Below are 56577 nucleotides of genomic sequence, written 5' to 3' on the forward strand. Positions count from 1 at the left end.
GTCGTACTTGTTGGTCTTGCTCGACACTTTCCAGCTGCCATAACGACTGCCGAGTACGGCGTGCAGGTCATTCGTCAGGCTCAGGCGAGTGGCCAGGTAACCGGCCTTCTGGCGGGTACTGTCTTTTGAACCTGAAAGGCTGGTGACCGTGTCGGGAAACTTGGCGATGTCGCCCATGTATTTCCAGTCGCGGATGTTTTCGTAATCCGATGCCCTGGGGCCGTCCACCATGTACGGGGAATCTTCCCGGCGCTCGGCTTCGCCATAGCCGATCATCATTTCGTGTTCCCGACCGAACAGCGAGTAAGGGCCAGCCACGTTGAAGTCATAAGCCTTCATTTTTTGCGTACTGAGCATGTGGCTGACGTTGGCGCTCATGCCACTGCGATCAGCCTCGGGGAACCCGCCGCCGCCGTAGTAGATCTTGCCGTCGGTGTCGCTCTCGCGATGGGTGTAGGCGGCCTTGGCATGCCAGCCGGCACCCAGTTGGTGTTCCAGCGTGGCGAACGCGGTTTTGTCCTTGAGCGGCCAGGAACTCCACGACGTGGCCATGTTGGTAGAGCGTCCGAGGTTGGCCTTGCCACCGTCAGCGTTCCAGTACGGCACCGTGCCCCAGGACGTACCCTGGACGTGTTTGTTCTGATAGTCGTAACCCACGGCCAGCACGGTGTCATCGGTCAAATCGGCTTCAAGTATCCCGTAGCCGACTTCACGTTGTTGCTGGTACTTGTCGCGGAACGAATCGCTGTCGCGATAGGCCAGCACGCTACGTCCGCGCAGGCGGCCGTCGAAAGCCAGCGGACCGCCGACATCCAGATAACTGTAGTAGTCGTCATAACTGCCGCCGCTGACCCCGGTCTGGACTTGCCACTGCGCCGTCGGCCGTTTACGCACCATGTTGATGGTGGCCGACGGGTCACCCGCGCCGGTGGTCAGGCCGGTCGCACCGCGAACCACTTCGATGCGGTCGTAGATGATGGTGTCGGAATCGGACTTCATGTAGCTGAAGGTGTTCAGCATGCCGTCGATCTGGAAATTGGTGATCGAGTAACCCCGGGAGGAATAGCTGACCCGGTCCGAATCGTTGTGCTGAACGACCACGCCGGTGGTCTGGCTCATGGCTTCAGACAGCGTGCCGAGTTTGAAATCGTCCATTTGCTGGCGCGTGACCACGGACACCGATTGCGGCGTTTCCTTGATCGACAGGTTCAAGCGCGTCGCAGTGCTCATGGCGCCGGTGGTGTACGACTCGGTGTTTTCGGTGGTGCTGCCCAAACCTTGGGCGGTCACATTGGTGGCGCCCAGTTCGAGGGTGCGGCCAGGCTCTTTGTCAGGGCCTGTTTCAGCCAGCAAGTCGGGGCACAAGGCGGCACTGCACAGGCCCAGGGTAAAGGTCATGGAACGGGTGATAGGCGCGAACATCGCAGCCAACTCCTTGTCTTCGAGGGAAAAATTCCGTTTGTTCAAAGACGAAGGGGAAAGGCGGGATTTGGCTATAAACGAGAATAATTATTATCTTCGCGAAGTTTCGGACAGCTCAATTCATGTGGGAGCGAGCTCGCTCCCACAGGTTCAGCAGGATTACTGCTGAATGACTGCCACCGCCTTCGGTTTCATCAGGCTGAAGTCAATCAATGCCTTTTGCTCGCGCTCATAAGGATTGCCGATCATCAATGGCCGTGGCTTGAAACTGTCGCTGACCAGGCTCTTGCTGCGATCCAGTTCATCGAAGCTCAGACCCGCCAGATCAGCCCAGGTGTGGATCAGGTGCGAGCTGCTGTAAGGCCGCCCCAGATCACCGGCAAAGCTCCAGTCATGGTTTTCACGCCATTTCGGCGAGGCCCAGGCCATGAACGGAATGGTGTACATCGGCGCCGTCGGTTTGCTTTCGTTGCGGCCAAGGGTGCTGTGGCCAGGAGAATCGAAAACGTCTTCACCGTGGTCGGAGAGGTACAGCAGGAACCCGTTCGGATCAGATTTGGCGTAGTCCTTGATCAGGCTCGAGACCACGAAGTCGTTGTACAGCACCGCGTTGTCATAGCTGTTGTACGTCGGCACCTGATCGTCGCGCACACCGTCCGGAACGCCTTTGCGGTCCTTGAACTTATCGAAGGACGACGGATAACGGTATTGGTAGCTCATGTGCGTGCCGAGCAAATGCACGACGATCAGCTTGCGCGGCGCAGCGTCGGCCAAGGCCTTGTTGAACGGCTCGATCACGTCGCCATCGTACTGGGCGGCATTCTGGTTGCGGTTGTTGTTCAGGTACACCTGCTCGTCGGCCTGCTCGGAGAAGGTCGTCAGCATGGTGTTGCGCTTGGTCATGGTCTGCTGGTTGGTGATCCAGAAGGTCTTGTAGCCTGCCTGTTTCATCATGCTGACCAGCGATGGGGTCGACAGATACAGGTCCGGGTTTTCTTCGTCGGCGAAGGTCAGAACCTGCTGCAACGCCTCGATGGTGTAGGGGCGCGGGGTGATGACGTTATCGAAGACCGCCAGTTGATCCTTGAGCTTGTCCAGCTCCGGGGTGGTTTCCCGAGGGTAGCCGTAGAGGCTCATGCGCTGACGGTTGGTGGACTCACCGATCACTAGCACCAGGGTCGCCGGCTGATTGGCCGCCGAATCCTTGAGATTGTGCAGCGGTGGAATCTTGCTGGCGCTATTGAGCATGTCTTGCATGCCGGCCAGGGTTTCGAGGTAGCGGTGATAGGCCACGGCCATCTGCCAAGGCACCGCAGGCTCGATGCGGGATTCAAATTTATCGAAACCGCCGGCAAGGCTGCCGATACGCGCGGTTTGCTTGATCAGCGGATAACCGACGACGGCGACCACAATCGCCGTTGCAGCCACTAGTGCCCGACCGCGAGGCATGTACACCGGGCGCAAGCGAGTCCAGAGGAAGTAAGCGAAAGCGGTATGAGCGAGGAACGCCGCCACCATCCACCAGGCAAAGTACTGAGTCATGTACTCGCCCGCTTCAGAGACGTTCGACTCGAACATAATGAAGATGACGCTTTGGGAAAACTCCTGCTGATAGATGAAGAAATAACCCAGGCTGGCCATTGAGCAGGCCCACAGCACCACACCGATCAGCGCGGCCATGACTCGTGTTTGTTTGGGGAACAACAGCATCGGCGCGAGCCAGATGGCACTCATCACAAAGGCCTGGCGGAACCCGGTAAAACCGGAGGTGCCTGTCAATTGGATCAGTAGTTGGGTAATGCCGGAAAAATACCAGAAGAACAGGAACAGCCAGAGAAATCCTGTCCAGTCGAAACCATTCGCAGACGTATTGCTGCGTTTAAACAAAGCCATTCAGCGCTCCAGCCAAAAATCACTTCCCCGCCGGGACACCAATATCACCGACGGACGGGGGGCGCGGAGTATCAGGAAACGAATGTGAAAACTTCGTGAGTGCCGGGTTTGTCAAAAAGGGGGGATGGCAGGTCGGAAACAGCAGTGGGCTGCTTCCGAATCAAGCGAGGGGATCAGGCGTGAGGCACACGGTGAGTGACGGGCAAAGGCTGGGCCTGATTGCTTTGTGTCAACAAGCGCAATTGCGCGAGCTCCTGCTTCAACTGGTCGCGCTCGTCTTTCAACTGGCGCAATTCATCGCGACGGATCGTGACGTAAAGGGTTTGTGCTGGCAGTGCTGCGTGTACTGTGCCCATTGCTCACCTCGCAAATGGCTGTCTCAACTGTAAACCTGCCCCGAAATCGGGTGCTGACTTACTATCGGCGCTGATTTTGATTTCTTTTGCCCCGGAAGGGAACTTTTTTATTTTTCATGGTCGTTGTGTCTTCGGCGCGATTACCGACGTTATCAATCTGGATCGGGCACAATGCCCGGAAACTATGTGCCAACGCTCTGGACTAACCCTCATTAGTCGCGTTGGGCTATAACCTTTGACACACATTATTTGTAGTAGGGAGCATCAGAACATGCAACTCGGGATTATTGGACTGGGCCGCATGGGCGGCAATATTGCGCGGCGCCTGATGCTCAACGGTCATACCACCGTTGTTTACGACCGCAATACCGCCTTTGTCGACACCCTGGCCGCAGAAGGCGCCTCTGGCGTCATCGACCTGCCGGCACTGGTCGCTGGCCTGGCCAAGCCACGTGCGGTGTGGGTCATGCTGCCGGCCGGCGCACCGACCGAAGACACCATCGACACCCTGAGCACCTTGCTCGAAGCTGGCGATACCATCATCGACGGCGGCAACACCTTCTATAAGGACGACATCCGCCGGGCGAAAACCCTGTCGGAGAAAGGCCTGCACTACGTCGACGTCGGCACCTCCGGCGGCGTCTGGGGGCTGGAGCGTGGTTATTGCATGATGATCGGCGGCGAAGCCGAGGTGGTTAAACGCCTTGATCCGCTGTTCGAGAGCCTTGCACCGGGCCTGGGCGACATCCCTCGGACCAAGGACCGCAAGTCCGAAGACGATCGTGCCGAGCGCGGTTACATCCACGCAGGCCCGGCCGGTTCGGGGCATTTCGTGAAAATGATCCACAACGGCATCGAATACGGAATGATGCAGGCCTTCGCCGAAGGCTTCGACATCCTCAAGACCAAGGCCAGCACCAACCTGCCGGAAGACCAGCGTTTCGACCTGAACGTCGGCGACATCGCCGAAGTCTGGCGTCGTGGCAGCGTCGTGTCGTCCTGGTTGCTCGACCTGACCGCCGACGCGCTGGCCAGTGATCCGAAACTCGATGGTTACTCCGGGTCGGTCGCTGATAGTGGTGAAGGTCGCTGGACCATCGAAGCCGCCATGGAGCAATCGGTGCCCGTACCGGTGCTGTCGAACTCGCTGTTCTCCCGCTACCGTTCGCGCGGGCAAGGCACCTTTGGCGACAAGATTCTCTCGGCCCAGCGCTTCGGCTTCGGCGGCCACGTGGAGACTTCGAAAAAATGACCCGTCTGATCCGCAATAAATCCAAGGCAGAACCCGCACCACCGACCACGCTGTTTCTGTTCGGTGCCCATGGTGATCTGGTCAAGCGTCTGTTGATGCCGGCGCTGTACAACCTGAGTCGTGACGGTCTGCTTGGTGATGGACTGCGGATCATCGGCGTTGACCACAACGCCATCACCGATGAAGCCTTTGCGAAAAAACTCGAAGACTTCATTCGGGCCGAAGTGGCCGCCAAGGTCGGCAAGGGCGATCAAGCCCTTGACCCGGACTTGTGGGCCAAGTTGGCCAAAGGCATCAGCTACGTCCAGGGCGACTTCCTGGACGACAGCACCTATCAAGCGCTGGCGGCGAAAATCGCCGCCAGCGGTACTGGCAACGCCGTCTTCTACCTGGCCACCGCGCCACGTTTCTTCAGCGAAGTGGTGCGTCGTCTCGGCGCCGCCGGCTTGCTGCAAGAGTCGCCAGAGGCGTTTAGAAGGGTGGTGATCGAAAAACCCTTCGGTTCCGATCTGCATACCGCCGAAGCCTTGAACGCTTGCTTGCTCAAGGTGATGACGGAAAACCAGATATACCGGATCGATCACTATCTGGGCAAGGAAACCGTGCAGAACATTTTGATCAGCCGATTCTCCAACAGCCTGTTCGAAGCGTTCTGGAACAACCACTACATCGACCACGTACAAATCACCGCCGCCGAAACCGTTGGCGTGGAAACCCGTGGCAGTTTTTATGAACACACCGGCGCCTTGCGGGACATGGTGCCCAATCACCTGTTCCAATTGCTGGCGATGGTCGCAATGGAGCCGCCAGCCGCCTTTGGCGCCGATGCGGTACGCGGCGAGAAAGCCAAGGTGGTCGGTGCGATTCGTCCCTGGTCGGTCGAGGAAGCGTTGGCCAACTCGGTGCGCGGCCAATACGCGCCCGGCGAAATCGACGGCAACGAGTTGCCGGGGTATCGCCAGGAAAACAACGTGGCGCCCGACAGCAATACCGAAACCTATGTCGCGCTGAAAGTCATGATCGACAACTGGCGCTGGGTCGGCGTGCCGTTTTACTTGCGCACCGGCAAGCGCATGAGCGTGCGCGACACCGAGATTGTCATCTGCTTCAAACCGGCGCCGTATGCGCAGTTCCGCGATACCGAGGTCGATGAGTTGCAACCGACCTATCTGCGAATCCAGATTCAACCCAACGAAGGCATGTGGTTCGACCTGCTGGCCAAACGGCCCGGCCCGGCGTTGAAAATGGCCAATATCGAACTGGGCTTTGCCTACAAGGATTTCTTTGAAATGCAGCCGTCCACCGGCTACGAAACCCTGATCTACGATTGCCTGACCGGCGATCAGACGCTGTTCCAGCGCGCCGACAACATCGAGAACGGCTGGCGCGCCGTGCAGCCTTTCCTCGATGCCTGGCAGCAGGACGCGAGCGTGCAGAGCTATGCCGCTGGCGAAGACGGCCCGCAGGCTGCAGAAGATCTCCTGACCCGCGACGGTCGCGTCTGGCACGGCCTCGGATGAGCCACGCGCCGCAGCCTCCCATTCGTTTTTTACTCAGTGATATGGATGGCACCTTGTTGCTGCCCGATCACAGCCTCAGCCAACGCACCGTCGACGCGGTCCGCTCGTTGCGCGAGGCGGGCGTGCTGTTCAGCCTGGCCACCGGCCGTCCGCCCAAAGCCATGTTGCAGCAGATTGAAGCCCTGGGCGTCGACTTGCCAACGGCAGCGTTCAACGGCGGCACCATCGTCAACCCGGATGGCAGTTTGCTGGTCGCGCATTACTTGCCGGCAACGGCGGCGCTGACGGCGTTGGCGCTGTTTGCCGACCGGCCGGACCTCGAAATCTGGGTGTTCAGTGGTGGCGACTGGTTGCTGAAAGATCCGAACGGCCCAATGGTGCCTCGTGAACAGCACGGCCTGGGTTATCCGCCAGTGGTGGTGGAGAGTTTTGAGCCGTACCTGGAACGCATCGACAAGATCGTCGCCACCAGCAACAACACGCAGTTGTTGATTGAGCTGGAAGCGCTCCTGCTGCCCAACGTGGAAGGCCAGGCACAGGTCTCCCGTTCGCAGCCGATTTATCTGGATGTGACCGCGATGCAAGCCAACAAGGGTGCAGCGCTGGCGACACTGGCCGAATTTCTCGGTGTGCCGCTGGAGCAGACCGCGGCGTTGGGCGATGGCGGCAACGACCCGGCGATGTTTCACCGCGCAGGCTTGTCGATCGCCATGGGGCAGTCGGAAGAGGCGGTGAAGCGCCAGGCCGATGTTGTCACTGGAACCAACACCGAAGACGGTGCGGCCCAGGCAATCGAGCGCTATATCCTGAAACGCTGAAACCCCTGTAGGAGCTGTCGAGTGCAACGAGGCTGCGATCTTTTGATCTTCGCTTGCAAAAGCAACATCAAAAGATCGCAGCCTCGTTGCACTCGACAGCTCCTACAGGTTGATTGGGGTTTACAGCCAGAAACTCACTGCATACCAGCCAAGAACACCCATCACCACGGTGTACGGCAACGCCATCCACACCATCCGTCCGTACGACAGGCGAATCAGCGGTGCAATCGCCGAAGTCAGCAGGAACAGAAACGCAGCCTGACCATTGGGCGTCGCCACGCTCGGCAGGTTGGTGCCGGTGTTGATCGCAATCGCCAGCGTCTCGAAATGCTCACGGCTCATGTGGCCAGAGATAAAGGCCTGTTTCACTTCGGTGATGTAAATGGTCGCGACGAACACGTTATCGCTGATGGCCGAGAGCAAACCGTTGGCAATAAACAGCATGCCCGGCTGTTGATCCGCTGGCAGCGCCAACACCCACTGGATCAAAGGCGTGAACAGTTGCTGATCGTGAATCACCGCCACCACCGCGAAAAACACCACCAGCAGTGCTGTGAACGGCATGGCGTCCTTGAACGCGTTGCCGATACGGTGCTCGTCGGTGATGCCAGTGAATGCGGTGATCAGCACGATCACCATCAAGCCGATCAGGCCGACCTCAGCAATGTGGAACGCCAGCCCCGCAATCAGAATCAGCGCTGCCAATCCCTGCACGATGAGCGCTGCACGTTGGCGCGAGGTGCGTTCGGCATTGTCTTCGGCGGCGTAATTGGCCAGAACCGCACGCACGTTGTCCGGTAACAGCGTGCCGTAACCGAACCAGCGAAGTTTCTCCAGCAGGACGCAGGTCACCAGGCCTGCCACCAGGACCGGCAATGAAACCGGGGCGACTTTCAGAAAGAACTCAGAGAAGTGCCAGCCCATCTCGTGGCCGATCAACAGGTTCTGCGGCTCACCGACCAATGTGCAAACACCGCCCAGTGCGGTCCCCACGGCGCCGTGCATCAGCAGACTGCGCAGAAAGGCGCGGAATTGTTCGAGGTCGGCGTGATGCAGTGTGGGCAGGTGCTGGTCATCGCCAAACTCGCTGTCCTGACGCGGATCGTTGCCGGAGGCGACGCGGTGATACACCGAGTAAAACCCGACGGCTGCACTGATGATCACGGCGGTCACGGTCAAGGCATCAAGAAACGCCGACAGAAACGCCGACAGGAAGCAGAACATCAACGCCAGCAGTGCCTTGGAGCGAACCCCGAGCAGCAGTCGTGAGAACAGAAACAGCAGTAGGTCTTTCATGAAGTAGATGCCGGCCACCATGAACATCAGCAGCAGGATCACCGGGAAGTTGTGCACCAGCTCGTCGTAGAGCGCCTGGGGCGTGGTCATCTTCAGCAACAGCGCTTCGATCAACAGCAGGCCGCCGGGCATCAACGGATAACACTTGAGCGCCATGGCCAGGGTGAAGATGAACTCCAGCACCAGCAGCCAACCGGCCACCACCGGGCCGACGGTCCACAACACCAGTGCGTTGAGAATCAGGAAACCGACAATGCTTGCCTTGTACCAGCGGGGTGAATGCCCGAGAAAATTGTGCGCGAACGCCTGAGCCATTGAACCGGGCATCGGCTACTCCTTGTATTAAGAAGCGCGCAACTTGCCGTAAGCGGAAGGGAAGATCAAGTGCAGGAAAGCTGTGCAGGCCTACCGCAGATAGCGTGCGACGATCGCTCGATAGTTGCCGTCCAGTGAATAGCCTCCGACGACGATGTTTCCATCGGTCTGCATGACCACGGAAGTCGCGGTATCCAGGCTGCGGCCCAGGCGGGTGCGAACCCAGCCGGTGCCATTGCCGAAGCTGCGATCGAGCTGCCCGTCGGGCAGATGCCGCGCCAGAATGAAATCCGCCTCGACGCCGCCGATCGTGGCCCCGACCGTCACCACGCAGCCGTCCGGCAGTGCCTGTGCGTCGGTCCACTGGCAACCACTGTGACCGATTTCCAGCAGTTGGGCCTGGCCTCCATTGCAATGAATGTCCGGGCGACCATTGCTGTGTACTTTCAGTGCCAGGCAATGCATCGGGTCGCGGCTGCTGCCAAAACACTGCACATCGCCATTTTCCTGTTGGACGATCCGGCTGACCTGAGCGCTATACCCACGTGCCTTGAAGGTCATGAAACCATCCACGGCAAAACAATCGTCGAGCCTGCCGTCGGTGTGATAGCGGGCCAGCAGACCTTCTTCAGGGAAGTTGATCGACCCGCCCACCAGGATCCGGCCGTCTCGTTGCACCATCAGGCTGCTGAGCCAGGTATTCATCAGCAAGTGCCTGACAATCACGAAGCCACGACCGTTGAAGGTGTCGTCCAGTGAGCCGTCGGTGTTGAGGCGTATCAGCATGCCGACATGATCGGACAGTTCGAAGTGATGATTGGCCTGCAGCAGGATTCGACCATCCTCCTGCACGCAGATATCACAACCTTCTGCGCCCGATACGCCGGGGGGGAGCCAAGTGTCACGCACGCCTTGGGAAAGACCACCCGGCAGACGCACGACGCAGCGGCCATTGTCGCCAAAACATTGAACCGGCCGACCATGCCGATCGAACAGGGCGAGGGCGGGCAGTGTCCGGTGAGCATTTTCGTAGTGCAGGCCGGCTACCAGAATGTGCCCATCGGGCAGTACGTGGACTTTGCCGGCCATGGCCTCGAAGCCGTGTTGAAATTGCCCGATGACGCTGCCTTGATTGCCGAATGCCAGATCCGCCGAGCCGTCCTCGAGCAAGCGAGCCAGGCCGAAGCGACTGCCGCCTGGCGTTCCGACCTTGGCCGCCACGAGCAACCTGCCACGTGAATCAATCGCGACCCCGTTGGCCATGCTTGAGAGGCTGCCAGCGAAATACACCTGGGTTTTGCCAGACGAGGCAAAGGTTGTATCAAGTTTCCCGGCGTCACTCAGTGTTGCCGGTAATGCAAACGCGGTCTGGATTGACATGCACGCAGCTCCTTGCGAGTCGTCCTGAACCGGGAGTTTGGGTGGCGACTGTATAAGGAAACATTCAATCCCTGAACGGCTGGATGCACAACTGTCATAACTAACAGGCGGAGGGTCGTTGTGTGCCAGAACAGTGTCTTTTCGAACCACTGACAAGCCTGCCAAGTAATTGGGCGGGTGCAAGTTCGAATAATAATCGGGGGAGGGCGCGGGTTGCCGTTTGGTAACCCGCAAAACGCTTAGTGCGGCATCGACCACGATTGGAGTTTGTAACCCTCCTCGCTCAATTCCGCACGTGCCGCTTCAAGCAGGCATTCAAGTTGCGCAGGATCGGTATAGGCACTGCTTGGGATCTGCTTACGGCCGATGCTGCGGGTGTTGGTGCGATCGATAACGGTCAGGCTGAGTTCGCCATTGCCGTCTTGTGGGGCCCAGGCCACGCATTGGAACGGTTGGAATGCGCGGTCGGCAATCAAAAGAGCTTCGTTGATACGGAGCGGGGCGTTCATGGGTTTTTCTCTCTGTATGCCCAATCAAGTGATGTGCCGTCGGTTGGGCTTACCGTTCGGCTGGTTACTTGTACTGATGCCCGCAACCGGGGGGCGGGTCACATACAATTAAAAGAAATATCAACTTTCTTTCATTGGCTCAAGGTGTGGACAGGATTTGAAAGCTGAATGAAAGGCAGGACTCGTTAGGCCACTGACTAAGTCACCTCTTATAACTAATAACGCAACCGCCCTATAGTCAAACGGTACAAGGTCACGTCAAATTATTGCTAACGTTACAGCCAGGTCCGCCAAACGACTGTTTTTAATAAAATTTCATAAATTTGGCGCCAAGGAACAGTCATGATCGAAGCGCCTGCCTTACGACGTCTGTTAGTAGTGGACCCTTGCGACGACTGTCATCGTCTGCTGCCAGTTTTGCGCTCTGTGGGTTGGGACGTTGACAGCTGCAGCCTGGAAAACGCAGGAGACAAAACCTGCGATATCGGCCTGTTGCGTTTGCAGCCTTTTCACCTCGAACGCCCGGAAGCCGTCAAAGAGCTGATCAGCCGTAGCGGTACCGAGTGGATCGCCGTACTCAACCAGGAAGTCCTGCGATTGCAGAATGTCGGGGACTTTGTCTGCGAATGGTTTTTTGATTTCCATACCTTGCCATTCGATGTGTCCCGGGTTCAGGTGACGCTGGGCCGGGCATTCGGAATGGCACGTCTGCGTGGGCAGGGCACGGTTCACATTGATCAGCCTGAGCACGAGCTGCTTGGCGACAGCAAACCCATTCGCGAACTGCGCAAGTTGCTGAGCAAGCTGGCGCCCACCGAGTCTCCGGTATTGATCCGTGGTGAAAGCGGTACCGGTAAAGAACTGGTCGCCCGCACCCTCCATCGACAATCCCAACGTCATAGCAAACCCTTTGTCGCGATCAATTGCGGCGCAATTCCCGAGCACTTGATCCAGTCCGAACTGTTTGGCCATGAGAAGGGGGCTTTTACTGGAGCCCATCAACGCAAGGTCGGGCGGATCGAAGCGGCTAACGGCGGCACGCTGTTTCTCGACGAAATCGGTGATCTGCCCCTGGAACTGCAGGCGAACCTGTTGCGTTTCCTCCAGGAAAAGCACATCGAGCGGGTGGGCGGCAGTCAGCCGATTCCCGTGGATGTGCGGGTGTTGGCGGCGACCCATGTCGATCTTGAGGCCGCGATCGAGAAGAAACGCTTTCGTGAAGATCTGTATTACCGCCTGAACGTGTTGCAGGTCGCGACCGCGCCCCTGCGTGAGCGCAATGGCGATCTGTCGATGCTGGCCAACCACTTTTCCCATTTCTACAGCCATGAAACCGGCCGCCGTCCGCGCAGCTTCAGTGAAGACGCCTTGATTGCCATGGGCAAGCATGACTGGCCGGGCAATGTGCGCGAGCTGGCCAACCGGGTACGTCGCGGGTTGGTACTGGCAGAAGGCCGGCAGATCGAAGCGCGAGACCTGGGGCTGATCAGCCAGCAGGCCGTTGCCGCGCCGATGGGCACGCTGGAAAACTACAAGCACCGGGCAGAGCGCCAGGCCTTGTGCGATGTACTTAACCGCCACAGCGATAATTTGAGCATCGCCGCCAAGGTACTGGGGATATCCAGGCCTACCTTCTACCGTTTGTTGCACAAGCATCAGATACGTTAGACGCAAGATCAAAAGATCAAAAGATCAAAAGATCAAAAGATCGCAGCCTCCGGCAGCTCCTACAGGGTGAACACATTCCAACGTAGGAGCTGCCGGAGGCTGCGATCTTTTGATCTTCGACAAAAAAGCCCCGCCGGGATTGAAGTCGCAGCGGGGCTTTGTTGTTGTGGATCAGAAGTAGTACGGGAATTTCAGGCTGAAGGAAAAGTCTGGCGAGTCGTCGGTCAGGCCGATGGCCAGGTTGGGAACGATCGTCAGGTTATTGGTTGCTGCCAGGGTCATGCCGATGTTGAAGTTAGCCGAGTTGTAATCGCTGTTGGTAATCGATTGCCAATCGCCACCGTCCGGCTTGATCTTGCTCTTGCGGGCGAACTGATCGGTGAACGAGAACGACATACTCATCTTCTCGTTCAAGGCGAATGCAATACCGGCGCCGACCTGCCAGGAATCGCCCAGTTTCACGTCCCCGCGCACCTTGGAGTCGACCTGAGGGCTGATGTCGCTGAAAGAGTCTTGCATGTTGTAGGTGTAGGCCAGGCTGCCGAATAGCACGGCCGGGTCGAAGGTCTTGACCAGCGAGATACCCGGGGTGATCGACCAGATACCATTGCCGGTAGGCAAGTCCTCGGGTACCGCGAGGTTATCGTTGTTCGGGTCCTTGATCAGCTTGATGCCGTATGGATCCTTACCGGTCGGCGCTTTGACGCGCAGTGTAGCGACCGCGTCGGGCAGGCTGGCCGACTCATCCAGAAACTTGTAAGCAATGCCAAAGTTCACATCGCCGATGGTCGGGTCGCGGGTAACGGTTGAGTCCGACGTCACCGGGCCAGCGCCACCTGCGCCACCGGAGGAATACGTTGATTCGCGATAAACCACGGGGACGTTAATGTCGAACTGCCAGCGTTGTGCCACGTTGTAGCGACCGGTCAGGTCCAGTGTCCAGTTATCCGCCTTGATACGGTCGATATCGATGTTGCCAAGAAAAATCGAGTCCAGTGCCAGAAAGCCATTGAGCGTCAGCGCACGGGTATCGTAGTGCGTGTAGGTTATGCCGGTTTCGAAGCTGAACTTGCCGCCACCGAAGAAGCCGCTGGCTTCGTCATACAGGTTGGAAACGCTTTGCGCAGGCTCCGAATCATCCTTGAGCGATTGGCCGTATGAACTGCCTGTGGTTCCCGGCGCACCGGCGGCCACCGTCTGGCCACCCTTGGGCGCTTCGGCAGGGGATTTGGTCAGGCGTTTGGGGGCCGGTGTCGCAGGTGCTTCTTCGACTTGGCGAACGCGTTGCTCGAGTACCATCAGCGCGTTCTGTTGTGCTTCGTAACGCTGTTTCAACTCCATGAGTTCTTGTTTTAGTATCTCGACCTGGGGGTCCGGTGCTGCGTACAGCAGTGTCGCCGGGGCCAGGCTACTCAAACAAACGATAGCTCTGAACGTTAACGATCGGTGCATGGGTTAGCCGTCCCTTCTGACTTCATCTGATGAGACTGAGCGTAGATCAGAATCCTTGAGTGCGAAGACCTTTGAGCTGGTCCAGGTTGCCGTTCAGCGACCCGCCTGTCGCTGCGTTGTCACGCAGCACGATATTGAGGGACGTGAAGTTGCGGACCTGGTTGCCACCGCCGAGCAACGTCGTGTTCTGCATCAGCCCACCCTGGCCCAGGCGTTGTACGGTACTGCCCTGGTTGTTGTTGGCCACGATGTTGAGTTGCACACCCGTACCGGCCGAGGAAATGCTCAGCGAGCCCGCGCCATTGGCGCCGACCAACGTCGAGCCAGCGGCCAGTGCCTGGCCCTGCTGTTGCGTATCTGGCGCTTGGTTAGCCTTTGTGACGTTGATATCAACGTTGTTGTAGGCAGTGTTATGGTCGCCGGCAGCGCGCACGACTTGAGTGACGCCTTCTGTGGTGTTGAGGCCGCTGCCACCCGTGATGGTACCGGTGCCTTGCGAACTCGCTGAGCCATTACCTTTTTCGTTGATGATCGACACATAGAACTGTGGCGTGATGGTCGATTGTTGAATTTGCATCGAGGAAGTTGCCCCGATCACTTCACCGTTGGCATTTTGCCAAGTGCTGGTCATGACAATGCCGAAACTGACGATCCGTCCGGGCATGACATAGCGGCCTCGCAAGCTCGCCAATTCCTGATCGTTCAGTTCAATGGGTTTGAATATCTGTGCCTGGGCCGGCAGGCTGGCGGCCAGGCAAACCACGGCCAGCCAGATTGGAGTCTTCATTGGAATGCTCCCGGAGCGTCGTGCTCCCTTGTTATTAGAAGAAGTCGCTTTGGATGAATCCGAAATCCATCAACTCTGCGTCTTGCACCGGGCTGAAGGTGTTGATGCGGTTCTTGGCGGTCAGTGGCAGGGGAGGGTCGAGCAACGCATTGGTTTTGTCGTAGCCCTGGCCGATGACGGCAAAGATGATGCCGTTCCAGCCTTTTACAAAGTCTTCGACTTTGTAACGTTTATGACCGAGTACCGGATCGCCGATATAGACCCAGCCCTCATGGACTTTTTGCATGACCACAAAATGTTTGTAGCCACGGATATCCATGAGCACCACAACCGGAATTCTGATCTCGCTCAACGTTTGCGTCGCTACCCGGTAACCACGGGCCCGCATGCCGAGACTTTCCACGTAGCGCTTCATGTCGAGCATGGAAAAGCCCTGGACGCGGACAAGATCCTGATCGGAGTTTGCCAGCATGCCTTCGATGATTTGTTCTTCGTTCACGTCCAGCCAATAGGCCTGGCGCAATACGGTCGCCAGCGCAGCTGCGCCGCAACTGAAGTCGGTTTTCTGTTGCACCAGGTTGGCAAATTTACGCTCGCGTATGCTCTGGATCGGCTTATACACCACCGCGCCGCCCGGCAGGACGGAAAGCGGCAGTTGTGCAGCCTCGATCACACTGGCCACGCAAAGCAAAAATGCCAAGGCGATAATGCGCATAGTGGGACGCCTTCTGGTTGTGTTGAAAAAGGCCCCCATAAGGGGGCCTCAAGAGACAACAATTAGAACGACTGGTTGGCAATGGACAGCGAGTTGCTTTGTTGGTTACCCACACCGGCAGCCACGTTGACGCCCAGGTTGCCGCTACCGCCATTCACCGAACCGCTCAGGGTTGCAGTGTTGGTGATAGGGTTGGCCCAGCCAGTTGGAGTCAGCACTTGATAAGAGTAGGTGTTGCTCAAATCAAATGAGCTGCTTTCACTGAAGCTTCCTGCTTTTGCGAACTCGGATTCGGACGATTTGCTGCCCGATTTTTCGAACGAGGAAGCGTTCGATTTCTCGAACGATTTATCGAACGATTTTGCGAACGAGGAATCGCGCGATTTGTCGTACGAGGAGTCGTGAGCTCTGTCGTACGAGGAGTCGCGAGATCTGTCGAACGAGGAATCGCGAGATCTGTCGAACGAGGTATCGCGCGATACGTCAAGCGATGCGTCAACCGATGCGGTAAGCGAAGCGTCGGAACTCCTGCTGCGGGTGCGATCGCCATTGCCATTATTGAAGGTAGTGGAACTGGAAGCCGCCGCAGCAGCATCCAAACTAGCGCTCAAGGAAGCGCTCAAGGATGCACTCGAAGAACCGCTTGCACTGCTGCTGTTGGAACCGCTTGCAGAACTGCTGTTAGAACCGCTCGCAGTACTGCTGTTGGAACCGCTCGCATTGCTGCTCTTCGAACCGCTTATATCAACGCTAAGGGAGCCGCTGGAATTAGAGCTCTTGGCACCGGCCGCGGCCCAGCTCGAAGAAGCGCTTTCACTGCCGCTAACATCGAATGACTTATCTTTAGAGAAACTACCGCTGGCCGTGTTGGTAACCGTAATCGTATCAACGCGGTACGTCCGATCGGCGTTGTTAGTCACTGTCAGACCAGGACTCCTTTGATCGGCAGAGGCGGAGGCCGTTGCGCTACCGAGCGAGGCGTTGGAGTTGGCAATTGCCATGGTGTTTTTCTGTTGGTTAAGGTCGCCGCCAGCAATGTTGATACCCATATTGCCGCTGCTGCCATTACCCGATCCGCTCATCACGGCAGAGGCTGTGCTTCCGTAGTTGTAGACCTTGTTATCGTTGCTGTATTGCGTGACTTTAGCGCTGGCATCGGCCATGCCGAACACAAAGGTGTTATCGAGACTGGAGGTGGCGCCAGCGTTTGCGATGGCGGCCGCGTTGTCTTGTTGGTTGCCGTCGCCTGCAGCAACGTTGACGCCGACGTTGCCGCTGGCGCCTGTGCCAGAGCTACTCATCTCAGCGTTGTTCTGAGTCCCTTGGTTGAGGATGCGGTTGCCGGTACTGGACTGGTTATCCCAAGCCTTGGCCGTCGCATAGACAGGGATCTTTGTTGGAGGAGGGGTGTGGTGACCGTTGTTATGGCCATTGTGGTGGCCATTGTGGTGGTCGTCACGCTGCCCAGCTTGTGCAGCAACAGCCAAGACCGCAGCGATTGCAAAAACCAGAGGCTTTATTGCCATCGAAGGTTTCATGGTGGTTCTCCGTACTTATTTTAGGTTAAGTGTTGTACCTACCTGTTTGGGTCAATCCGTGACCCGTACGCTCAGGGTATTGGCCGTTCGGTTTCCCACCCCGGCGCTCTGATTCAACTGGATCACCCCACGGCTACCGGTGAAGGCCTGATCGCTGGTAGCGACCTGGCGATAGCCTGGTGCAGAGTCCGTTGGATCGGAGTTGGTGATCAGCGTCACGTTCTGTTGCCTGAGGACGCTGTCGTCGATGCTTTGCGGCTGTGTACCGATGCTTATCCGCAGGGCATTGGCTTGCTGGTTGCTGGCGCCCGCGCTCTGGTTGACGCCCAGTACGCCGTTGCCGTGGCTGAAGGAGTCGCCTTGAATGCTGGATCGCGCATCGATCCTGGGGTCGACCACCGTACGCAGCCGTTGGCGAATCTGTGTGGTCGCGCTGGCTCCATGGCCAACGGCGATGGCCCGGGCGTTCGCCTGCTGCTGCAGGTCGCCGGCAGCCTGGTTGACCCCGAGGTTGCCCTGGTACTGGACGCCCGAACCGTCGATGTTGGCGTTATCGATGACGGGGGATTGGGCAAAGGTCGATGCACTGCAAAACATGGCGATAATCAGCAGCGTACGATTCATCTCAACGGTCTCCCGTTATGACTTTCAGAGCACCCAGGCCTTGCTGGACGCTTGAATTGACCATGTTGGCAATACCGTTGCCAGCATTTCCCGAACGTCCAGCGGGGAGGTTGGAAAGCTGGGTCTGGTTGCTGATATTGCCGCCCAGGTTGTTGGTGTTTTGAGTGATCAGGCGGGAGATACTTGCACCACTGGCGACGCTGGCAAAGTCGCCGTCGCTCAATTCGCTCGTTTGCGCGAGGATTTCTTTGGACGGATTGGCATTGGCGGTCGTGGGGTTAGGGTCGGGCGCCACTGGTGCACGCGTTGCCATGCGCGGTTGGACATCTCGTTTGATAATAATGATGCCGTTGTCAGCCTGTACGGGCAGGCAGACACTTGAGCCCAGTGCGCATCCGATCAGCAGGAGGCTATAGATGTTGTTTACAAGTTTCCCCACGGCGGCAATTCCTTCTGTAAGTGGAACGCTGGCCCTTATCAGCGTTGCGAGGAAGAGAGCAGAAGGTGTGCCGGTTTTCGTTTTTCTTTTAAAAACAGTTGGTTGGCTTTAATTGTCGAGGTGGTCAATAAGTTTTGTAACGCCACTGAGACAGAACCACGCAAAAACGCCGTCCATGCTGGCGGTATTGCTCGCTAAGGGCGCTGAAGGCAGGTTGTATCAGTGGCTTAACATTTTCTTGCAGGAGTGCTTGAGCCGCTTTAGCTCGCGGGTTTGCGCAGGGGATGGTGTTTCAGGAGTGGACATTTTCGGCAGGGCGGGGTACCGCTGTCAGGTCTTTAGCAGGCGCATCACAGCCTCGAATGCGGCATCCTTGCGCTGCTTCCAATCACCTTGCAGCACCTGGTAAGGCTGGTGGTGCAGGTCAAGCCATTGGCGGCTGACCTGGAAAAACGCCTGGCGTTCTGCCAGTTGCGGTTGGCAACGCTGCCCATCGTCATGCCAGGCCACGGTTTCAGGGCTCAGCAGTAAATGCAGGTCGTAGTGCCGTGCCAGCAATGCGTGCTCGATCCACGTCGGGCAAGCGCCAAACAAGGTCTGGCTCCAGAGGATGTTGCTCAGCAAGTGAGTGTCGAGAATCAGCAAATGTGGCTGCCGGGCGCGTGCCTCATCCTCCCATTTCAGCTGCCCTCGGGCGATTTCCGGAATGTCGGCCAGGCAGGTGTCTCGTGGGTTTTGTTCGATGAACCAGCGTACATATTCGTCTACCATGCCCCCGCCGAAATGCTGTTGTAACTCGGCTGCCAGCCAACTCTTGCCGCTGGATTCGGGGCCTGTGAGTACCAGAACTTTCATGTGCGCAACGCCGGATCGGCCCGCCATTCCCGCCAGCCTTGCACGGCAATCAGGGCGAACAGCGCGTAGAGCCCGGCAGTCAGGTACAGGTCTTTGTAGATAAACAGCCCGACGAAGATCACATCCAGGGTGAACCACAGCGGCCAGCATTGAACGCGTTTTTGCGCCATCCATACCTGCGCCACCAGGCTGAAGCCAGTCAGTGCCGCATCGAGCCAGGGTTGTGCGGCATCGGTCCAGTTCGCCATTGCAGCGCCCAGCAACAGACTGCCGACCGCTCCAATGACCAGACTGATAGCGACCGATTTACCGTCGAGCAGGCTGACCTGCCGACCCTGTTGCGCGCCCCCCGCCTGCGTCCACTGCCACCAGCCATAGAGCTGCAATGCGGCGTAGATCACCTGCAGGAGCATGTCCGAGTAGAGCTTCACCTCAAAAAAGATCCAGCTATAAAGCAGCACCATGACCAGGCCGATCGGCCAGCACCAGGGGTTCTGTTTGACCGTCAACCAGACGGCAATGACACCGAGGGCGGCGGCAAACAGTTCAAGCCCGGACATGGAGGTTCCTTGGGGGAAGTCGAAGAGGGGGCGGATTGTAACGGCAGGCGCCGCCAAGTAGAACCGGCGTGCGCCGCCCTTTGTAGCAGGGGCTGTCGTTACACCCGGAACTGCCTGAGCAGCCCGTTCAATTGCTCACTCAATTCCTTCAGATGTACGCTGGCCACGCTCGACTGTTCGGCCGCCAGCGCCGTGCTGTGGGACAAACCGGCCGCCTGGGTGACGTTCTGGTTGATGTCCTCGACCACATGCGCCTGTTGCAAGGTCGCGCTGGCGATGGAGGCGTTCAACCCGTTGAGGTTGCGCAGCGCCTGGGCAATGGCATTCAGGCTTGCACCGGCCAGGCCGGCCTGCTCGATGGTCAACTGCGATGCACGGCTGCTGTCGCCGATCACTTTGACCGCTGCTTCGGAATGGCTTTGCAGGCGTTCGATCATCGACTGGATCTCGGCCGTGGACTTCTGGGTGCGCTGGGCCAACAGTCGCACTTCATCGGCCACTACCGCAAAACCGCGACCTTGCTCGCCGGCCCGGGCGGCTTCGATGGCCGCGTTGAGGGCCAGCAGGTTGGTTTGCTCGGCGATGGAGCGGATCACCTCGAGGACGCTGCCGATCTGCGTGCTTTCGGCGGCCAGGGTACGAATCACTTCCACCGCCTGATCGATGGTCGACGACAGCTTGTCGATCTGTTGCAGGCTGCCATCGATGTTGACCTGACCTTGCTGCGCCTGAGACTCGGCATCGCGCATTTCGCTGGCGGCGTGCTCGGCGTTTTTCGCGACGTCGTGCACGCCATATGTCACTTCATTGATGGCTGTGGCCACCAGTTCCATTTGCTGGGACTGTTGCTGACTGCGTTGCTGGGCCTGGGCCGCGTCGTTGCCCAGTTCGCTGGAAGACTGGCCCAGGGCACTGGCGGACACTTGCAGTTCCCTGATCACCAGTCGCAGCTTGGCGGTGAAGGCGTTGAAGTGGCGTGCCAGTTGCGTGACTTCATCCTGGCCGTGGGTGTCGAGGCTGTGGGTCAGGTCGCTCTCGCCGCTGGCGATGTTGGCCATGGCGTTCACGGTTTCCTGCAGTGGACGCACGATGCTGCGGGCAATCAGGATGACCAGCAGCGCCATGATCAGGGCAATCACCAGCCCCACGAGCGAGGCCTTCCAGACCTGGCCATAGAACTCGGCCTGCATGTCATCGATATACACGCCCGAACCGATCACCCAACCCCAGGGCTCGAAGAGTTTGATGTAGGAGGTTTTTTCCACCGGCGCGCTGGCGCCCGGTTTCGGCCAGCGATAGTCGACGGTGCCGGCACCCTTGGACTTGGCGACGGCGACCATTTCGTTAAACAGGGCAAAACCGTCCGGGTCGCGGATCGCCGAGAGGTTCTGGCCATCAAGCTTCGGGTTGGCCGGGTGCATGATCATCACCGGCGTCAGGTCATTGATCCAGAAGTAGTCATTCTGGTCATAACGCAGGCCGCGAACGGCGCTCAGTGCCTGCTTCTGCGCGGCGTCGCGGGTGAGGGTGCCGGCGGTTTCGAGGTCGTGGTAATAGGTCAGAATGCCACTGGCGGTTTGCACCACATGCTGGGTTTTCTGGGCCTTGGCGTGGTACAGGTCATCGTGAATCTGCTTGAGCATCAAGACGCCCAACGTCATTAGCATCAGGACGGCTACGATCAAGATGAGCCACAAACGTCGGCTGATCGACATACTGCGCAAGCTGTTCATAACGCTGTCACTCCGGTTTCTTTTTCTTGTAATAAATGATCGCCAGCATCCAACCACACTTTGCCAATCGGTCATATCCGACCCAAGTCCAATAACGCGGCAGCGCTAATCAGACTTGTCTGATAGGATTTCGGCCCCGCACGGAAAAACCTGAATCCAAGTTGATTTTTCACGGAATTTTTATGGTTCCGTCTGGATTCTATGCGCGCGGTGCAGCAGCGACGCTGACCGCAGTCAACGTTCTGAAAAAATATTTACGAGGCATGCCGTGGCGCATCGCTTCTTGGGGGATTGATGGATCTTTGGACGGCCTTGCAGGCATTGATTTTGGGCGTTGTGGAAGGGCTGACGGAGTTTTTGCCGATTTCCAGCACCGGACACCAAATCATTGTGGCGGACTTGCTCAACTTCGGTGGCGAGCGAGCCATCGCTTTCAACATTATTATTCAGCTGGGGGCGATTCTGGCGGTGGTGTGGGAGTTCCGCCGCAAGATCATCGATGTGGTGACCGGTTTGCCAACGCAGCCCGGCGCTCGCCGCTTTACCGCAAACCTGCTGATTGCCTTCATGCCGGCTGTGGTACTGGGGGTGATTTTTTCCGATTTGATCCACAAATACCTGTTCAATCCGATCACCGTCGCGACAGCGTTGGTTGTGGGCGGGATCATCATGTTGTGGGCCGAAAAGCGTCAGCATGAAGTGCATGCCGACACCGTTGATGAGATCACGTGGAAAGATGCCCTGAAAGTCGGCTTCGCCCAGTGCCTGGCAATGATTCCCGGTACTTCGCGTTCCGGCTCGACGATCATTGGTGGCTTGTTGTTCGGGCTGTCGCGCAAGACCGCTACCGAGTTTTCGTTCTTTCTGGCGATGCCGACCATGGTCGCTGCGGCCGTTTACTCGGGCTACAAATACCGCCACCTGTTCGTCCCGTCGGATTTTCCGGTGTTCGCAATCGGCTTCGTCACCGCGTTCATCTTTGCAATGATTGCCGTCAAGGGCCTGCTCAAGTTCATCGCCAGCCACAGCTACGCCGCGTTCGCCTGGTATCGCATCGCATTTGGCCTGGTCATCCTGGCCACATGGCAGTTCGGCTGGGTTGACTGGGCCGCGGTCAAGCCATGAATGACGCCAGCGCGCGCAACAACCCCGGACGCAAGCCCGCTGGAGAAGTCCGCAATCTTCAGCTGAAACTGTTGGTGTTTGCGGTGCTGTGCGCGCTGCCGCTGTACGGCTCGATGTCGTTGTGGTTGCGTGGGGTTTCCGTGATTCCGTTGGCTGCGTACGGGGTCGTCAGCCTGCTGGCGTTCTTGCTGTACTGGAGCGACAAGCGCAAGGCGCGCGCCGACCATTGGCGCACACCGGAGAACGTGTTGCATGCGGTGGAACTCGCCGGCGGCTGGCCGGGCGCCTTGCTGGCGCAGCAGCTGTTCCGTCACAAGACGCGCAAGCTCTCGTTTCAGTTGGTGTTCTGGATCATCGTGCTGATGCATCAGGTGTTCTGGATCGACCAGCTGTTTCTCGGCGCCCATCTGTTCGCGCTGTTTTAAAGCAGCAGTCCGACCTGAGTGCGCTTGGGCAACTTGCTCACCACCAATTGATGGGAACGCTGCAACAAGCCTTGCAGCTCCTCAGGGCCCAACGGGTAGGGCGTTTCCATGATGATCCACTGAGCCCGCGCCAGATACGGCGCCGGGCGGATTCCCGGGCGGTCGCAATGACCGAGAAACAAATCCTTGTCGACCTTGAAGGCCAGGGATTCGCCCCGCAGATTCTGCAAGGCAAACATCTTGTTCCCTGCAATCGAAAACACCCGCACGCCACCCCACTTGTAGTCTTCCCGCGCACCCGGCAGCGCGAGACAGAATTGCGCGACATCCTCTTCGCTCATACGTCCAGCCTTCATATCAATCGGTCCCCACAGGCATTGAATGATTCGATCAAATGGTCGAGCCAGGCGCGTACGGCCGGCATCACCCCGCGTCGATGAGGGTAGACCGCTTGCAGCCAGCCGCCAGGCAACGACCAGTCGGGCAACAACTGCACCAACGAGCCGTTTTCCAGTTCCTGCTCGCAATACATCATCGGCAGCATGGTAAAACCCTGGCCAGCGAGGGTGCAGGCCTTGCGCACGATAAAGTCATCGATGCCCAATCGCGCTTCGAGGGTGAGATCGCAGCTTTTGCCCTGTTGGTCGAGCAGGCGGATATGCACCAGGCGGTCGGCTTCCAGAGCACCGAGCACGGGCAGGTTTTTCAGGTCTTCGGGGTGGTTGATTTCACGTCCGTGCAAAAACGCGGGGCTGGCGACCATCGCCATCTGCGCCTGACGCAAACGTCGGGTGACCAGCAGCGGATCCTCATCCCCCAACTCACGCACCCGCAGCGCCACATCGACGCCCTCGGTCACCAGGTCGACGCGGCGGTTGAGCAACATGACCTCCAGTTGAACCTGAGGATACTTCTCAAGGAAATCGCTGATCACTGTCGGCAGAATTTCGTGGGCCAACCCGACGGGGCAGGACACCCGCAAACGCCCGCGAGGTTCGCTGGACATGCTGGCGACGGCTTCGTCGGCCATTTCAGCTTCCAGCAGCATCGCCTGACAGTGCCGCAGGTAACGTTCACCCACGGCGGTCAGCTTCAGTTGTCGGGTGGTGCGTTGCAGCAAGCGCGCGCCGAGGCGCTCTTCCAGCTCGGCGATGCGCCGCGACAACCGCGACTTGGGAATTCCGAGCAAACGCCCGGCCGCCGCGAAGCCACCGGCTTCAACCACCTTGGCGAAGTAGTAGAGATCATTGAGGTCTTGCATGGTGTGAGCTCGACTGTTCTATCAGTAGGACGAACTATCGCATTGTTGCCGTCTAATCAGCTATTGGTTTCGCCTGTAGGATTCTCCCCATCAGATCGCCTCATAGCGATCCTCACCTGGAGATCCCACATGAAACTGCTGCATATCGATTCGAGCATTCTTGGTGACAACTCGGCTTCCCGTCAGCTGAGCAGCGAAGTCGTTAAAGCCTGGCAAACCGCAGAGCCGACTGCCGTAGTGACCTACCGCGACCTGGCCGCCGATGCCATCAGCCATTTCTCCGCCACGACCCTGGTTGCCGCCGGCACCACCGCTGAGCTGCGTAACGCCGCGCAGCAACACGAAGCCGAGCTGAGCGCCACCACCCTGGCCGAATTCCTCGCCGCCGATGCCGTGGTGATTGCAGCTCCGATGTACAACTTCACCATCCCGACCCAACTCAAGGCCTGGATCGACCGCATCGCCGTTGCTGGTCAGACCTTCCGTTACACCGAAGCCGGCCCTGAAGGCCTGTGCGGTGGCAAGAAAGTCGTGATCGTATCGACTTCCGGTGGTCTGCATGCCGGTCAGGCGACTGGTGTTGCTCACGAAGAGTACTTGAAAGTGCTGTTCGGCTTCATCGGTATCACTGACCTCGAGTTCGTCCGTGCCCATGGCCTTGCCTACGGTGACGAAGTCCGCACCAAAGCCATGAGCGACGCTCACACGCAAATCAGCGAGCAGTTGTTCGCCGCTGCGTAAGGCTTCTGTAAAGAAAATCAAACAGCTCGGGCAATACCCAAAAAACTCTGTATTCTGATCACGCAAGTGCCAGATACGGAGTTTTTTGTTTCTGGCTGTTGCGGAATTTCATTGAATAGTGGCCCGAGTTATGCAGTCGAGGGTTAACGTCCCCGGTCAGTAACCAGGTGGAGCCTCCCATGGTGCGTCTTTGTGCAACTTTACTGATTTGTCTGCTCAGCAGCCTGAACTCAGTGCACGCCGCGCCTGCGCCGCATCCTCACTGGAGTGTCGGTTTCCATGAGATGAGCTTTCTCGACCCTCTGGACTTGCAGCCGATGCGCGCCATCGCCTTCTATCCCTCCAGTGAAAAGGAGCACTCCAGCCTCCTCGAGGGCTACACGGTCGAAGCGGGCGAAGACACCCGAGTCGCCATCGGTCGTTTCCCGATGCTGATGCTGTCCCACGGCAACACCGGAACCCCGCTGGCCTTGCACGACTTCGCCACGTCGCTGGCACGCAAAGGGTTTGTGGTGGTGGCGGTGATCCACCCCGGTGACAACTCCAAAGACCACAGCCGCCTTGGTACTTTGAGTAACCTTTACGGTCGGCCCATCCAGATTTCCGAAGCCATTACCGCGACGCTGGGTGATCGAATGCTCGCGCCCTTCGTCAATGCCGATCAGGTGGGTGTGATCGGATATTCGGCGGGTGGGGAGACGGCGCTGATTCTGTCCGGCGCGACACCAGACCTGGACCGCCTGCGCCGCTATTGTCAGGAACGCCCGGACGACCGCGATGCCTGCAACACCCAAGGCGAATTGATTGCTGACCGCGATGACTTGCAACCGGTGGCTGACCCGCGGGTTCGCGCCTTGCTTCTCATGGCGCCGCTGAGCCTGAAGTTTGGTCGCCATACCCTGGCCGACGTGCATGTGCCGGTGCTGCTCTACAGTGGCGACGGCGACAAACTGGTGGCGTTCGACAAGAATGCCGCCGCCCTGGCGCGCAAACTGCCGATCGCACCGGACTTCAAGTTGCTGGCGGGGGCAGGGCACTTTGTGTTCCTGGCGCCTTGCAATGAAGAGCAGATCCTCGCCATGCCGGCGCTGTGTACCGATGCCGATGGCGTAGACCGCAAAGACATCCATCGCAACATGATTTCCGAAGCGGGTCGTTTCTTCTCTCATGCGCTTGGCAAACCGACCCGGGCCGGGATGCAGACGGCCGATCAGTAATGTGGGAGCGGGCTTGCTCGCGAAGGCGGTGTATCAGTCAGTATTAATATCAACTGACCCACCGCCTTCGCGAGCAAGCCCGCTCCCACAGTGGATTGCAGTGTCAGTTCATTGCGCGGCGTTTCAGTAACAGGGTCAAACTGAGGCCAGTCACCGACAACAACGCCGCGCTGAAGAAAATCCACGTGTACCCCAGGTTCAACGCCACCGCGCCCATCAACGGCCCGGCAATCGCCAGCGCCAGATCGAAAAACACCGCGTAAGCACTCAATCCCGCCCCACGACTGGAGTTGGGCACTTGCTTGATCGCTTCGACCCCCAGCGCCGGATACACCAGCGACAGACCGAACCCGGTCAGGCCTGCGCCGATCAGCGCATAACCGGTCGAAGGCGCGAGCCACAGCAACACCAGGCCCACCGTTTCAATGCTCATACAGGCAATGGCCGAGGTGAACCCACCGAAACGGCTGATGCTGGAGATGAACAACAGTCGCGCCAGGATGAAACACACGCCGAACACCGTCAGGCAATAAGCCGCGCCGGCCCAGCCACGGCTGACGTAATACAGGGTAATAAAGGTGGTTAACGTGCCATAACCGATGGAGGCGAGGCTCAGGCTCGCGCCGAACGGCGCAATGCGCCCGAACACCGCCCAGAACGGCAGGCGCTCGCCGCGAATCACCGGCACCGAGGGTTTGTTTCGAATCAGCACTAACGCCGCCAGCGCCAGCACCGACAGCGCGATCCCGAGACTGGCGAACCCCAGCTCGCCGACCATCACCACGCCCAGCGGCGCACCAATAGCGATGGCGCCGTAGGAGGCGATGCCGTTCCATGAGATCGATCGCGCGGTATGTTCAGCGCCCACCTGACCCATGCACCAACTGATGGTGCCGACCCCGATCAATCCCTGGGCAATCCCCAGCAACAAGCGGCCGGCGATCAGGATCAACAGACTCAGCAACGGAAGACTTTGCAGCAGCGTTGAAATCAACGTCAGCACGCCGCTCAACACAATCCCCGATAACCCGTAAACAATCGCCCGCTTGGTGCCGATGGAGTCCGACAGGCGCCCGGCCATCGGGCGGCTGAGCAGGGTGGCCAAGTATTGGGAGCCGATGGTCAGCCCCGCGATGATCGCGCTGAAACCGAGCTGTTCGTGGACATAGCCCGGCAACACCGCAATAGGCAGGCCGATGCAGAGGAAGGCAATAAAGGTATAAAAGACGATGGAGACGATCTGCAGGGTGATCGCCATGGAGCTTTGTGGGGGCAGTTGCTGCACAGACATGGGGGCTCGTTCGCGGGCGGCGGTAGGAGAACTGCATCATGGCGCGGGCGCAAAATAAAAGAAAGCAGGCTAACTAAAATCAAAAGATCGCAGCCTTCGGCAGCTCCTACTTTGGAATGCGTCCCCCCTGTAGGAGCTGCCGAAGGCTGCGATCTTTTGATCTTCTGGCAATAAAAAGCCCCGTCACAAGGACAGGGCTTTTCATTTATAGCGAACGCTTAGAACACAACGCCCTGGCTTCGCAGGTAATCGTCATAGGTGCCGCTAAAGTCGATCACGCCGCTAGGGCTCAGCTCGATAATGCGGGTCGCCAGGGACGATACGAACTCACGGTCGTGGCTGACGAAGATCAGCGTGCCCGGGTAGTTCTCCAGCGCCAGGTTCAGCGCCTCGATGGATTCCATGTCCAAGTGGTTGGTCGGTTCGTCCATGATCAGCACGTTTGGCTTTTGCAGGATCAGCTTGCCGAACAGCATGCGACCTTGCTCACCACCGGAGATGACCTTGACCGACTTGAGGATCTCGTCGTTGGAGAACAGCATGCGGCCGAGGGTACCGCGAACGATTTGCTCGCCGCCCTGGGTCCATTGGCCCATCCAGTCGAACAGATTGCAGTCGTCTTCGAAGTCGTGCGCGTGGTCCTGGGCGTAGTAGCCCAGTTCTGCGGCGTCGGTCCACTTCACAGTACCGGCATCCGGGGTCAGTTCGTTGACCAGGGTACGCAGCAGGGTGGTTTTACCGATACCGTTCGGGCCGATGATCGCCACGCGCTCGCCGGCTTCAACCTGGAAGCTGAAATCCTTGAACAGTGTCTTGCCGTCGAAGCCTTTGGCCATGCGCTCGACGATGACCGCCTGACGGTGCAGCTTCTTGGTTTGTTCGAAACGGATGAACGGGCTCACACGGCTCGAAGGCTTGACCTCGGCCAGCTGGATCTTGTCGATCGCCTTGGCGCGGGAAGTCGCTTGCTTGGCTTTCGAGGCGTTGGCCGAGAAGCGGCTGACGAACGATTGCAGTTCCGAGATCTGCGCCTTCTTCTTGGCGTTGTCCGACAGCAGCTGCTCGCGGGACTGGGTCGCCACGGTCATGTACTCGTCGTAGTTGCCCGGGAACAGGCGCAACTCGCCGTAATCCAGGTCAGCCATGTGGGTGCACACGCTGTTCAGGAAGTGACGGTCGTGAGAGATGATGATCATCAGGCTGGAGCGCTGGGTCAGGATGTTTTCCAGCCAGCGGATGGTGTTGATGTCCAGGTGGTTGGTCGGTTCGTCGAGCAACAGCACTTCGGGATCGGAGAACAGCGCCTGAGCCAGCAATACGCGCAGTTTCCAGCCAGGGGACACTTCGCTCATCGGGCCGAAGTGCTGCTCGATGCCGATACCCAGGCCCAGCAGCAATTCGCCAGCACGGGATTCGGCGGTGTAGCCGTCCATTTCGGCGAATTCGGTTTCCAGTTCTGCAACGGCCATGCCGTCTTCTTCGGTCATTTCCGGCAGCGAGTAGATGCGGTCGCGTTCGGCCTTGACCTTCCACAGCTCTTCGTGACCCATGATCACGGTATCGATCACGGTGAATTCTTCGTAGGCGAACTGGTCCTGGCGCAATTTACCCAGACGCACGTTCGGCTCGAGCATGACCTGGCCGCCGGACGGCTCGAGGTCGTCGCCGAGGATTTTCATGAAAGTCGACTTGCCGCAACCGTTGGCGCCGATCAGGCCGTAGCGGTTGCCCGCGGCGAATTTGACCGAAACGTTTTCGAATAGCGGCTTGGCGCCGAACTGCATCGTGATGTTAGCTGTAGAGATCAAAGGTTTTTCCTGCGAAGCATTCAGAGTAGCTAGGGTTGCGGCAGTACCGATTCAGTACCCGTTTCCGTTATTCGAACCACAGGAAATGCATCCCGGTCAGAAGCGGAAGGTCCATCTGGCAATAAGTGGACAGCAGCATATGGAGCGCTTGGCCCGAGTCGAAGTGCGCTGAGACGGGGTTCATTCCCGTCATCAACCAAGGGGGGCGCGTAATGTTTGGCGGCGATTGTACTGGTCTGGCTCTTTAAACGATAGGGCGTTAAGGCCGCACGGCCACTTTGGCAGCATCAGTGGACAGATTTTCACATCTGAAGGTTAACTATTGGTTACAAACTGTGGCTAAAATGCCATCTATCAACCTGATGCCGACAGTCGGCATGGGCTCAAGGATGCGCCATCGGGACCGTTGTTTCGTATTCAGACACTGCACAAGACCCTTGGGCTGATTGGCCGGCAAGGGACGCAGTTTGTTCATTTCTGACGTGTGACGATTTTTTGTGAAATTGATCATTGCCGCTATTTACGTTGTATCCATTGCGTACGTTCACTTGCGCGGACGCGTGCGCCACAAGCTGGGCCGCCAACTGAGCGACCACTCGACGTTTCTGGCGCCGATCAACTGCTTCCTTTATCTGTTCTCGAAAATCCCCAACAAGCCTTATCTGAACCCGGCCGACTTTCCTGATTTGAGTCCGCTGCAGGACCATTGGGAAGAAATTCGAGCCGAGGGCCAAAACCTGCTCAGGGCCGGGGAGATCAAGCGCTCAAATCAATACGACGACGTCGGCTTCAACTCGTTCTTCAAGACGGGCTGGAAACGTTTCTACCTGAAGTGGTACGGCGACAGCCATCCTTCGGCCATGAAACTCTGCCCGCGCACCACCGAACTGGTGCAAAGCATCGGCTCGATCAAGGCCGCGATGTTCGCCGAGTTGCCACCGGGCTCGAAACTGGTCCGTCACCGCGATCCGTATGCCGGTTCCTACCGCTATCACCTGGGCCTGGAAACACCGAACGATGCCGGTTGCTACATCAACGTCGATGGCGAGAACTACCACTGGCGCGACGGTGAAGCGGTCATGTTTGACGAGACCTTCATTCATTACGCCGAAAACACTACCGAGCAGAACCGCATCATTCTGTTCTGCGACGTAGAGCGGCCGATGAAGTATCGCTGGGCGGCGGCGTTCAATGGCTGGTTCAGCCGTAACGTGATGTCGGCGGCGGGTGCGCCGAATGATGTGGGTGACAAGACCGGCGGCATCAACCGCTTGTTCGCCAAAATCTACAAGATTCGCCTTCGCGGCAAAGCGCTCAAGAAGCGCAACCGCAAGCTCTACTACATCGAAAAGTGGGCGATTTTTGGTGGCCTGCTGGCGATTTTAGTTCTGATCTGAGTATTGCGTTACGTCGTACGAAGCCTTCGCGAGCAAGCCCGCTCCCACAGTTAACCGTGGTCAAATGTGGGAGCGGGCTTGCTCGCGAAGAGGGCCTAACATTCACCGCAAACTTTCAATCAGCCACGAGAAGTCTTCGTGGCTTTTTTGTGTGCGGCGGGTTTCGCGGCCGGCTTCGTTTTGCCCGTGTTCTTGCCGCCGAGGCTGCGTTTAAGCAGCTCGGTCAGATCGATAATATCGGCGGTTTTGCGCTCCTCTTCGCCAGTCGCTGTTTCGACATCTTCGATCTTGCCTTCATTAGCCTTCTTCTCAACCAACGCCATGATCTTGTCTTCAAAACTGTCGCGATAATCCTCGGGTTTCCAGTCGGCGCTCATGTCCTGAACCAGTCGTTTGGCCATGTCGAGTTCACCCTTGGCCAGTTCGGGCTTGGTGACTTCACTGCCCAACTCAAGGGTGTCCAGACTTCGCACTTCGGCGGGCCAGCGCAGCATCACCAACACCATTGCCGATTCCAGCGGCATCAGCGCGGCGAGGTGCTGGCGGGTGTGCAGCACAACATGAGCCAAGGCGACTTTATTGGTTTTGCTTAACGTTTCACGCAACAGCGCATAGACCTTGCCACCGCGTTTATCCGGCGCCAGGTAATAGGGCGTATCGATGTTTTGCAGAGGAATCTGCTCGCTGTCGACAAAGGAAAAAATGTCGATGGTCTGAGTGGACAGCGGGTGCGCCGACTTGATTTCTTCTTCGCTGAGGACCACATACCGACCCTTTTCATACTGCACACCTTTAACGATGTGTTCCTTGGTCACTTCCTTGCCAGTGACCTTGTTGACACGCTTGTAGCCCACCGGGTCCATGCTGCGGCTGTCGAGCCAGTCAAAATCCACCCCGTGCGAGGACGTCGCCGAAACCAGCGCCACAGGGATATGCACCAGACCGAAACTGATCGCGCCTTTCCAGATTGCCCGTGCCATGGTCGTCTTCTCGCGAGTGATGTTCAGGTGACCGGTGACGCTGTGCAAAAGTTTCAGTGGGTGCGACCCGGTCCTGCAGGCGTATCGGCGGCCGGGTCAATTCGTGTTACATCTTGCCGGGGAGGTTTTAGTTAACAAATTCGAACCCTGGGCGTAGCGTGATATCGAAGTTCCTATCCACGCTGATGTCGAGAGGCTCCCCATGAACAGATTTGTGCTCGGCTGCACCGCGTTGGCGTTGAGTGCCTGGCTGAGCAATCTGGCCCAGGCTGACACCGCATCGCCACCTTCTTCACTGCTGCTGGCCCAGAACCCGACAGGCAATGCCAGCAATCCTTACAACAGCCCGATTCGCCGGGCCAATCCCAACAGCATGCAAGGCACGCAACCCAGCGCGCCGGCCATCCGTGGCCCAAACACAGTGCCCGTGCCGCGGCCACCGACGCTTGATAATGGTGGCGTCGGCAACCGCTATCCCCAAAATCGGCCGCCTCCCGCCACCCCACCGACATTCATTCCCAATCCACCTCATCGAGACGCAGACACCAGCAACCGTTGAACGGCACGACAGCGTTCTTGCCAGCCATTCGAGCGACAAAAGGAATCGTGCATGTTGCGTAAAACCCTTCTGGCCACACTGTGTGCCAGCGCACTGATCACCGCCACCGCGCCCGTTTTCGCGGCGCCGACCCAGAATCTGAAAAGCGAACAGGGCACCCTTGAGGTGACGACAATGACCAAGGGGCTCGAACATCCCTGGGCCTTGGCGTTTCTTCCCGATCGCCAAGGGATGCTGGTGACCGAACGGCCCGGCAACCTGCGGGTGGTCAGCGCCGACGGTAAACTTTCCGCTCCGCTCAGTGGTGTGCCAAAGGTTTGGGCCAAAGGGCAGGGCGGCTTGCTGGATGTGGTGTTGTCGCCAGACTTCAAGCAAGACCGCACGGTCTATCTGTCGTATGCCGAAGGCGGTGGTGAGGGCGACAAGGCCGGGACGGCGGTCGGTCGTGGACGTTTGTCTGACGACCTGACAGCCATAAAGGATTTCAAAGTGATCTTCCGCCAGGAACCCAAGCTTTCGGTCGGTAACCACTTTGGTTCGCGCCTGGTGTTCGACCGCGACGGCTATCTGTTCATCACCCTTGGCGAGAACAACGACCGGCCGACCGCCCAAGACCTCGACAAGCTGCAAGGCAAGGTCGTGCGGATCTACCCGGACGGCAAGGTGCCGGATGACAACCCCTTTGTCGGTCAGGCCGGCGTACGCCCGGAAATCTGGTCCTACGGTCATCGCAATCCGCAAGGCGCGGCGCTCAATCCCTGGACCGGCACCCTCTGGGAAAACGAACACGGTCCCCAGGGGGGCGATGAAATCAACATCATCGAGCGTGGCAAGAACTACGGCTGGCCGATGGCAACCCACGGCATCAACTATTCCGGCCAGCCGATTCCGGAAGCCAAGGGCAAGACCGCCGAAGGCACCGTCGCCCCGCACCACGTCTGGGAAAAGTCCCCCGGCCTCAGCGGCATGGCGTTCTACGACGCTGACCGCTTCAAGGCCTGGCAGCACAACGTGTTTATCGGCGCGTTAGTGAGCCAGGAGTTGATCCGCTTGCAGTTCGATGGCGACAAGGTCGTTCACGAAGAGCGATTGCTGGGCGAACTCAACAAGCGCATTCGCGATGTGCGGCAAGGGCCGGATGGGTACTTATATGTGCTGACCGATGAGGACGATGGAGCCCTGTACAAGATTGGACTGAAGTAACCGACACCTGTGTAGCAGCTGCCGAAGGCTGCGTTCGGCTGCGCAGCAGTCGCCAACCCAGTCACCTCGGTCTAACTGAACCACCGCGTTGGATGATTTTACGACTGCTGCGCAGCCGGACGCAGGCTTCGCCAGCTGCTACATCTATGGGTGCTCGGGCTCAGGCGGTTGGCGAGGTGACGGACTTTCTCCGGTCCTGCAGGCCGCGGATCACGAGGTACAACAGTGGCCCGATGGAGACGAAAACAGCGGTGATCAAAAGGTAGGGAACCACCGACCATCCCGACTGCCCACGCTTGCACGCATCCGTGTACATCCATATGCCTGCGAGCGTCGCCAGCAGATACAAATCAATCACCACCTGCGCTGTGTCGGGGCGCGACATCAGGCTGATGCCGAAGTCGATCAATGACTGTTCGGCCTGAAGCATCACCGAAACGGTGTAGCCGGCGAACGCGATCAGGGCAATGAGGGGCAGGGCGACAGACTTCATGGTTTCCTTCCTTGGGACGATGAGCAGAGTCGTCAGCCTACAGAGGCCGAGTAAAATTGGCCATTGACTTGCCATCAGCGTCCGGCTAATTTTCGGGCATGACTTCCACTGTATTGCGCTGCCAGCCAAGCATTATTACCGCCATTCCTTATTTGGCGGGCTAGCTCACGACTGCAGCACCCAACCCGCCCTCGAGGCGGGTTTTTACTTTCTGCCTCCTGGGTTCCGATCAACGTCAGGAGACGACCATGAGCAGCACCACCGCCCAGCAGACCTTGCTTGAGCACTACGTAAAAAAGATCCTCGCCGCGCCGGTGTATGAGCTCGCGGTGCGTACGCCGCTGCAACCGGCGCCAGCGTTGTCCGAGGCGCTCGGCAATCAGATCCTGCTCAAGCGCGAAGACCTGCAGCCGACCTTCTCCTTCAAGATCCGCGGTGCCTACAACAAACTGGTGCAACTGAGCGATGAGCAAAAGGCTTGCGGGGTAATCACCGCTTCCGCAGGTAATCATGCTCAAGGCGTGGCATTAGCAGCCCGTGAGCTGGGAATTGCGGCGACCATTGTCATGCCGTGCACGACGCCGGAACTGAAGGTGCTCGGTGTGCGCAGTCGGGGTGCCGATGCGGTGCTGCACGGTGAGAGTTTTCCGTTTGCCCTGGACTATGCGCTGAACCTGGCGCGGCAAACAGGTCGCACCTTTGTCTCGCCGTTCGACGACCCGGACGTGATCGCGGGGCAGGGCACCGTCGCCATGGAAATCCTGCGCCAGCATCAAGGTCCGCTGGACGCGATCTTCGTCCCGGTGGGGGGTGGCGGCCTGATCGCCGGCATCGCGGCGTACGTCAAATACCTGCGACCAGACGTCCGCATCATCGGCGTCGAGTCGGAGCATTCCGCCTGTTTATATGCGGCATTGCAGGCCGGCGAGCGAGTTGTCCTGCCGAACGTAGGCACTTTCGCCGACGGTGTCGCCGTCGCCCAGATCGGTGCTTACGGTTTCGAAGTCTGCCGGTTCTGTGTCGATGAGGTGTTGACGGTCAGCAACGACGAACTCTGCACCGCCATCAAGAATATCTACGACGATACCCGCTCGATCACCGAACCTTCGGGTGCCTTGGCCGTGGCCGGAATCAAGAAATATGTGGCGCAAACCGGTGCCCGTGGTCAGACACTGGTAGCGATCGACTCGGGCGCCAATATCAATTTCGACAGCTTGCGCCATGTGGCCGAACGCGCCGCGTTGAGCGGCACCCCGGCGTGAGCGGTATCAGGCCAGCAGCGGGCGCAGGAAGGTCCGCTCATAACTGACGATAAACTTCTTCTCGACCAACGAAGCTACGAGCGCGGTGCTTTCGGCGTCAGTCATCGCGATATGCCGGTAGCTTTCGTAGTCCGCCAGCGAAGGAAAGCTGAACAGGCAGTAGGCGATATTGCTCGCGCCCTCGGAAGGCAGGAAGTACCCGTGGTGCGTACCGCCCAAACGCTCGACGATGCCGAGCCAGGCCTTGGCGTAGGCTTCGAATTCGCTGAGTTGATACGGATCGATCACATATTTGACGTGGCAGGTAATCAAAATGGCGCTCCTGTAACGGGATAGAACGGTTATTCCTGGACGGCTTTCTCGACCTTGCTCGACGCCGACCATATCCGGTAGCGGACTTCGACGTCTTTAGGCACGTAGAGCACGATCGGCAGTTTGCTGTTGTAGCGCAGCATGAAACCGTCACCGACCACCGGCACAAAGTCCTTTTTACTTTTGCCGTCCGGGCAGGCCATCTGCGTGCTCATCGGGCCGATGACTTTTTCCAGTCGGTAGAACGGGTAGCCCCAGCCTTCGAGGTTTTTCTCCTCGAGAATGCCGCCCAGGCGTTGGCGATTACAGTCAACGGTCAGGGTTTTGCCGGCGAGGATTTCGACCTGGTAGCCGTCTTCCTGAGTCTGTGGGGCAAGATGAATGACCTGGCGGGTGAAACCGCTCTCTGCTTTGGGAAACGGCGCAACCTCTTCGAGTTTCGCTGCGTGAGCGATGGTCGACAGTCCGGCAAAAATCAGCCCGACGGTAGTGATACAGGTCAAAGAACCCATGATGCCTCCTTGCGTGCGAGTGGGGTCAGCGGATACTGAATTGATTGGCCGCATTCTTACTGGCGTCGTCGGCCAATGCAAACTTGTCGCTGGATGTGTGCAAATTGCAGGGGCACCACAACGCCTTTCTTGCATATTGCATGGGCTATATACGCGCGGTTTCGCTAAATCGTTGATTTACCGATGAGCTGCAGTGCGAAATCCAAGGCATGTTTTATGCTGTAGCTGGTCTTAAGCTGACCGGGGATTTCATTGCGTCAGTATCGATAGTTGATTGGCAGTCTCACATTAAGGAGAGGGTCGCCATGTTTCTTTCTGCCTTGGAACTTCGCAATATCATTGAAAGCAGTTTTTTGCCGAAACGTTGTCAATGCACGCTGTCGCCGGACCTGTCGATGACCGTCAAGGTGTATTCCGATCGTCAAACCGATCACCTCGATCTAATGAAGACAGGAATAAACGCCAAACAGCTAAATGGTTGTCGAGAAATCAATGACCTGATCGCTGGACTGCGCTCTGACATGCAGCACCAAACCATTGCCCAGACCCTGCATCCAGACAGAAAAGCGCTTTAACCCACGGTTTCGAGTTCCATCGACACGCGCTTGGTCTGGAGAAACGCCAGGCCCAGCGCCAGCTCGACCACCACCGCAAGCAAAATGCCCGGACCGGCATGGCCATTGAGCCATTCGCCGAAGCCCAGTGCTGCCAGCCCCCAGCAGCCGACCATGAAACCATTGCTCAGCGCATGGCGGGTGATCGAAGGCGCCTCGTTTCGAACCAGATAAAACATCACACCCAATGCCGCGAACAGCATTGCGCTGCGCCGCGCGACAACGCCCACCGCCAACGAGTATTCGATGCTCCAGATTGACAGCAACCTGTCCGGCATCAAACCCCAGACCAGGGCCAACAGAAAACACAGCGCGGCGGTAAAAGTCGACAAGGCACGAAACGATAACTGCATGGCGAATCCTTGCGGCAGTGGGGGGAGGCGCTAGAGCATAGCGCCAGAACCCCTCACCGGAATACCGCAACGTATTGAATCAGACCTTTCCGTCAGTTCTGATAACTGCAGGCGTCGGAAAGTTTACGGTAGGAGATTTCCGCAGGCTTGCCCGAGGTGCTATCGATGTACTTCATGTCGGCTGTGACCACTTTGCAGTCCAGCGTCGACGGTTCGGTCAAGGTAATGACCTTGCCCACGTGCAGCGGCATACCGTAGTGGTACGGCACCGCCTGGGAGTTCGAAGTGTCATTGGCCTGGGCCAGACCGGCAAACGCGGTGCAGGCGAGGGCGGTGGTGATCAGCAAGGTGCGCATGTTCATGAACGATCTCCGATGCAGGCTTAAAGTCAGCTCGACGTATAGGCGTCGAACCTGCCGCACTGGGCGTCAGAGAACTCTGAGGGCGTGCGGTCCAGTAAAGTTTTGGACCGCGGGGTTAAGCGATGGTTAACCCGACCGAATGCCGCCTGTCGTGAGGAGGTTTCTGACAGAGGTTTCATGTAGGTAAAAAAACTGAGGGAGGTTCGGCCCGTTCCTACACGGTCGGACGCTTTGTCGTCTTTCGCCGGCAAGCTGCCAGCGTTTACTGTTTGACCTCGCTGCAAAATCAGCGAGCAGGTTTGGTCACCTGATGCCATCACACATATGTGTGCCATCATTCGCGCTGCGGACATCTATGTCCTCGTAGTGCGTTGCAATGGCGGCTGTGTGCTGGACGCCTTCGGGCGAACCGATTTGATGGTGTCGGTTGACCAAGCCTGCACACAGTCCGCCTCCCATCGTTTGGTCACGGTACTGGCGGTTATTTACTAATCATCGAGTAATTACTATGCCAACGCTAAATCCATTCCCCGATCGCTATCGCTCAATCAAAAGCAGCGTTACCGAGACAAGCCCAATGGTCATCGACACCGAGGCCAATCCCCAAGACATTCTCGAAGCCGCTTTACAGCGTGTCCGAGCCGCCAGCCAGTTACTTGAAACGCTCCATTGCCAATGCTTCAAGAACGGTGATGTTCAAGACATTCCGCACATTACTCACGCGCTTTATCTGCTAACGCAAGATGGGTGCGATTTGCTGCTGGTTGCGCAGCAGCAGATGATGGGGTGGAAGGCGCCGGTCTGACGCTCGCTGAAAGTCGCCTGCCTCCTGTGGGGGGCAGGTTTTGAAGCTAAATGCCCAAGGTCGATGCATTCAAGGCTTTTTGGGTTCGGGCATATTCAACCAGGTCTTTGGGATAAACCCTGTGATCGATTTCGCTGTCGTCGATGTCGTACAAAAACGCAATAGCGCCCGCCTCGAATGCCCAATAGCCTACATAGCTTCCTTCGTCTCCGTTCAAGTGTGAATCGTGCCAAGGGGCTTGGCTAAATGCCGCGTACCATTGTTCACAATAATCGGCTAGCAACTGAGAAGCCTCGGTTTTTTCATCTGCATAGATAGCGTGAATTAAAGGTGTGTAGACATCGTGGTACCACTCATCGACATCTTCTCGCCCGGGTAGACGTTTGCGCAGCAAGTCTTCATAGAGTGTGTCTTCACCCTTGTAATTTGCATCGTCAATAAGCTTGGCAAATCGTTTGAGCAAGTCTGTTCTGTTAAGCAGGATACACAGGCTAAAGACTTGTACGCATTCTTCATATTCATCTGGCCAGTCATCAATGGCGAGGGGCGAAATGTCTATTATTCCCTCGGAGAGCGAAAGTTTTCTTTGACGCTCTTCGTAGGCTGATATCAGTTCTTCAAGCAATGGGATCAGCGAATGGATTTCCACTCCTGCAGTATAAGAAATAAATAGTTTTTTTCGCGCCACACCTTTGAAGTGAGCAGCCCTTAGGGACGCTTCTTGTTCGGGAGAGTCTGACTCGAATGTGTTGGTCTTCCAGAAAATCTTGGTCTCTTCGCTGTAAGCCAGAAAATTCTCGTAACGGGTATCGCTTAGGAATTTTTGTCGCTTATTCATTACGATCCACCCTGGAGCCAATAGCTGCCGTATGCGCTCTAGCGTACGCAACTAAATCTTTCGGATACACCATGTGATCAATTTTGCTATCGTCTATGCCGTACAAAAATGCGATTGCTCCAGCTTCGACGGCCCAATAACCTACGTAGTTACCTTCCTCTCCTTGATGATGAGTATCGTGCCACGGAGCTTGCTCGAAAGCTGAATACCACCCCTCACAATACTGTTGGAGCAACGTTGACTTCTCATCTTGATTCTCGATGTAAATCGCCTGAATGAGGGGCGTGTAGACGTCGTGATACCACTGGTCGACATCGTGCCGGCCTGGCAGAACCTTCTTCAATAAGTCTTCATAAAGCGTGTCGTCGCCAGCATATCCTGCGTTGTCGATTAATCTTACGAATCGTTTAAGGAGGTCTGCGCGATGTAATAGGATACAAAAACCAATAACTTGTGCGCACTCTTCATATTCGTGTGGCCAGTCGTCTATCGAGAGCGGTGATATTCCAGGAGATTGTTCAGACTCTGCTAGTTTTGCCTGTCTGATTTCATACTTGCCAACCAGGTCTTCAAGCAGAGGGGCGAGAGACGGTATTTCTTCTCCCACTGTGTATGCCGCCGTAAGCTTGCGAAGTGCTAAGCGCTGAAAAAATCTTGAGCGAATTGTCGCTTCCTCCTCAGGCGAGTCTGATTGGAAAGTGTTTGTCTTTGAGAACTCCACTGCTTCGTCATGCCCTCTCAAGAAATTTTTGTAATGATTCTCGCTGTAAAATTTCTGTCTTTTTATCATGCTTTATGCCTCCAGCTTAAGTGAAGCTAACGCGCCATATTTTTCGGCTAAAGATTTTTTACGTTTGTTCACGAAAGCTTTAACTTCGTGCTCGGCATAAAAGCGAATTAAGGGGGGCGGATTTATTTGGCTAAGCAATGGGCGATTGTTCGCCCATCCGGTAATGATTGGCTGAAGTCAAGTCAATCCGTCATCGTTATTATTTTTCACCTGACCAATACCAAATCGTGTCACCCCATTTAGAGTCACTGAAACTCGGCATGATTTCACCTTGTTGGAAGTGGCGTCTTGAGTTGGCTTGCGCTGGGGTAAACCAATAGCCCGTTTTGCTACAGGGTTCACCAGCAACAATACGATTAATCTGGGAGCCAATATCACCCTTATAGTTTCTAGCGTATTCGACCAATGCTTTTGGATAAACCATATGATCGATTTTGCTGTCGTCTATACCGTATAGGAAGGCAATCGCGCCAGCCTCAAAGGCCCAATAGCCGACGTAGGTTCCGCTCTCTCCCTGAAGGTGGGTGTCGTGCCACGGAGCCTGCTTGAACGCTGGATACCATTGTTGGCAATATTTTTTCAGTAGTTTTGACGCTTCTTCTTTACTGTCGCTATAAACCGCTTGAATGAGTGGTGTATACACGTCGTGATACCACTGATCGACATCGTGCCGGTGAGGCAATACCTTCTTCAGTAAGTCTTCGTAAAGTGTGTCGTCACCCGCATAACCCGCTTCGTCTATAAGCTTTACGAAGCGTGGAAGCAGGTCGGTGCGGTGCAATAGGACACACAAGCTGATCACTTGGACGGCTTCTTCGTATTGATTTGGCCAGTCATCTATTGCGAGGGGCGAGATATTTGGGACGCCTTGATACTCTGCTAGGGCTTTCTGACGAATTTCGTACTTTTCAACCAACTCTTCAAGCAGGGGGATAAGTGACTCTATGTTCTCCCCGGCAGTATAAGTCGCGAGCAGCTTGTCTAGAGACAGAGTCTGGAAGTATTTTGCGCGTTGAGAGGCTTCTTCTAATGCAGAGTCGGATTTAAATTTATTTATTTTAAAAAACTCTATGAGTTCATCATATTCTCTAAGGAAATTTTCGTAATGCTTTTCACTAAAGAATTTTTGTCGTTTGTTCATAGATGTCATGCCTCAATCTTAAGGGTGTCCAATGCGCCATATTTTTTGGTCAGGGACTTTTTGCGTTTGTTCACAAACCCTTTAACCTCGGTTTCGTTGTAATGGAAGGCTTTGTGTGCTTGATGTTCGCTTTCGTTTGAATTTTTTAACCTGGCCTCAGCATGTTCTTTAGGGCTTGAACTGGGATGGTAAATAGGTGAATAAAATAAATGTCGACTATAGGAGATTTCTACTTGGGCAGCGAGTATGCGGTTGCCGACGGCTTTTTGAAGGTTGCTGAGTATCCATTCCACGCTCATTTGTACGAGTATATCTTTGCTCTTGGTGGTGCTGAGTTTCGACTTTGTTGAAGCCGTTTTTTTTGATCTGCCGGTCTTTAAAGGGCTTGGGTTTTTTTTACTGGGAGCGTCTTGCTCGTTTTCGATGGGCTCAAGCAGTTTGCAGGGATCACCCAAACCCGATACGCCTAGCTTCGAGCCGACGCCAGGTTTCCGCGTATTGTTCAGTTTACGCATGAATTTTGGCGCATCCTCGTCACGACTTGCCTTAGCCTCAACAATGGCAAATTTCTCGCCTCCATTGTTGGAAGGGGTGGCTCGCCAAACAGCATCTATCCCCGTTCCATTAGCGCCATCAGACAATTTGTAGAGAACGTGGTTTGCCTTGGGGCTTCCTCCTGCGGAGAGTTTCCCCGTCTTACTCACACTCGGCACACCCTCCAACCACTTCCCATCCGCCCCCTTATCATGCCCATCCCAATCCTTGCCCCAACCAAACTCCACTGCACAAATGTAATCGGCAATGTGCTCCCCACTAACCCCCAGCCCTTCATTCAAAATGCTGGAAGGGGCCTGAAGACCTACTTTGGAGGCTTCAACCTGGTTGGAATGGGTGCCGCTCGCACCATCGGTTCCCTTTGCCGCAACAGCCGAATCTTTGCTTGCAGGCTTTTCCACTCTTTTCGGGTGGCTTGACCCGGAGGAGGCCGCCGAACTATTACGCTGCATCCCTTTCCATTTAACCAGCCGCTTCTCAACAATCCCCACCATGGCCGGCATGTTGTCGCGGGAGGCGGCGAGGACGGTGACGACGGATGTTTTTGCCCAGTTTGGAAGGCTCTGGAAAGTCGACGAGCCTTTTACGCCGGTGATGATCTCGTCGAGTTCACCGCGCAGTTTGCCGGCATCGAAGATCTGCTTGAGCAGTTCTTCGGGGCTGGTTTTGATCCCGCATTCTTGCAGTACGAAGCGAAGCAGGTCGAACAGTACCGGGGCGTAGCGTTGCGGGTCTTTGTTGACGATGCGCAGGCTCTTCTTCAGCCCGTCGCCCGGTCCTGGAACCCAGCCGATGACGGCCATCAGCAGGTCAAATTGTGCGTCTTCCTTTCCGTCCGTCGACTCTGCGTTGTAGAGGACGATAGAAGATTCGATGGTGTCGTAGGCGTCGATGGCCTGGCCAAGAAACGGCACCGCGCCGAGCGCGATGCCTTTTGCCAGTTCTACCGCGGCCTCTTGGTAAGCGGCGCTGCGGTCTTCATCACCTTCGTTTGCGCTCTCAACTGCTTCGTCACTCATGACAGCCTCCCTGCGGCTTTCTCCACCAATGCTTGTAAATCAACCTGGTCCGGGTCCAGGCCGAGCTTGCGTAAATCTGCGTTAACCTTTTCGTCCGAGTTCTGCACAATCGCTACGCTTTCACGGTTGTACGGCCTCGGATCCTCGCCGTAATACACCTTGGCCGGTCCTTTCGGAACATCCTCCAACCGGGCGAAGCCGTCATCGTCCAGCACACCCTCACGGGTCGAACCGTCCGCAAAGTCAACGCGGTAGGACGCGCCCGGCACGGGCTCAAGGTTGTCGTAGTGCAGGTTCAATTCCAGCCAAGTCGGATTGGTCTTGGCTTCCTTCATCAGGCGACCGGCGATGTCGGCGGCGGCAAGGCCTGGAATCAGTGGGGCGAGGATGCCGATGCCGGTGCCGGCACCCGGCCCACCGCCGGAGTTGACCTTGACGTTGGCGCCACTGATCGTCACGCCCCCCGCATCCACCTTCACAAAACTCCCGCCAGCCTTGGCCGTGAGCTCCATGCCACCTTCAACCACAACCTTTTCCCCAGCGTTGTAGTGAATCTCCTGACCGGCCTCGACAAACTGCGCCGTCCCAACCTTTACATGCTGAGTCACGCCAACGGCGAGGTGATCATCCGCCCGGGTTTCAGTCTTGCGGTCGAGGTGGGTGATGCGATGCTCTTCAACCTTGAATTCGCTTAAAACATTGGCCTCGACCGTGTCATGCCGCTCATTGCCGACGCGAATCTTCTGATCATGCTCAATGTTTTCATCCCAATCGCGTTGGGCGTGCAGGTAGATCTGTTCCGCGCCTTTCTTGTCTTCAATCCGAAACTCGTTGTAGCCGTTGCCGCCCGGCGAGCTCAGGGTCTTGAAGGTGCTGCGGGTCTTGTTCGCCGGCAGGTCGTAGGGGACGACGTTTTCCTTGTGGTACAGGCAGCCGGTGATCAGTGGTTGGTCGGGGTCGCCTTCCATAAAGGACACCAGCACTTCCATGCCGATGCGCGGGATGGCGATGCCGCCGTAGGCGCTTCCGGCCCAGCCGGTGGCGACGCGCAGCCAGCAGCTGGTCTTGTCGTCGGCCTGGCCTTCGCGGTCCCAGTGGAACTGGACTTTGACGCGGCCGTATTCGTCGCAATGGATTTCTTCACCCGCAGGGCCGGTGACGATGGCGGTCTGGCTGCCCAGGACTTTGGGTTTCGGGTGTTCGAGGGCAGGGCGGAAGTGCGCGTCCCACGGGGTGGCGAGGAAGCGGTTGCGGTAGCCCTGGTGGAAATCGTCTTTGTTCTGGGTGACGTCGCTGGTGACGTTTGCGCCGAGCACTTGCGGCTGTTTGCCTTCGTGCACCACTTCCAGCAGCAGCCAGAGGTCGTTCCACTCGGCGCGCGGGTGTTCGCTGAGGGCCATGAAGTGGCCGCTGACCAGGGTTGGCTCGTCGCCTTTGCCTTCGGCAAGTTTGTAGTCGCTGCGGTGGCGTTCCAGGGCGCGGGTCGCCAGTTGCTTGCCGCGTTCGCGGTCGGTGAAGCGGCCGGGGTAGTCGTAGTCTTCGAGGTCCGGGGCGAACGCGCTTTTGGCGGAGCCCTCGGGCAGGATGCTCGGTTTTTCGAAGTCGTAATCGCGGCGGCTGACGCGGGTGGTGCGGGTTTCCAGGCGCAGGTTGAAGCGCTTGATCACCGGTTTCTCGGCAGCCATGCCGGAGTCTTGCTGGTAGGCCACGGGCGCGAGTTTGCGGAACACCGTCTGGTCATCGCCGAACACCAGTTTGTGGCCGCTGGCACTGTGCTGGAAGTGGAAGTGAATGCCTTCTTCTTCGCACAGGCGCTGGATGAAATGCAGGTCGGATTCGTCGTACTGCACGCAGTAATCGCGTTCCGGGTAGATCGCGCCGAGCTGAAAGCTGTAGGCATCGGCCAGGATGCCGCGCGCTTCGAGGACCTGAGCGATGATCTTCGGCACACTTAAATGCTGGAAAATCTGTTGGTCATGGTTGTGGCGTAGGTAGGCGAGTTGCGGCACCAGGCTGATGCTGTAACGGGTCAGGCTTTTGCCGGAGTCGCCTTGCTCGATGCGGTACACCAAGCCGTGGATGATGCCTTTGCCGGTGGCGCCGAAGGTCAGGCAGCCGGGCTTGTGCAGCAACTCTTCGAGTTTCAGGTCGGGGCGCGCGCTGACCAGTTCGATGTCGAAGCTGAACGGCTGGTTGAGGGTTTCGCGACCGACGAAGCTGAGTACCTGAAGGTCAACGGAAACGCCTTCCAGCGTCAGGGAAATATGGGTTGCGTTCGCGTCCAGCATGCCTTTAATTCCGTCCTTTGAATAAGCTGGGGCGGATGGTGCAGGATTAAAGCGCCTCGTTCAAGGAAACCAACAGTCATTTACCGACTAAAGTCGTCTGTAGCCCGTAACAGCCTTCTGCCATCATCGCCGCTCACTTCTGTGTGTCCACTTCATCCTGGCAAGTTACTTGTCCGGGGCGAAGGCTATTTTTTTGGCTTATTGCGCCTTGCGCAAACGCTGCACTGTTGGAGTTTTTTTTCATGCGTCCCCCCTTTACTCTCATCACCGCGCGCCAGTCACTCGGCTTCGGCGCTTTAGTCCTGTGCGCCGGTTTTACCGGGTCGGTTTTCGCGAGCGGTTTTATCGACGACACCACGGCGAAAATCGAGTCGCGCACGGTGTATTTCAATCGCGACTTTCGTGATGGGCACACGTCCACCGAGCAGGGCGCTTCGAAGCGTGAAGAGTCGGCTCAAGGTTTTATTCTCAATCTGCAATCGGGTTACACCGAAGGCACCGTCGGCTTCGGTATCGATGCCTTGGGCATGCTGGGGCTCAAGCTCGACTCCAGCGCCGACAGCAGCAACAGCGGTTTGCTGCCGTCCACGGGTCAGGATCCGCGCGGGTCGAAAGACGAGTACGCAAAACTGGGCCTGACCGCAAAAGTGCGTGTCTCGCAAAGTGTATTGAAGTACGGCGCACTGCTGCCGGACGTGCCGCTGCTGAAGTACAACGATGGTCGGTTGCTGCCGACGATGTTCAATGGCGCAATGCTCACCTCCAAAGAGGTCAAGGACCTGACCTTTATGGCGGCGCGGCTGGACAAGTACACCGCCCGGGATTCCACCGATTCCCAGGACATCCGCGTGCACTGCAAGAACAAGCGTTATGCCTGCAACGTCACCGCCGATCATTTCGACATGTACGGTTTCGACTACAAGATCAACGAGCGCCTGACCGGCCAGTATCACTACGCCGAACTGGAAGACATCTACCGTCAGCACTTCTTAGGTTTGCTGGCCAACCAGCCGTTGGGCGACGGCGTGCTCAAGGCTGACCTTCGACTGCTAAAGAGTGCCGACAGCGGCGCCGCTCGTGCAGGCTCCATCGACAACCGCGCCCTGAGCGGCATGCTCGCTTACGCCATCAGCGGTCACACCTTCAGCGCTGGTTGGCAGCGCATGAACGGCGACAATTCGATGCCGTATCTGGATGGGACCAATCCGTATCTGGTCAACTATGTACAGGTCAACGACTTCGCCGCTGCGCAGGAGCGCTCGTGGCAGTTGCGGTATGACTATGACTTCAAGGCGATTGGCATTAATGGACTGAGTTTCCTGACCCGTTATGTGAACGGTGATCACATCAAGGTGCTGGGCAGCGATCAGGAAGGGAAGGAGTGGGAGCGCGACAGCGAGCTCAAGTACGTGGTGCAGAGCGGGACGTTCAAAGATGTCAGCCTGCGGTTGCGCAATGCGACGTACCGGACCAACTACGAGAAGTTTGCCCGGGATGTCGATGAGACCCGGTTGATCGTGAGTTACAACTTTTCGGTGCTCTAAATGATCGTTCCCACGCTCCGCGTGGGAATGCAGCCCGGGACGCTCCGCGTCCCTTTCGCGAATTGGAACGCGGAGCGTCCCTTGAGGCATTCCCACGCAGAGCGTGGGAACGATCAGTCAGGTGAGTTGCTGGCGATATGGCAAGTCCGGCCCGGTCTTGCTGCACGTCAGCGCCGCCGCTTCTACTGCAAATTTGAGCATGGCGTCGATCTGCTCGCGGCCGAGCGATTGCACGCCCTCAACCGAATCCAGCTGCTGCTCCGTCAGCCAGGTAATCAACGCCGCCTGGAACGTATCGCCAGCGCCCACGGTGTCGGCGATTTTCACTGAGCTCGCCGGCACCGACCATAAACCATGGGCACGACTGAACACCGTCGCCCCCTCGCCACCACGGGTCAGAAACACCAACTGACAACGATGCTGCAGCCAGCCTTCAATCACCCGTTGCGGGTCTTGCTCGGGGTACAACAGGCTCAAATCCTCATCGCTGACTTTGATCAGGTCGGCCAGCTCAACCAAGGTGGCAACCCGCGAACGCCACAGGTCGATATTCGGCTCAGGATTGAGCCGTACGTTGGGGTCAAGGCTGATCAAGCGTTTACCGCTTTCGTGCTGCACCAACGCCAACAGTGTGTCGGCAATCGGCTGCACCACCAGCGAGAACGAGCCGATGTGCAGGCCGCGCACTTCAGGGCCCAGTTCCGGCAGATGCTCCAGTTTCAGTTGCCGATCCGCGCAGCCTTCGCCCCGGAAGCTGTAATGCGGCGAACCATTCGCACCGACAGCCACCATCGCCAGGGTCGTAGGCGCGGCGAAATCCACCAGGTAATCCGGGCGTACGCCTTCATCCTGCAACACCTGCTGCAAGCGCCGACCGAGATAGTCGGTCGACAACCCGGCGAACAGCGCCGCGTCCACGCCCAAACGGCGCAAACCCACCGCCACGTTGAACGGCGAGCCGCCGGCAATCGCCTTGAAATTCACTTTTGAAGCCAGGCCGCTGGCATCGTCTTCACTGAAGAAATCGAACAGCGCTTCGCCACACACCAGGTACATAGTTATTCACTCTTCAAAGGGTTGCGACATGCTGTTGATAGCGTTCGTAGGCCTGCTGACAGGCCGCCACATTGTCTGCGATCGGCAAGGTTTCGCTGGCCGGATCGAGCTTCACGCAACGCTCGCATAGATCCTCCAGGCTGTCTTCATGCCCGTTTTCCCAGGACTTGCACCACGCCGCCTCAATCGCGGCACCAAGGGCCGCGGCTTCGCTTTGTTCGGTGCAGATGACCGGGGTGTTCATGATGTCGGCGACCATCTGGCGCCACACCGGGCTTTTCGAGCCGCCGCCGATCAGGCAGATGCTGCGGCTTTGTAAGCCATTCTGGCGCAGCAGGTCCAGTCCATAACGCAAACCGAAGGTCGTGCCTTCGACCACCGCGCGGCACAGGTTGGCCTGAGTCAGGTTGGTCATCGTCAGCCCCAGCAAACTGCCGGTGGCATGGGGCAGGGCGGGGACGCGCTCGCCGTTGAGGAATGGCAGCACGCACACACCTTCGGCACCGATGGGTGCTTGCTCAACGAGGGCGTTGAACTGTTCGATATCCAGCTCGAACAGCTCGCGTATCACCCCGGTCGCGTTGGTCAGGTTCATGGTGCAGATCAGCGGCAGCCAGCCACCGCTGGAGGAGCAGAACGTTGCGACTGAAGCGTCCGGACTGACTTTCGGCTGGTCGGCATAGGCGTACACCGTCCCCGATGAACCGAGACTCATGGTGATAGCGCCGGGCTTGATGTTGCCGGTGCCGATGGCGCCCATCATGTTGTCGCCACCGCCGCTGGAGACCAGCGCCTGCGGGTTGATGCCCAGGTGTTCGGCGATGCTCGGCAGGATCGTCCCGACGGCTTGATGAGCGTCGATCAGCTCCGGCAACGCGGCTTGCAGTCGCCCGGTGGGGTCGATGTCACGCAGCAGCTGCAAATCCCACTGACGAGTTCGCACATTGAAATAGCCGGTGCCCGAGGCGTCGCCGTACTCGCTGCAACTGCGGCCGGTGAGCCAATAGTTGAGGTAGTCGTGGGGCAGCAGGATGCGCGCGATGCGAGCGAAAATCTGCGGATGTTGTTCTTTGGTCCAGAGCAGTTTGGAGACGGTGTAGCCGGGCGCGATCACAACGCCGAGGCGTTCCAGAGAGCCTATTTCGCCACCCAGATGGGCAAGCAGACGGTCGTTTTCCGGGGTGGATTCGGTGTCACACCAGAGTTTGGCCGGACGCAGCACCTGGCCCTGATCGTCGAGCAGCACCAGCCCGTGTTGCTGGCCGGAAACGCCGATGCCGAGGATGTCCTGGCCGTCGACCTTCGCCGCGAGCAATGCGCGGCGAGTGGCAAGCGCGAAGGCCTCCAGCCATTGCGAGGTGTCTTGCTCGCGGCGGCCATTGGCGCCACTGATCAAGGTGTGGGCGGCGGCGCCCTGGCCGAGCACCTGACCGCTGACGGCGTCGAGGATGATGGCTTTGGTGCCTTGGGTGCCGCAGTCGATGCCGAGGAATAGTTGTTGGTTTGCCATGGAAGATCCTTGGTGTGTCAGGTCGATCTCGGTGAAGCCATTCGCGAGCAAGCCCGCTCCCACAGGAGATCTTCAGCGGATACGAATTCTGGGTTCGACACCGACCCAATGTGGGAGCGGCGGTGCGGCGATCCGACTTGCTCGCGAAGGCGGTAGCCAATTCACCGCCGTATCTACGCCAACACCCGCTCCAGAGTCCGCGTCACCCCAACATCACGCAAGCTGTTACAGCACCATTCAAACGCCGCCACAAACTCGGGCGAATGCGGGATCGCCGTACCAAAAATCTCCTCAACCTCCAGCAACCGCTGCGTGATCAACGCATCATCCACCACCAACGCCTGACAGAACGCCGCCCGCGGATCAGGAATACTGTAGGTCTCGCCATTTTCGTCCACGCCCTTCAAATACAGTGCCCATGCGGCTACGACTAATGCCGCCCGTTTGGTTTCCTGCCCATCAGCAATCAATCGATTGATCGTCGGCACCGTGAACTTCGGAAACTTCGACGAACCGTCCGAACACACGCGCTCCAGTTGATCGGCAATCGCCTGGTTGGAGAAGCGTGCCTCCAGGGTGTTTTTGTACTCGGTCAGGTCAATCCCCGGCACGGGTGACAGTTGCGGGGTCACGTCCAGGTCCATGTAGGCACGCATGTAGCGCACGAACAGCGGATCGTTCATGGTTTCGTGAACGAAGCGGTAACCCTTCAAAAACCCCAGATAAGTGAGTGCCAGGTGACTGCCGTTGAGCAGTTTGATCTTCATCTCTTCATAAGGCGTGACGTCGTCGGTGAACTGCACGCCGACCTTTTCCCAAGCCGGACGACCATTGACGAACTTGTCTTCCAGCACCCATTGCACAAACGGTTCGCAGACCACCGGCCAGGCGTCGTCGATAGCGTGTTTATCGTGCAGTTGCAGCTTGTGTTCGGTGCTGGTCATCGGCGTGATGCGGTCGACCATCGCGTTGGGGAAACTCACGTGGGTGGCGATCCAGTCCCGCAGATCGGCATCGCGCAGGGCGGCGAACGCCAGTAACGCTTTGCGAGTGACCGCGCCGTTGTGTGGCAGGTTATCGCAGGACATCAAGGTGAATGCAGGCGTGCCGGTTGCACGACGTTTGGTCAGCGCGGCGCAGAGAAAACCGAACACGGTTTTCGGGGCGTTCGGGTGTGCCAGGTCGTGCTGGATCTGCGGCAGTTGGGCCATGAACTCGCCGTTGCTGTCGTCGATGCAGTAGCCGCCCTCGGTAATGGTCAGCGAAACGATACGGATCTCGGGGCTGGCGAGTTTGTCGATCAGCGCTGCTGCGCCGTCTTCGGCCAGCAGCATGTCGCGAATCGCGCCGATGACCCGAACTTCGGTGTCGTCGGTATCGCCCAGCTCGAACAGGGTGAAGAGGTAATCCTGCTCTTTGAGGTCGTCCCGGGCGCGGCGGTCTTCGGCACGCAGGCCGACGCCGCAAATCGCCCAGTCCAGGTCTTCGCCGGTATTCATCAACGCATCGGTGTAATACGCCTGATGGGCGCGGTGGAAACCGCCGACGCCAATGTGCGCGATGCCTTGACGCGTGTCGCTCAGGGCGTAGGCGGGCAGGACCACCTCGGGGGCGAGACGGTTGAGGTTCTGTTTATTCAGTTTCATCACATGCACTCTAAAATCAGGCCGCAGCGCGCAACGGGCGGGTTAGCGCCACACCGTCGGCATCGAATAAGTGGCAGTGCTCGGCGTCCAGGTGCAGGCTCAGCGACTCGCCATAACGGCTGGCCAGGTCGCCGCGAACACGCATGGTCAAGGCTTCGCCGGACGAGGTCACCACGTGGCAGAAGGTGTCGCTGCCCAGGCGTTCGCTGACGTCGGCGGTGACCTGCAAGGTGCAGTCGCCGGTTTGCGCGAGATTCAGGTGTTCAGGACGAATACCCAACGTCACCGCACCACCGACGCTCAGGTTGGCGCCGCTCAGCGGCAACGTGATGCGGGTGCCGGCGTCCAGCAGCACTTCACAGCTTTGGCGCTCAATGCGGGTGACTTTGCCTTTGAGGAAACCCATTTTCGGCGTACCCAGGAACCCGGCGACAAACAGATTGGCCGGCTGGTGATACAGGTCCAGTGGCGAGCCGACTTGTTCGACTTTGCCGCCGTTGAGTACCACGACTTTGTCGGCCATGGTCATGGCTTCGACCTGGTCGTGGGTCACGTAGATCATCGTGGCTTTGAGTTCTTTGTGCAGGCGCAGCAGTTCCAGGCGCATCTGTACGCGCAGGGCGGCGTCGAGGTTGGACAGCGGTTCGTCGAACAGGAAGATTTTCGGATTGCGCACGATGGCGCGGCCGATGGCCACGCGCTGACGCTGACCGCCGGACAATTGTTTCGGTTTACGTTCGAGCATCGGCCCGAGTTCGAGGATGCGTGCCGCTTCGCCGACTTTCTTCTCGACTTCGGCTTTCGGTACGCCGGCCAGGTCGAGGGCAAACGACATGTTTTTGCGCACGCTCATGTGTGGGTACAGGGCGTACGTCTGGAACACCATCGCCAGGTCACGCTTGGCCGGGCTGACTTCGGTGATGTCGCGGCCATCGAGTTCGATGGTGCCGCCACTGACTTCTTCCAGGCCGGCAATCAGGCGCAGCAACGTGGATTTGCCGCAGCCCGACGGTCCGACGAACACCACGAACTCGCGGTCGTTCACTTCCAGGTCGATGCCTTTGATGATGGAAAAGCCTTCGAAGCCTTTTTGCAGATTTTTGATTTTCAGGTTGGCCATGATGATGGGCCTCCACTTGTTGTTATTCCGTTGAGCCGTGCGGGCTTTTTTGTGGGAGTGAGCCTGCTCGCGATGAGGCCGTGTCAATCGACATCATTGTTTAATGACAGACCGCCATCGCGAGCAGGCTCACTCCTACAGGGATCTTCATTTCACGGCGCCGAACGACAGGCCGCGGACCAATTGTTTCTGGCTGATCCAGCCGAAGATCAGGATCGGCGCGCAGGCCAGGGTCGACACCGCCGACAACTTGGCCCAGAACAGACCTTCGGGACTGGAGTAGGAGGCGATCAATGCCGTCAACGGTGCGGCTTTCGACGAAGTCAGGTTCAAGGACCAGAACGCCTCGTTCCAGCACAGGATCAGCGACAACAGCACCGTGGAAGCCAGACCGCCCTTGGCGATCGGCAGCAGCACCCGGACCATTTCCTGCCACAGCGTGGCACCGTCGAGGCGCGCGGCTTCGAGGATGTCCTTGGGGATGTCTTTGAAGTAGGTGTAAATCATCCAGACCACGATCGGCAGGTTGATCAGCGTGTAGATCACGATCAGTGCGATCCGCGTGTCCAGCAGGCCGAAACTCTTGGCCAGCAGGTAGATCGGCATCAGCACGCCCACCGGTGGCAGCATCTTGGTGGAGAGCATCCACAGCAGCGTGCCTTTGGTGCGTTGGGTTTCGTAGAACGCCATCGAGTACGCCGCCGGCACCGCGATCAGTAGGCACAGGGCTGTAGCGCTGAACGAAATCACCACCGAGTTCCAGGCGAAGCTGAAGTAGTCGCTGCGCTCGTTGATGTGCAGGTAGTTCTCCAGCGTCGGGGCGAAGATGAACTGCGGCGGCGTGGCGAACGCATCGATTTCGGTTTTGAAACTGGTCATCACCATCCAGAAGATCGGAAAAAAGATCAGGATCGCGATGGCCCAGGCCAGGGTGCCGAGCAGCAGGCTTTGCAGACGGCGGGATTGTTGAAGGGTCATGGCGCAGGCCTCAGGCTTTGTCTGTCAGGTTTTTGCCGATCATGCGCACCAGCACGATGGCCGCGATGTTGGCGATCACCACCGCGATCAAGCCACCGGCGGACGCCATGCCGACGTCGAACTGCACCAGCGCCTGGTTGTAGATCAAGTAGGCGAGGTTGGTCGAGGCGTAGCCGGGGCCGCCGTTGGTGGTGGTGAATATTTCGGCGAACACCGACAGCAGGAAAATGGTTTCGATCATCACCACTACGGCAATCGGCCGTGCCAGGTGCGGCAAGGTCAGGTGCCAGAAAATCGCGATCGGCCCGGCACCGTCGAGGCGCGCGGCTTCTTTCTGTTCCTGGTCGAGGGACTGCATGGCAGTCATCAGGATCAGGATCGCGAAGGGCAGCCATTGCCAGGACACGATGATGATGATCGACAGCAGCGGGTAGTGCGCCAGCCAGTCCACCGGTTGCGCGCCGAACAGCTTCCAGACGTAGGCGAGAATCCCCGACACCGGATGGAAAATCAGGTTCTTCCAGATCAGCGCACCGACGGTGGGCATGATGAAAAACGGCGAGATCAGCATCACCCGTACGATGCCGCGACCCAGAAACTCACTGGCCTCCAGCAGCGCACTGATCAACACGCCGAACACCACGCTGATCAGCAGCACGCTGCCGACCAGCAACAAGGTATTGGTGGCGCCGGGCAGGAACCCCGAGTCGCTGAGGAAGTAGCTGAAGTTCTCCAGCCCGACGAACTCGTTCTCACCGGGGTAGAGCAGGTTGTAGCGGATCAATGAGAAGTAAACGGTCATGCCCAGCGGCACGATCATCCACAGCAGCAACAACGCCACCGAGGGGCTGACCAGGAACCAGCCGGGGTTAGACAACCGGCTTTTACGCACCGGTTGGGGAATGTCCATGTGAGCTTTGGCAGTTGAAATATTCATGGCGATAGAACCGATAAGGAACAGACAAATGAAGAACAAATGTGGGAGCGAGCCTGCTCGCGAAAGCGGTGTTCCAGTCGCCAGAGATGCATCGGATGTACCGACCTCTTCGCGAGCAGGCTCGCTCCCACATTGAAATGGCGGGTTACTTGGGGTAACCGGCGCGCTTCATTTCACGTTCGGTAGTTGACTGGGCGGCGGTCAGGGCCTGGTCGACCGTGGTCTGGCCGATCAGTGCCGCCGAGAACAGTTTGCCGACCTGGGTGCCCACGGCCTGGAATTCAGGAATGGTCACCAACTGGATGCCGATATACGGCACGGGCTTGAGGGTCGGCCTGCTCGGGTCCGCGGCTTTCAGTGATTCAAGGGTCACTTTGGCGAACGGCGCAGCCTTCATGTACTCATCGTTGTACGTCGAAGCGCGAGTACCTGGCGGCACGTTGGCAATGCCGTCTTTCTCGGCAACCAAAGCACCGTATTCCTTGGAAGTGGCCCAGGCGCTGAAGGTTTTCGCGGCGTCCTTGGCCTTGGAACTGGTCGGAATTGCCAGCGCCCAGGAATACAACCAGGCCGAGCCCTTGTCGGTGGTCTCGTGCGGTGCATAGGTGAAGCCGACGTGGTCGCTGACCTTGCTTTGGGTTTTGTCGGTGACGAAGGAACCGGCGACGCTGGCATCGACCCAGATCGCGCACTTGCCGCTGTTGAACAGCGCCAGGTTTTCGTTGAAACCGTTGCTCGATGCACCCGGCGGGCCGGATTTCTTCATGGTGTCGACGTAGAAGTTCAGCGCGTTTTTCCACTCGGGGCCGGTGAATTCCGGCTTCCACTGCTCATCGAACCAGCGCGCACCATAGGCATTGGCGACGGTGGTGATCAATGCCATGTTCTCGCCCCAGCCGGCCTTGCCGCGCAGGCAGATGCCGTACTGTTCTTTATCCTTATTGGTGAGTTTGCTGGCGAATTCGCTGATCTGGGTCCAGGTCGGGTGCTCGGGCATGGCCAGCCCGGCTTCCTTGAACAGATCGGTGCGGTAATAGGTGATGGAGCTTTCGGCGTAGAAGGGCAAGGCATACAGCGAACCCTTGACCGACAGGCCTTCACGCACCGATGGGAACACGTCGTCGAGGGCATAACTGGCCGGCAAGTCCTTCATCGGCTCCAGCCAACCTTTGGCGCCCCAGAGTGCGGCTTCGTACATGCCGATGGTCAGTACATCGAACTGTCCGCCCTGAGTGGCGATGTCGGTGGTCAGGCGTTGGCGCAGGACATTTTCTTCCAGCACCACCCAATTGAGCTTGATGTCCGGATGCTCGGCCTCGAAGGTTTTCGAGAGTTTTTGCATGCGGATCATGTCGCTGTTGTTGACGGTGGCGATGGTCAGGGTCTGGGCGCCGAGGCTGACGCTGCTGAGGGTCATGCAGGTGAGGGCAAGCAGAGCTTTTACAGAAGGTTGCATCGTGCACTCCTTTTCTGCACCCGGCGGGTTACAGAAGGACAGTTATTGTTTTTGTGTCTTCCGACGGCAGGAAGAATGTGCACTGATTACAGCCTTCAATTGATGACGTGACAAATCATCCATCGCACTTAGATCGATACTTTTTTGCACTGATGTCTGGAAAGGCAGGATTTGGCGCCTGGCGCCCTGTAGCAGCTGCCGAAGGCTGCGTTCGAGTGCGAAGCACTCGCTGGAGCACAGTACGCGGGTGATTCCGGCGCAGTGGAGTCGCAGGTTTGGCGCCTGCTGCGCAGTCGAACGCAGCCTTCGGCAGCTGCTACAGGGATCGTCCGTGTTACAAAATCAGTGCTGATTTTGCTCAGTCAACCGCTGCACGGCCAACCGCCGGTAATGCGACGGCGTCATGCCCTTGAGTTGCTGAAAACGCCGATTGAAGTTGGAAATATTGTTGAAGCCCGATTCGAAACACACATCGGTTACCGGTTTGTCACCGTCGGCCAGCAGCTCACAGGATTTGCTGATGCGCAGGCGATTGACGAACTCGATGAAGCAGCGGCCAGTGGCTTGCTTGAATACTCGACTGAAATAAGTCGGCTTCATGCCCAGGTGCTCGGCGACTTCTTCCAGCGGCAGTTCACGGGCGTAATGCGCAAAGATGTAATCCACCGCCCGGTTGGTGCGATCGATATTGTGCTCGTCGGCCAATTGCGGGGTCGTGGCCCCGGACAGCAGCTGATAGTCGTCAGAGGTCGCCAGCAACTCCAGCAGAATGAAAAAGTGCCCGAGGCGTGTCACGCCTTTGGTGTCGGCGATGCGCTGCATCAACGTCATGGCCTGGCGAATGGTGCGCTTGCAGCGAAACTCGATGCCGTACTGGGCGCGCTCCAACAGCGGCGCCAGCGTTTTGAGCTCGGCAAACACCAAGTGGCCACTGTCGAACAACTCGTCCGTGAAATTGACCAGCATGTCGCGCTTGGGCACCACTTCGTCTTCGGCCACCTGGCTGATCCAGTTGTGGGGCAGGTTGGGGCCGGTGAGGAACAGCGATTCTGGATAGAAGTTACCGATGTAGTCACCGATGAACACTTTGCCGGAGCTGGCGACGATCAGGTGCAGCTCGTATTCCTTGTGAAAATGCCAGCGCACCAACGGGCAAGGAAAACCGTGCTGGCGGTAGATAATGGACAACCCGTTATGGTCGTCCATCAGTTCGTAGGAGGGGTCTGTCACGCGGGCTGTTCGGGTCATGTCAGGACGCTTTTCTTGTTTTCGCAATCCGATCATGCCTCTTTTGGCGCCTGCTGTGCCAGCCTGCCACGACTTTGGCTTAGGCCCGCTGGTGCAACCTGTCTCCGTAAACCGCTTTCATGCTGGTGGCGCTCCAGCAGTAGCGGACAATATCCGCCTCGTCAAAGAAATCGGTGCTGATGATACTGCACCGGGTGACCCAATCGCGGGTGGTGTGGAACCAGTTGTTGATTTGGTTTTTGATGTGCTGCGGGCCACCCAGCAGCGAATAGCACGTCGCCGGCAAAGACCAGAGAAATGTATCGTAAGGCGCCCCCACCAGGGTGGTCTGGATATGCGATTGCAGATCGCTGGTGTCGGTGAATACCTTGCCGTTCCATTTGTGAGGTACATGCGGCCAGAAATACTCACTGTCGAGTCCGGGCTTCGTCTGTGCGGCCATGACAATGCGACGCTGCGAACTGGCGCGCTTGAGCTGTTCCACGGTACTGCGCGCATCCGAAGGACGGATCAAACGCGAGCCCAGGCGGCGCATCAGAAAATCATTGAATTGTCGGTAGTCGAAAGGCTTCGCTGCATCCCCTAACTGGTGGAAGTCG

53 protein-coding genes and 1 pseudogene (2 of these 54 only partly in view) are annotated in these 56577 nt (G+C 57.8%); 15 read left to right on the forward strand and 39 right to left on the reverse strand.

The genetic code is table 11. From position 1 onward, the window contains the following. The 3 genes from ASC74_RS05775 to ASC74_RS05785 all read right to left on the reverse strand — a co-directional run. Positions 1-1422, reverse strand: the 5' portion of a protein-coding gene (locus ASC74_RS05775) for a TonB-dependent siderophore receptor (protein ID WP_056739984.1). 816 nt of this gene lie to the left of the window's left edge; only the first 1422 of its 2238 coding nucleotides appear in the window; it begins with the start codon at positions 1420-1422; its stop codon lies off the left edge, out of view. Between the two features lie 159 nt (positions 1423-1581). Continuing rightward, on the reverse strand, positions 1582-3315 hold the full coding sequence (locus ASC74_RS05780; RefSeq protein ID WP_056739986.1) for a phosphoethanolamine transferase CptA: 1734 nt from the start codon (positions 3313-3315) through the stop codon (positions 1582-1584). A gap of 173 nt (positions 3316-3488) precedes the next feature. Further along, complete coding sequence (locus ASC74_RS05785) at positions 3489-3671, reverse strand: DUF6026 family protein (RefSeq protein WP_056739988.1); 183 nt, start codon at positions 3669-3671, stop codon at positions 3489-3491. Positions 3672-3942: 271 nt separating this feature from the next. On the opposite strand from ASC74_RS05785, the gene gnd reads away from it, so the two are divergent. Genes gnd through ASC74_RS05800 form a run of 3 tightly spaced genes read left to right on the forward strand, consistent with a single transcriptional unit; the run spans position 3943 to position 7261 of the window. Continuing rightward, positions 3943-4923, forward strand: coding sequence for a phosphogluconate dehydrogenase (NAD(+)-dependent, decarboxylating) (gene gnd / locus ASC74_RS05790; protein ID WP_056739989.1), 981 nt, complete (start codon positions 3943-3945; stop codon positions 4921-4923). Continuing rightward, positions 4920-6443, forward strand: a complete 1524-nt coding sequence (gene zwf, locus ASC74_RS05795) for a glucose-6-phosphate dehydrogenase (RefSeq protein WP_056739992.1) — start codon at positions 4920-4922, stop codon at positions 6441-6443. Before gnd ends, zwf begins: the two co-directional genes overlap by 4 nt. Further along, on the forward strand, positions 6440-7261 hold the full coding sequence (locus ASC74_RS05800; protein WP_056739993.1) for a Cof-type HAD-IIB family hydrolase: 822 nt from the start codon (positions 6440-6442) through the stop codon (positions 7259-7261). The genes zwf and ASC74_RS05800 overlap by 4 nt, the downstream gene beginning before the upstream one ends. A 120-nt stretch (positions 7262-7381) precedes the next feature. Here the strand turns inward: ASC74_RS05800 and nhaB are convergent, their stop codons facing one another. The 3 genes from nhaB to ASC74_RS05815 form a co-directional block, all read right to left on the reverse strand. Next, positions 7382-8884, reverse strand: a complete 1503-nt coding sequence (nhaB, locus tag ASC74_RS05805) for a sodium/proton antiporter NhaB (protein WP_056739995.1) — start codon at positions 8882-8884, stop codon at positions 7382-7384. 78 nt (positions 8885-8962) lie between these two features. Further along, on the reverse strand, positions 8963-10252 hold the full coding sequence (locus tag ASC74_RS05810) for a hypothetical protein (protein WP_056739997.1): 1290 nt from the start codon (positions 10250-10252) through the stop codon (positions 8963-8965). A gap of 239 nt (positions 10253-10491) precedes the next feature. Then, entirely contained in the window at positions 10492-10761 is a 270-nt protein-coding gene (locus ASC74_RS05815) for a hypothetical protein (protein ID WP_008149930.1), read from the reverse strand. 342 nt (positions 10762-11103) lie between these two features. Here ASC74_RS05815 and ASC74_RS05820 point away from each other — a divergent pair, with 342 nt between their 5' ends. Further along, positions 11104-12429 carry a sigma-54 dependent transcriptional regulator gene (locus ASC74_RS05820; RefSeq protein ID WP_056740000.1) on the forward strand — a complete coding sequence of 442 codons (1326 nt, stop codon included), beginning with the start codon at positions 11104-11106 and terminating at the stop codon, positions 12427-12429. 171 nt (positions 12430-12600) lie between these two features. Here the strand turns inward: ASC74_RS05820 and ASC74_RS05825 are convergent, their stop codons facing one another. The 9 genes from ASC74_RS05825 to ASC74_RS05865 form a co-directional block, all read right to left on the reverse strand. Further along, positions 12601-13881 carry a hypothetical protein gene (locus tag ASC74_RS05825; RefSeq protein WP_056740002.1) on the reverse strand — a complete coding sequence of 427 codons (1281 nt, stop codon included), beginning with the start codon at positions 13879-13881 and terminating at the stop codon, positions 12601-12603. Positions 13882-13927: 46 nt separating this feature from the next. Next, positions 13928-14668 carry a hypothetical protein gene (locus ASC74_RS05830; RefSeq protein ID WP_056740005.1) on the reverse strand — a complete coding sequence of 247 codons (741 nt, stop codon included), beginning with the start codon at positions 14666-14668 and terminating at the stop codon, positions 13928-13930. A gap of 34 nt (positions 14669-14702) precedes the next feature. Then, on the reverse strand, positions 14703-15383 hold the full coding sequence (locus ASC74_RS05835) for a C39 family peptidase (RefSeq protein WP_056740006.1): 681 nt from the start codon (positions 15381-15383) through the stop codon (positions 14703-14705). Positions 15384-15445: 62 nt separating this feature from the next. Next, the gene (locus tag ASC74_RS05840; protein WP_056740008.1) at positions 15446-16921 is read right to left on the reverse strand and encodes a hypothetical protein; all 1476 of its coding nucleotides are present in this window, start codon (positions 16919-16921) and stop codon (positions 15446-15448) included. Positions 16922-16972: 51 nt separating this feature from the next. After that, complete coding sequence (locus tag ASC74_RS05845; RefSeq protein WP_056740010.1) at positions 16973-17545, reverse strand: hypothetical protein; 573 nt, start codon at positions 17543-17545, stop codon at positions 16973-16975. 1 nt (position 17546) lies between these two features. Next, positions 17547-17984, reverse strand: coding sequence for a hypothetical protein (locus ASC74_RS05850; protein ID WP_056740012.1), 438 nt, complete (start codon positions 17982-17984; stop codon positions 17547-17549). A 330-nt stretch (positions 17985-18314) separates the two neighbouring features. Then, on the reverse strand, positions 18315-18839 hold the full coding sequence (locus ASC74_RS05855) for an AAA family ATPase (RefSeq protein ID WP_056740014.1): 525 nt from the start codon (positions 18837-18839) through the stop codon (positions 18315-18317). Further along, positions 18836-19399, reverse strand: a complete 564-nt coding sequence (gene pnuC, locus ASC74_RS05860) for a nicotinamide riboside transporter PnuC (RefSeq protein ID WP_056740016.1) — start codon at positions 19397-19399, stop codon at positions 18836-18838. The genes ASC74_RS05855 and pnuC overlap by 4 nt, the downstream gene beginning before the upstream one ends. A gap of 98 nt (positions 19400-19497) precedes the next feature. Continuing rightward, positions 19498-21132, reverse strand: a complete 1635-nt coding sequence (locus ASC74_RS05865; protein WP_056740018.1) for a methyl-accepting chemotaxis protein — start codon at positions 21130-21132, stop codon at positions 19498-19500. Positions 21133-21426: 294 nt separating this feature from the next. Between ASC74_RS05865 and ASC74_RS05870 the strand changes: the two genes are divergently transcribed. Then, positions 21427-22257, forward strand: a complete 831-nt coding sequence (locus ASC74_RS05870) for an undecaprenyl-diphosphate phosphatase (RefSeq protein ID WP_056740020.1) — start codon at positions 21427-21429, stop codon at positions 22255-22257. Next, on the forward strand, positions 22254-22682 hold the full coding sequence (locus ASC74_RS05875; RefSeq protein ID WP_056740022.1) for a DUF1294 domain-containing protein: 429 nt from the start codon (positions 22254-22256) through the stop codon (positions 22680-22682). The genes ASC74_RS05870 and ASC74_RS05875 overlap by 4 nt, the downstream gene beginning before the upstream one ends. Here ASC74_RS05875 and ASC74_RS05880 read toward each other — a convergent pair. Both ASC74_RS05880 and ASC74_RS05885 read right to left on the reverse strand, forming a co-directional pair. Continuing rightward, entirely contained in the window at positions 22679-23038 is a 360-nt protein-coding gene (locus tag ASC74_RS05880) for an MmcQ/YjbR family DNA-binding protein (RefSeq protein WP_008149946.1), read from the reverse strand. The genes ASC74_RS05875 and ASC74_RS05880 overlap by 4 nt on opposite strands. Next, the gene (locus tag ASC74_RS05885) at positions 23035-23943 is read right to left on the reverse strand and encodes a LysR substrate-binding domain-containing protein (protein WP_056740024.1); all 909 of its coding nucleotides are present in this window, start codon (positions 23941-23943) and stop codon (positions 23035-23037) included. Before ASC74_RS05885 ends, ASC74_RS05880 begins: the two co-directional genes overlap by 4 nt. A 129-nt stretch (positions 23944-24072) precedes the next feature. Here ASC74_RS05885 and ASC74_RS05890 point away from each other — a divergent pair, with 129 nt between their 5' ends. Then, positions 24073-24684 carry an FMN-dependent NADH-azoreductase gene (locus ASC74_RS05890; protein ID WP_056740026.1) on the forward strand — a complete coding sequence of 204 codons (612 nt, stop codon included), beginning with the start codon at positions 24073-24075 and terminating at the stop codon, positions 24682-24684. A 179-nt stretch (positions 24685-24863) separates the two neighbouring features. Then, positions 24864-25901: an alpha/beta hydrolase family protein gene (locus ASC74_RS05895; RefSeq protein WP_056740028.1), complete on the forward strand. Its 1038-nt coding sequence runs from the start codon at positions 24864-24866 to the stop codon at positions 25899-25901. A gap of 103 nt (positions 25902-26004) precedes the next feature. Here the strand turns inward: ASC74_RS05895 and ASC74_RS05900 are convergent, their stop codons facing one another. Both ASC74_RS05900 and ASC74_RS05905 read right to left on the reverse strand, forming a co-directional pair. Next, positions 26005-27192, reverse strand: a complete 1188-nt coding sequence (locus ASC74_RS05900; RefSeq protein ID WP_056740030.1) for an MFS transporter — start codon at positions 27190-27192, stop codon at positions 26005-26007. Between the two features lie 218 nt (positions 27193-27410). Beyond that, entirely contained in the window at positions 27411-29000 is a 1590-nt protein-coding gene (locus tag ASC74_RS05905; protein ID WP_008149954.1) for an ABC-F family ATPase, read from the reverse strand. 497 nt (positions 29001-29497) lie between these two features. On the opposite strand from ASC74_RS05905, the gene lpxO reads away from it, so the two are divergent. Further along, positions 29498-30397 carry a lipid A hydroxylase LpxO gene (gene lpxO / locus ASC74_RS05910; protein WP_056740031.1) on the forward strand — a complete coding sequence of 300 codons (900 nt, stop codon included), beginning with the start codon at positions 29498-29500 and terminating at the stop codon, positions 30395-30397. 119 nt (positions 30398-30516) lie between these two features. On the opposite strand, the gene ku is transcribed toward lpxO, so the two are convergent. Next, positions 30517-31377: a non-homologous end joining protein Ku gene (gene ku, locus ASC74_RS05915; RefSeq protein ID WP_056740110.1), complete on the reverse strand. Its 861-nt coding sequence runs from the start codon at positions 31375-31377 to the stop codon at positions 30517-30519. Between the two features lie 202 nt (positions 31378-31579). Here ku and ASC74_RS05920 point away from each other — a divergent pair, with 202 nt between their 5' ends. Beyond that, on the forward strand, positions 31580-31936 hold the full coding sequence (locus ASC74_RS05920) for a hypothetical protein (protein ID WP_056740033.1): 357 nt from the start codon (positions 31580-31582) through the stop codon (positions 31934-31936). A 51-nt stretch (positions 31937-31987) separates the two neighbouring features. Next, entirely contained in the window at positions 31988-33139 is a 1152-nt protein-coding gene (locus ASC74_RS05925; RefSeq protein WP_056740035.1) for a PQQ-dependent sugar dehydrogenase, read from the forward strand. Positions 33140-33299: 160 nt separating this feature from the next. On the opposite strand, the gene ASC74_RS05930 is transcribed toward ASC74_RS05925, so the two are convergent. After that, positions 33300-33632, reverse strand: a complete 333-nt coding sequence (locus ASC74_RS05930) for a DUF2834 domain-containing protein (protein WP_056740037.1) — start codon at positions 33630-33632, stop codon at positions 33300-33302. 248 nt (positions 33633-33880) lie between these two features. Between ASC74_RS05930 and ilvA the strand changes: the two are divergent. Beyond that, positions 33881-34876, forward strand: a pseudogene (gene ilvA / locus ASC74_RS05935) (threonine ammonia-lyase, biosynthetic); the annotation flags it as partial. A gap of 24 nt (positions 34877-34900) precedes the next feature. On the opposite strand, the gene ASC74_RS05940 reads toward ilvA, so the two are convergent. Together ASC74_RS05940 and eco are read right to left on the reverse strand one after the other, a co-directional pair. After that, entirely contained in the window at positions 34901-35206 is a 306-nt protein-coding gene (locus ASC74_RS05940) for an NIPSNAP family protein (protein ID WP_033055038.1), read from the reverse strand. 29 nt (positions 35207-35235) lie between these two features. Further along, entirely contained in the window at positions 35236-35718 is a 483-nt protein-coding gene (eco, locus tag ASC74_RS05945; RefSeq protein ID WP_056740039.1) for a serine protease inhibitor ecotin, read from the reverse strand. Between the two features lie 305 nt (positions 35719-36023). Here eco and ASC74_RS05950 point away from each other — a divergent pair, with 305 nt between their 5' ends. After that, a complete protein-coding gene (locus ASC74_RS05950) occupies positions 36024-36293 on the forward strand; it encodes a DUF1652 domain-containing protein (protein ID WP_056740112.1) in 270 nt (89 codons plus the stop codon). Here the strand turns inward: ASC74_RS05950 and ASC74_RS05955 are convergent. After that, positions 36290-36685: a hypothetical protein gene (locus ASC74_RS05955; RefSeq protein ID WP_056740040.1), complete on the reverse strand. Its 396-nt coding sequence runs from the start codon at positions 36683-36685 to the stop codon at positions 36290-36292. The two genes, ASC74_RS05950 and ASC74_RS05955, sit on opposite strands and share 4 nt — an antisense overlap. Positions 36686-36777: 92 nt before the next feature. Continuing rightward, on the reverse strand, positions 36778-37047 hold the full coding sequence (locus ASC74_RS05960; RefSeq protein WP_056740042.1) for a DUF2790 domain-containing protein: 270 nt from the start codon (positions 37045-37047) through the stop codon (positions 36778-36780). 508 nt (positions 37048-37555) lie between these two features. On the opposite strand from ASC74_RS05960, the gene ASC74_RS05965 reads away from it, so the two are divergent. Next, positions 37556-37852 (forward strand): hypothetical protein, encoded by a 297-nt coding sequence (locus ASC74_RS05965; protein ID WP_056740044.1) that lies wholly within the window; start codon positions 37556-37558, stop codon positions 37850-37852. A gap of 46 nt (positions 37853-37898) precedes the next feature. On the opposite strand, the gene ASC74_RS05970 is transcribed toward ASC74_RS05965, so the two are convergent. The 5 genes from ASC74_RS05970 to ASC74_RS05990 all read right to left on the reverse strand — a co-directional run bounded on the left by ASC74_RS05970 (position 37899) and on the right by ASC74_RS05990 (position 44483). Then, the gene (locus ASC74_RS05970; protein WP_056740046.1) at positions 37899-38690 is read right to left on the reverse strand and encodes a PoNe immunity protein domain-containing protein; all 792 of its coding nucleotides are present in this window, start codon (positions 38688-38690) and stop codon (positions 37899-37901) included. Continuing rightward, entirely contained in the window at positions 38683-39480 is a 798-nt protein-coding gene (locus tag ASC74_RS05975; RefSeq protein WP_056740048.1) for a PoNe immunity protein domain-containing protein, read from the reverse strand. Before ASC74_RS05975 ends, ASC74_RS05970 begins: the two co-directional genes overlap by 8 nt. A 199-nt stretch (positions 39481-39679) precedes the next feature. Then, a complete protein-coding gene (locus tag ASC74_RS05980) occupies positions 39680-40621 on the reverse strand; it encodes a PoNe immunity protein domain-containing protein (RefSeq protein WP_177338833.1) in 942 nt (313 codons plus the stop codon). A gap of 5 nt (positions 40622-40626) precedes the next feature. Further along, the gene (locus ASC74_RS05985) at positions 40627-42195 is read right to left on the reverse strand and encodes a hypothetical protein (RefSeq protein ID WP_056740051.1); all 1569 of its coding nucleotides are present in this window, start codon (positions 42193-42195) and stop codon (positions 40627-40629) included. Continuing rightward, positions 42192-44483, reverse strand: a complete 2292-nt coding sequence (locus ASC74_RS05990; RefSeq protein WP_056740053.1) for a type VI secretion system Vgr family protein — start codon at positions 44481-44483, stop codon at positions 42192-42194. Before ASC74_RS05990 ends, ASC74_RS05985 begins: the two co-directional genes overlap by 4 nt. A 242-nt stretch (positions 44484-44725) precedes the next feature. Here ASC74_RS05990 and ASC74_RS05995 point away from each other — a divergent pair, with 242 nt between their 5' ends. Next, the gene (locus tag ASC74_RS05995; RefSeq protein WP_056740055.1) at positions 44726-46027 is read left to right on the forward strand and encodes an OprD family porin; all 1302 of its coding nucleotides are present in this window, start codon (positions 44726-44728) and stop codon (positions 46025-46027) included. Between the two features lie 117 nt (positions 46028-46144). Here the strand turns inward: ASC74_RS05995 and ASC74_RS06000 are convergent, their stop codons facing one another. From ASC74_RS06000 to ASC74_RS06040, 9 genes are all read right to left on the reverse strand, one after another. Continuing rightward, positions 46145-47083 (reverse strand): carbohydrate kinase family protein, encoded by a 939-nt coding sequence (locus ASC74_RS06000; RefSeq protein ID WP_056740057.1) that lies wholly within the window; start codon positions 47081-47083, stop codon positions 46145-46147. A 13-nt stretch (positions 47084-47096) separates the two neighbouring features. Continuing rightward, the gene (gene xylB, locus ASC74_RS06005; RefSeq protein WP_056740059.1) at positions 47097-48593 is read right to left on the reverse strand and encodes a xylulokinase; all 1497 of its coding nucleotides are present in this window, start codon (positions 48591-48593) and stop codon (positions 47097-47099) included. Between the two features lie 173 nt (positions 48594-48766). Then, positions 48767-50239 carry a mannitol dehydrogenase family protein gene (locus tag ASC74_RS06010; RefSeq protein ID WP_056740060.1) on the reverse strand — a complete coding sequence of 491 codons (1473 nt, stop codon included), beginning with the start codon at positions 50237-50239 and terminating at the stop codon, positions 48767-48769. A gap of 16 nt (positions 50240-50255) precedes the next feature. Then, positions 50256-51359, reverse strand: coding sequence for an ABC transporter ATP-binding protein (locus tag ASC74_RS06015; protein ID WP_046047129.1), 1104 nt, complete (start codon positions 51357-51359; stop codon positions 50256-50258). 147 nt (positions 51360-51506) lie between these two features. Further along, positions 51507-52337 carry a carbohydrate ABC transporter permease gene (locus ASC74_RS06020; RefSeq protein ID WP_056740062.1) on the reverse strand — a complete coding sequence of 277 codons (831 nt, stop codon included), beginning with the start codon at positions 52335-52337 and terminating at the stop codon, positions 51507-51509. 10 nt (positions 52338-52347) lie between these two features. Beyond that, positions 52348-53274, reverse strand: coding sequence for a carbohydrate ABC transporter permease (locus tag ASC74_RS06025; RefSeq protein WP_046047221.1), 927 nt, complete (start codon positions 53272-53274; stop codon positions 52348-52350). A 145-nt stretch (positions 53275-53419) separates the two neighbouring features. Then, entirely contained in the window at positions 53420-54730 is a 1311-nt protein-coding gene (locus ASC74_RS06030; RefSeq protein ID WP_056740064.1) for an ABC transporter substrate-binding protein, read from the reverse strand. 342 nt (positions 54731-55072) lie between these two features. Then, entirely contained in the window at positions 55073-55978 is a 906-nt protein-coding gene (locus ASC74_RS06035; protein WP_056740114.1) for an AraC family transcriptional regulator, read from the reverse strand. Between the two features lie 79 nt (positions 55979-56057). Next, positions 56058-56577: the 3' portion of a hypothetical protein gene (locus tag ASC74_RS06040; RefSeq protein ID WP_056740066.1), read on the reverse strand. The gene runs 362 nt beyond the window's last position; only the last 520 of its 882 coding nucleotides appear in the window; its start codon lies off the right edge, out of view; its stop codon occupies positions 56058-56060.

The organism is Pseudomonas sp. Root329 (genome assembly GCF_001424925.1).
Classification (GTDB): domain Bacteria; phylum Pseudomonadota; class Gammaproteobacteria; order Pseudomonadales; family Pseudomonadaceae; genus Aquipseudomonas; species Aquipseudomonas arabinosi.

Excerpts from the sequence above, each read along its gene's own strand:
- ASC74_RS05780 (WP_056739986.1), bottom strand. The coding sequence starts at position 3,315 with ATGGCTTTGTTTAAACGCAGCAATACGTCTGCGAATGGTTTCGACTGG.
- ASC74_RS05785 (WP_056739988.1), bottom strand. The coding sequence starts at position 3,671 with ATGGGCACAGTACACGCAGCACTGCCAGCACAAACCCTTTACGTCACG.
- gnd (WP_056739989.1), top strand. The coding sequence starts at position 3,943 with ATGCAACTCGGGATTATTGGACTGGGCCGCATGGGCGGCAATATTGCG.
- zwf (WP_056739992.1), top strand. The coding sequence starts at position 4,920 with ATGACCCGTCTGATCCGCAATAAATCCAAGGCAGAACCCGCACCACCG.
- ASC74_RS05800 (WP_056739993.1), top strand. The coding sequence starts at position 6,440 with ATGAGCCACGCGCCGCAGCCTCCCATTCGTTTTTTACTCAGTGATATG.
- nhaB (WP_056739995.1), bottom strand. The coding sequence starts at position 8,884 with ATGCCCGGTTCAATGGCTCAGGCGTTCGCGCACAATTTTCTCGGGCAT.
- ASC74_RS05810 (WP_056739997.1), bottom strand. The coding sequence starts at position 10,252 with ATGTCAATCCAGACCGCGTTTGCATTACCGGCAACACTGAGTGACGCC.
- ASC74_RS05815 (WP_008149930.1), bottom strand. The coding sequence starts at position 10,761 with ATGAACGCCCCGCTCCGTATCAACGAAGCTCTTTTGATTGCCGACCGC.
- ASC74_RS05820 (WP_056740000.1), top strand. The coding sequence starts at position 11,104 with ATGATCGAAGCGCCTGCCTTACGACGTCTGTTAGTAGTGGACCCTTGC.
- ASC74_RS05825 (WP_056740002.1), bottom strand. The coding sequence starts at position 13,881 with ATGCACCGATCGTTAACGTTCAGAGCTATCGTTTGTTTGAGTAGCCTG.
- ASC74_RS05830 (WP_056740005.1), bottom strand. The coding sequence starts at position 14,668 with ATGAAGACTCCAATCTGGCTGGCCGTGGTTTGCCTGGCCGCCAGCCTG.
- ASC74_RS05835 (WP_056740006.1), bottom strand. The coding sequence starts at position 15,383 with ATGCGCATTATCGCCTTGGCATTTTTGCTTTGCGTGGCCAGTGTGATC.
- ASC74_RS05840 (WP_056740008.1), bottom strand. The coding sequence starts at position 16,921 with ATGAAACCTTCGATGGCAATAAAGCCTCTGGTTTTTGCAATCGCTGCG.
- ASC74_RS05845 (WP_056740010.1), bottom strand. The coding sequence starts at position 17,545 with ATGAATCGTACGCTGCTGATTATCGCCATGTTTTGCAGTGCATCGACC.
- ASC74_RS05855 (WP_056740014.1), bottom strand. The coding sequence starts at position 18,839 with ATGAAAGTTCTGGTACTCACAGGCCCCGAATCCAGCGGCAAGAGTTGG.
- pnuC (WP_056740016.1), bottom strand. The coding sequence starts at position 19,399 with ATGTCCGGGCTTGAACTGTTTGCCGCCGCCCTCGGTGTCATTGCCGTC.
- ASC74_RS05865 (WP_056740018.1), bottom strand. The coding sequence starts at position 21,132 with ATGAACAGCTTGCGCAGTATGTCGATCAGCCGACGTTTGTGGCTCATC.
- ASC74_RS05870 (WP_056740020.1), top strand. The coding sequence starts at position 21,427 with ATGGATCTTTGGACGGCCTTGCAGGCATTGATTTTGGGCGTTGTGGAA.
- ASC74_RS05875 (WP_056740022.1), top strand. The coding sequence starts at position 22,254 with ATGAATGACGCCAGCGCGCGCAACAACCCCGGACGCAAGCCCGCTGGA.
- ASC74_RS05880 (WP_008149946.1), bottom strand. The coding sequence starts at position 23,038 with ATGAAGGCTGGACGTATGAGCGAAGAGGATGTCGCGCAATTCTGTCTC.
- ASC74_RS05885 (WP_056740024.1), bottom strand. The coding sequence starts at position 23,943 with ATGCAAGACCTCAATGATCTCTACTACTTCGCCAAGGTGGTTGAAGCC.
- ASC74_RS05890 (WP_056740026.1), top strand. The coding sequence starts at position 24,073 with ATGAAACTGCTGCATATCGATTCGAGCATTCTTGGTGACAACTCGGCT.
- ASC74_RS05895 (WP_056740028.1), top strand. The coding sequence starts at position 24,864 with ATGGTGCGTCTTTGTGCAACTTTACTGATTTGTCTGCTCAGCAGCCTG.
- ASC74_RS05900 (WP_056740030.1), bottom strand. The coding sequence starts at position 27,192 with ATGTCTGTGCAGCAACTGCCCCCACAAAGCTCCATGGCGATCACCCTG.
- ku (WP_056740110.1), bottom strand. The coding sequence starts at position 31,377 with ATGGCACGGGCAATCTGGAAAGGCGCGATCAGTTTCGGTCTGGTGCAT.
- ASC74_RS05920 (WP_056740033.1), top strand. The coding sequence starts at position 31,580 with ATGAACAGATTTGTGCTCGGCTGCACCGCGTTGGCGTTGAGTGCCTGG.
- ASC74_RS05925 (WP_056740035.1), top strand. The coding sequence starts at position 31,988 with ATGTTGCGTAAAACCCTTCTGGCCACACTGTGTGCCAGCGCACTGATC.
- ASC74_RS05930 (WP_056740037.1), bottom strand. The coding sequence starts at position 33,632 with ATGAAGTCTGTCGCCCTGCCCCTCATTGCCCTGATCGCGTTCGCCGGC.
- eco (WP_056740039.1), bottom strand. The coding sequence starts at position 35,718 with ATGGGTTCTTTGACCTGTATCACTACCGTCGGGCTGATTTTTGCCGGA.
- ASC74_RS05950 (WP_056740112.1), top strand. The coding sequence starts at position 36,024 with ATGTTTCTTTCTGCCTTGGAACTTCGCAATATCATTGAAAGCAGTTTT.
- ASC74_RS05955 (WP_056740040.1), bottom strand. The coding sequence starts at position 36,685 with ATGCAGTTATCGTTTCGTGCCTTGTCGACTTTTACCGCCGCGCTGTGT.
- ASC74_RS05960 (WP_056740042.1), bottom strand. The coding sequence starts at position 37,047 with ATGAACATGCGCACCTTGCTGATCACCACCGCCCTCGCCTGCACCGCG.
- ASC74_RS05965 (WP_056740044.1), top strand. The coding sequence starts at position 37,556 with ATGCCAACGCTAAATCCATTCCCCGATCGCTATCGCTCAATCAAAAGC.
- ASC74_RS05970 (WP_056740046.1), bottom strand. The coding sequence starts at position 38,690 with ATGAATAAGCGACAAAAATTCCTAAGCGATACCCGTTACGAGAATTTT.
- ASC74_RS05975 (WP_056740048.1), bottom strand. The coding sequence starts at position 39,480 with ATGATAAAAAGACAGAAATTTTACAGCGAGAATCATTACAAAAATTTC.
- ASC74_RS05980 (WP_177338833.1), bottom strand. The coding sequence starts at position 40,621 with ATGAACAAACGACAAAAATTCTTTAGTGAAAAGCATTACGAAAATTTC.
- ASC74_RS05985 (WP_056740051.1), bottom strand. The coding sequence starts at position 42,195 with ATGAGTGACGAAGCAGTTGAGAGCGCAAACGAAGGTGATGAAGACCGC.
- ASC74_RS05990 (WP_056740053.1), bottom strand. The coding sequence starts at position 44,483 with ATGCTGGACGCGAACGCAACCCATATTTCCCTGACGCTGGAAGGCGTT.
- ASC74_RS05995 (WP_056740055.1), top strand. The coding sequence starts at position 44,726 with ATGCGTCCCCCCTTTACTCTCATCACCGCGCGCCAGTCACTCGGCTTC.
- ASC74_RS06000 (WP_056740057.1), bottom strand. The coding sequence starts at position 47,083 with ATGTACCTGGTGTGTGGCGAAGCGCTGTTCGATTTCTTCAGTGAAGAC.
- xylB (WP_056740059.1), bottom strand. The coding sequence starts at position 48,593 with ATGGCAAACCAACAACTATTCCTCGGCATCGACTGCGGCACCCAAGGC.
- ASC74_RS06010 (WP_056740060.1), bottom strand. The coding sequence starts at position 50,239 with ATGAAACTGAATAAACAGAACCTCAACCGTCTCGCCCCCGAGGTGGTC.
- ASC74_RS06015 (WP_046047129.1), bottom strand. The coding sequence starts at position 51,359 with ATGGCCAACCTGAAAATCAAAAATCTGCAAAAAGGCTTCGAAGGCTTT.
- ASC74_RS06020 (WP_056740062.1), bottom strand. The coding sequence starts at position 52,337 with ATGACCCTTCAACAATCCCGCCGTCTGCAAAGCCTGCTGCTCGGCACC.
- ASC74_RS06025 (WP_046047221.1), bottom strand. The coding sequence starts at position 53,274 with ATGAATATTTCAACTGCCAAAGCTCACATGGACATTCCCCAACCGGTG.
- ASC74_RS06030 (WP_056740064.1), bottom strand. The coding sequence starts at position 54,730 with ATGCAACCTTCTGTAAAAGCTCTGCTTGCCCTCACCTGCATGACCCTC.
- ASC74_RS06035 (WP_056740114.1), bottom strand. The coding sequence starts at position 55,978 with ATGACCCGAACAGCCCGCGTGACAGACCCCTCCTACGAACTGATGGAC.